This is a genomic window from Niallia sp. FSL R7-0648 (assembly GCF_038007005.1).
In the GTDB taxonomy this organism is placed as follows: Bacteria; Bacillota; Bacilli; order Bacillales; family Cytobacillaceae; genus Niallia; species Niallia circulans.
Window position 1 is genome coordinate 1,960,370 of sequence record NZ_JBBOWE010000001.1, and the last position, 57,671, is coordinate 2,018,040.

52 protein-coding genes, 3 pseudogenes and 1 riboswitch (2 of these 56 running past the window's edge) are annotated in these 57,671 nt (G+C 34.8%); of the genes and pseudogenes, 43 read left to right on the forward strand and 12 right to left on the reverse strand.

The window, feature by feature from the left end:
* The 3 genes and pseudogenes from purT to NSQ89_RS09400 all read left to right on the forward strand — a co-directional run.
* Positions 1 to 880: the 3' portion of a formate-dependent phosphoribosylglycinamide formyltransferase gene (gene purT, locus NSQ89_RS09390; protein WP_341133153.1), read on the forward strand. 302 nt of this gene lie to the left of the window's left edge; only the last 880 of its 1,182 coding nucleotides appear in the window; the start codon falls outside the window, past its left edge; it ends in the stop codon at positions 878 to 880.
* Between the two features lie 53 nt (positions 881 to 933).
* Positions 934 to 2,196 (forward strand): annotated as a pseudogene (locus NSQ89_RS09395) (L-lactate MFS transporter).
* Between the two features lie 153 nt (positions 2,197 to 2,349).
* Entirely contained in the window at positions 2,350 to 3,261 is a 912-nt protein-coding gene (locus NSQ89_RS09400; RefSeq protein ID WP_047943430.1) for an AEC family transporter, read from the forward strand.
* A 57-nt stretch (positions 3,262 to 3,318) separates the two neighbouring features.
* Here NSQ89_RS09400 and NSQ89_RS09405 read toward each other — a convergent pair whose 3' ends face one another.
* Positions 3,319 to 4,461 (reverse strand): CAP domain-containing protein, encoded by a 1,143-nt coding sequence (locus NSQ89_RS09405; protein ID WP_341132531.1) that lies wholly within the window; start codon positions 4,459 to 4,461, stop codon positions 3,319 to 3,321.
* Positions 4,462 to 4,748: 287 nt separating this feature from the next.
* Here NSQ89_RS09405 and NSQ89_RS09410 point away from each other — a divergent pair, with 287 nt between their 5' ends.
* The 3 genes from NSQ89_RS09410 to NSQ89_RS09420 all read left to right on the forward strand — a co-directional run bounded on the left by NSQ89_RS09410 (position 4,749) and on the right by NSQ89_RS09420 (position 6,394).
* Positions 4,749 to 4,880: a hypothetical protein gene (locus NSQ89_RS09410; RefSeq protein WP_268874827.1), complete on the forward strand. Its 132-nt coding sequence runs from the start codon at positions 4,749 to 4,751 to the stop codon at positions 4,878 to 4,880.
* Between the two features lie 167 nt (positions 4,881 to 5,047).
* Complete coding sequence (locus NSQ89_RS09415; protein WP_061798841.1) at positions 5,048 to 6,121, forward strand: branched-chain amino acid aminotransferase; 1,074 nt, start codon at positions 5,048 to 5,050, stop codon at positions 6,119 to 6,121.
* Between the two features lie 33 nt (positions 6,122 to 6,154).
* Positions 6,155 to 6,394 carry a hypothetical protein gene (locus tag NSQ89_RS09420; RefSeq protein ID WP_047943433.1) on the forward strand — a complete coding sequence of 80 codons (240 nt, stop codon included), beginning with the start codon at positions 6,155 to 6,157 and terminating at the stop codon, positions 6,392 to 6,394.
* Positions 6,395 to 6,501: 107 nt separating this feature from the next.
* Here the strand turns inward: NSQ89_RS09420 and NSQ89_RS09425 are convergent, their stop codons facing one another.
* Entirely contained in the window at positions 6,502 to 7,329 is an 828-nt protein-coding gene (locus NSQ89_RS09425; protein ID WP_341132532.1) for a Cof-type HAD-IIB family hydrolase, read from the reverse strand.
* A gap of 265 nt (positions 7,330 to 7,594) precedes the next feature.
* Between NSQ89_RS09425 and NSQ89_RS09430 the strand changes: the two genes are divergently transcribed.
* Positions 7,595 to 7,798, forward strand: a complete 204-nt coding sequence (locus NSQ89_RS09430; RefSeq protein ID WP_047943435.1) for an IDEAL domain-containing protein — start codon at positions 7,595 to 7,597, stop codon at positions 7,796 to 7,798.
* Between the two features lie 600 nt (positions 7,799 to 8,398).
* On the forward strand, positions 8,399 to 10,189 hold the full coding sequence (pepF, locus tag NSQ89_RS09435) for an oligoendopeptidase F (RefSeq protein WP_047943436.1): 1,791 nt from the start codon (positions 8,399 to 8,401) through the stop codon (positions 10,187 to 10,189).
* Between the two features lie 64 nt (positions 10,190 to 10,253).
* Here the strand turns inward: pepF and NSQ89_RS09440 are convergent, their stop codons facing one another.
* A complete protein-coding gene (locus NSQ89_RS09440; protein ID WP_047943437.1) occupies positions 10,254 to 11,156 on the reverse strand; it encodes a LysR family transcriptional regulator in 903 nt (300 codons plus the stop codon).
* A gap of 139 nt (positions 11,157 to 11,295) precedes the next feature.
* Here NSQ89_RS09440 and gltB point away from each other — a divergent pair, with 139 nt between their 5' ends.
* The 8 genes from gltB to NSQ89_RS09480 all read left to right on the forward strand — a co-directional run bounded on the left by gltB (position 11,296) and on the right by NSQ89_RS09480 (position 23,507).
* A complete protein-coding gene (gene gltB, locus NSQ89_RS09445; protein ID WP_341132533.1) occupies positions 11,296 to 15,849 on the forward strand; it encodes a glutamate synthase large subunit in 4,554 nt (1,517 codons plus the stop codon).
* Positions 15,850 to 15,864: 15 nt separating this feature from the next.
* Positions 15,865 to 17,358, forward strand: coding sequence for a glutamate synthase small subunit (gltD, locus tag NSQ89_RS09450; RefSeq protein WP_061798832.1), 1,494 nt, complete (start codon positions 15,865 to 15,867; stop codon positions 17,356 to 17,358).
* 341 nt (positions 17,359 to 17,699) lie between these two features.
* Positions 17,700 to 18,245 carry an HD domain-containing protein gene (locus NSQ89_RS09455; protein WP_341132534.1) on the forward strand — a complete coding sequence of 182 codons (546 nt, stop codon included), beginning with the start codon at positions 17,700 to 17,702 and terminating at the stop codon, positions 18,243 to 18,245.
* Between the two features lie 88 nt (positions 18,246 to 18,333).
* On the forward strand, positions 18,334 to 20,520 hold the full coding sequence (locus NSQ89_RS09460; protein WP_341132535.1) for an AAA domain-containing protein: 2,187 nt from the start codon (positions 18,334 to 18,336) through the stop codon (positions 20,518 to 20,520).
* A gap of 125 nt (positions 20,521 to 20,645) precedes the next feature.
* Positions 20,646 to 21,305: a peptidylprolyl isomerase gene (locus tag NSQ89_RS09465; RefSeq protein WP_047943442.1), complete on the forward strand. Its 660-nt coding sequence runs from the start codon at positions 20,646 to 20,648 to the stop codon at positions 21,303 to 21,305.
* A gap of 83 nt (positions 21,306 to 21,388) precedes the next feature.
* Entirely contained in the window at positions 21,389 to 21,826 is a 438-nt protein-coding gene (locus NSQ89_RS09470) for a peptidylprolyl isomerase (protein WP_047943443.1), read from the forward strand.
* A 60-nt stretch (positions 21,827 to 21,886) separates the two neighbouring features.
* Positions 21,887 to 22,630 (forward strand): SDR family NAD(P)-dependent oxidoreductase, encoded by a 744-nt coding sequence (locus NSQ89_RS09475; RefSeq protein WP_047943444.1) that lies wholly within the window; start codon positions 21,887 to 21,889, stop codon positions 22,628 to 22,630.
* A gap of 103 nt (positions 22,631 to 22,733) precedes the next feature.
* Complete coding sequence (locus NSQ89_RS09480) at positions 22,734 to 23,507, forward strand: TerC family protein (protein WP_095257299.1); 774 nt, start codon at positions 22,734 to 22,736, stop codon at positions 23,505 to 23,507.
* Between the two features lie 45 nt (positions 23,508 to 23,552).
* Here the strand turns inward: NSQ89_RS09480 and NSQ89_RS09485 are convergent, their stop codons facing one another.
* Positions 23,553 to 24,071 (reverse strand): ribonuclease H-like YkuK family protein, encoded by a 519-nt coding sequence (locus tag NSQ89_RS09485; RefSeq protein WP_144580168.1) that lies wholly within the window; start codon positions 24,069 to 24,071, stop codon positions 23,553 to 23,555.
* A 258-nt stretch (positions 24,072 to 24,329) separates the two neighbouring features.
* Between NSQ89_RS09485 and NSQ89_RS09490 the strand changes: the two genes are divergently transcribed.
* The 3 genes from NSQ89_RS09490 (at position 24,330) to lepB (ending at position 26,420) form a co-directional block, all read left to right on the forward strand.
* Positions 24,330 to 25,229 (forward strand): DUF4349 domain-containing protein, encoded by a 900-nt coding sequence (locus tag NSQ89_RS09490; protein WP_341132536.1) that lies wholly within the window; start codon positions 24,330 to 24,332, stop codon positions 25,227 to 25,229.
* A 100-nt stretch (positions 25,230 to 25,329) separates the two neighbouring features.
* Positions 25,330 to 25,854, forward strand: coding sequence for a GNAT family N-acetyltransferase (locus NSQ89_RS09495; RefSeq protein ID WP_341132537.1), 525 nt, complete (start codon positions 25,330 to 25,332; stop codon positions 25,852 to 25,854).
* An 86-nt stretch (positions 25,855 to 25,940) separates the two neighbouring features.
* Positions 25,941 to 26,420: a signal peptidase I gene (gene lepB / locus NSQ89_RS09500; protein ID WP_341133154.1), complete on the forward strand. Its 480-nt coding sequence runs from the start codon at positions 25,941 to 25,943 to the stop codon at positions 26,418 to 26,420.
* A 63-nt stretch (positions 26,421 to 26,483) separates the two neighbouring features.
* On the opposite strand, the gene NSQ89_RS09505 is transcribed toward lepB, so the two are convergent.
* The gene (locus tag NSQ89_RS09505; RefSeq protein WP_341132538.1) at positions 26,484 to 26,711 is read right to left on the reverse strand and encodes a DUF2533 family protein; all 228 of its coding nucleotides are present in this window, start codon (positions 26,709 to 26,711) and stop codon (positions 26,484 to 26,486) included.
* A gap of 167 nt (positions 26,712 to 26,878) precedes the next feature.
* On the opposite strand from NSQ89_RS09505, the gene NSQ89_RS09510 reads away from it, so the two are divergent.
* The 9 genes and pseudogenes from NSQ89_RS09510 to chrA all read left to right on the forward strand — a co-directional run bounded on the left by NSQ89_RS09510 (position 26,879) and on the right by chrA (position 34,102).
* Complete coding sequence (locus NSQ89_RS09510) at positions 26,879 to 27,250, forward strand: GntR family transcriptional regulator (RefSeq protein WP_047943449.1); 372 nt, start codon at positions 26,879 to 26,881, stop codon at positions 27,248 to 27,250.
* Positions 27,247 to 28,131, forward strand: coding sequence for an ABC transporter ATP-binding protein (locus NSQ89_RS09515; protein ID WP_222426204.1), 885 nt, complete (start codon positions 27,247 to 27,249; stop codon positions 28,129 to 28,131). The genes NSQ89_RS09510 and NSQ89_RS09515 overlap by 4 nt, the downstream gene beginning before the upstream one ends.
* Complete coding sequence (locus NSQ89_RS09520) at positions 28,115 to 28,768, forward strand: ABC-2 transporter permease (RefSeq protein WP_341132539.1); 654 nt, start codon at positions 28,115 to 28,117, stop codon at positions 28,766 to 28,768. The genes NSQ89_RS09515 and NSQ89_RS09520 overlap by 17 nt, the downstream gene beginning before the upstream one ends.
* A 208-nt stretch (positions 28,769 to 28,976) precedes the next feature.
* Positions 28,977 to 29,651: a tyrosine-type recombinase/integrase gene (locus NSQ89_RS09525; protein ID WP_341132540.1), complete on the forward strand. Its 675-nt coding sequence runs from the start codon at positions 28,977 to 28,979 to the stop codon at positions 29,649 to 29,651.
* Between the two features lie 89 nt (positions 29,652 to 29,740).
* Positions 29,741 to 31,030: an IS21 family transposase gene (istA, locus tag NSQ89_RS09530; RefSeq protein ID WP_061801336.1), complete on the forward strand. Its 1,290-nt coding sequence runs from the start codon at positions 29,741 to 29,743 to the stop codon at positions 31,028 to 31,030.
* Positions 31,030 to 31,788 (forward strand): IS21-like element helper ATPase IstB, encoded by a 759-nt coding sequence (gene istB, locus NSQ89_RS09535; RefSeq protein WP_061801337.1) that lies wholly within the window; start codon positions 31,030 to 31,032, stop codon positions 31,786 to 31,788. The genes istA and istB overlap by 1 nt, the downstream gene beginning before the upstream one ends.
* Before the next feature lie 46 nt (positions 31,789 to 31,834).
* Positions 31,835 to 32,128: a tyrosine-type recombinase/integrase gene (locus NSQ89_RS09540; RefSeq protein WP_341133155.1), complete on the forward strand. Its 294-nt coding sequence runs from the start codon at positions 31,835 to 31,837 to the stop codon at positions 32,126 to 32,128.
* Positions 32,129 to 32,309: 181 nt separating this feature from the next.
* Entirely contained in the window at positions 32,310 to 32,753 is a 444-nt protein-coding gene (locus tag NSQ89_RS09545; RefSeq protein WP_095321527.1) for a CoxG family protein, read from the forward strand.
* 156 nt (positions 32,754 to 32,909) lie between these two features.
* Positions 32,910 to 34,102: pseudogene (gene chrA, locus NSQ89_RS09550) on the forward strand (chromate efflux transporter).
* Positions 34,103 to 34,159: 57 nt separating this feature from the next.
* Here the strand turns inward: chrA and ribH are convergent.
* The 3 genes and pseudogenes from ribH to ribE form a co-directional block, all read right to left on the reverse strand.
* Entirely contained in the window at positions 34,160 to 34,633 is a 474-nt protein-coding gene (gene ribH, locus NSQ89_RS09555) for a 6,7-dimethyl-8-ribityllumazine synthase (protein ID WP_095257294.1), read from the reverse strand.
* Positions 34,634 to 34,663: 30 nt separating this feature from the next.
* Positions 34,664 to 35,254, reverse strand: a pseudogene (ribB, locus tag NSQ89_RS09560) (3,4-dihydroxy-2-butanone-4-phosphate synthase); the annotation flags it as partial.
* Between the two features lie 31 nt (positions 35,255 to 35,285).
* Complete coding sequence (gene ribE / locus NSQ89_RS09565; RefSeq protein ID WP_095321530.1) at positions 35,286 to 35,939, reverse strand: riboflavin synthase; 654 nt, start codon at positions 35,937 to 35,939, stop codon at positions 35,286 to 35,288.
* Between the two features lie 412 nt (positions 35,940 to 36,351).
* A riboswitch (FMN riboswitch) is annotated at positions 36,352 to 36,508 on the reverse strand.
* Between the two features lie 178 nt (positions 36,509 to 36,686).
* Between ribE and NSQ89_RS09570 the strand changes: the two genes are divergently transcribed.
* From NSQ89_RS09570 to NSQ89_RS09605, 8 genes are all read left to right on the forward strand, one after another.
* On the forward strand, positions 36,687 to 37,451 hold the full coding sequence (locus tag NSQ89_RS09570) for an MBL fold metallo-hydrolase (RefSeq protein WP_095320094.1): 765 nt from the start codon (positions 36,687 to 36,689) through the stop codon (positions 37,449 to 37,451).
* A 220-nt stretch (positions 37,452 to 37,671) separates the two neighbouring features.
* Positions 37,672 to 38,427 (forward strand): exodeoxyribonuclease III, encoded by a 756-nt coding sequence (locus tag NSQ89_RS09575; protein ID WP_341132541.1) that lies wholly within the window; start codon positions 37,672 to 37,674, stop codon positions 38,425 to 38,427.
* 146 nt (positions 38,428 to 38,573) lie between these two features.
* A complete protein-coding gene (locus NSQ89_RS09580) occupies positions 38,574 to 39,554 on the forward strand; it encodes a ring-cleaving dioxygenase (RefSeq protein WP_341132542.1) in 981 nt (326 codons plus the stop codon).
* A gap of 102 nt (positions 39,555 to 39,656) precedes the next feature.
* Entirely contained in the window at positions 39,657 to 40,457 is an 801-nt protein-coding gene (locus NSQ89_RS09585) for a Cof-type HAD-IIB family hydrolase (protein WP_047943460.1), read from the forward strand.
* A 97-nt stretch (positions 40,458 to 40,554) separates the two neighbouring features.
* Positions 40,555 to 41,613 (forward strand): undecaprenyldiphospho-muramoylpentapeptide beta-N-acetylglucosaminyltransferase, encoded by a 1,059-nt coding sequence (locus NSQ89_RS09590; protein WP_341132543.1) that lies wholly within the window; start codon positions 40,555 to 40,557, stop codon positions 41,611 to 41,613.
* Positions 41,614 to 41,769: 156 nt separating this feature from the next.
* Complete coding sequence (locus tag NSQ89_RS09595; protein ID WP_095257287.1) at positions 41,770 to 43,107, forward strand: DEAD/DEAH box helicase; 1,338 nt, start codon at positions 41,770 to 41,772, stop codon at positions 43,105 to 43,107.
* A gap of 150 nt (positions 43,108 to 43,257) precedes the next feature.
* Positions 43,258 to 43,848, forward strand: a complete 591-nt coding sequence (locus NSQ89_RS09600; RefSeq protein ID WP_341132544.1) for a branched-chain amino acid aminotransferase — start codon at positions 43,258 to 43,260, stop codon at positions 43,846 to 43,848.
* A 67-nt stretch (positions 43,849 to 43,915) separates the two neighbouring features.
* Positions 43,916 to 44,938, forward strand: coding sequence for an STAS domain-containing protein (locus NSQ89_RS09605; protein ID WP_053215738.1), 1,023 nt, complete (start codon positions 43,916 to 43,918; stop codon positions 44,936 to 44,938).
* A gap of 363 nt (positions 44,939 to 45,301) precedes the next feature.
* Here the strand turns inward: NSQ89_RS09605 and NSQ89_RS09610 are convergent, their stop codons facing one another.
* Both NSQ89_RS09610 and NSQ89_RS09615 read right to left on the reverse strand, forming a co-directional pair.
* Positions 45,302 to 46,435 (reverse strand): serine hydrolase, encoded by a 1,134-nt coding sequence (locus NSQ89_RS09610; protein ID WP_341132545.1) that lies wholly within the window; start codon positions 46,433 to 46,435, stop codon positions 45,302 to 45,304.
* A gap of 472 nt (positions 46,436 to 46,907) precedes the next feature.
* The gene (locus tag NSQ89_RS09615; RefSeq protein WP_095257283.1) at positions 46,908 to 47,399 is read right to left on the reverse strand and encodes a hypothetical protein; all 492 of its coding nucleotides are present in this window, start codon (positions 47,397 to 47,399) and stop codon (positions 46,908 to 46,910) included.
* A gap of 254 nt (positions 47,400 to 47,653) precedes the next feature.
* Between NSQ89_RS09615 and NSQ89_RS09620 the strand changes: the two genes are divergently transcribed.
* The 4 genes from NSQ89_RS09620 to dacB all read left to right on the forward strand — a co-directional run bounded on the left by NSQ89_RS09620 (position 47,654) and on the right by dacB (position 52,366).
* Entirely contained in the window at positions 47,654 to 48,406 is a 753-nt protein-coding gene (locus tag NSQ89_RS09620; protein ID WP_095321535.1) for a (S)-benzoin forming benzil reductase, read from the forward strand.
* Between the two features lie 442 nt (positions 48,407 to 48,848).
* Positions 48,849 to 49,361 carry an SRPBCC domain-containing protein gene (locus NSQ89_RS09625; RefSeq protein WP_251687285.1) on the forward strand — a complete coding sequence of 171 codons (513 nt, stop codon included), beginning with the start codon at positions 48,849 to 48,851 and terminating at the stop codon, positions 49,359 to 49,361.
* 611 nt (positions 49,362 to 49,972) lie between these two features.
* Positions 49,973 to 50,782: an Fpg/Nei family DNA glycosylase gene (locus NSQ89_RS09630; RefSeq protein ID WP_341132546.1), complete on the forward strand. Its 810-nt coding sequence runs from the start codon at positions 49,973 to 49,975 to the stop codon at positions 50,780 to 50,782.
* 93 nt (positions 50,783 to 50,875) lie between these two features.
* Complete coding sequence (dacB, locus tag NSQ89_RS09635) at positions 50,876 to 52,366, forward strand: D-alanyl-D-alanine carboxypeptidase/D-alanyl-D-alanine endopeptidase (RefSeq protein WP_341132547.1); 1,491 nt, start codon at positions 50,876 to 50,878, stop codon at positions 52,364 to 52,366.
* A 55-nt stretch (positions 52,367 to 52,421) separates the two neighbouring features.
* On the opposite strand, the gene NSQ89_RS09640 is transcribed toward dacB, so the two are convergent.
* On the reverse strand, positions 52,422 to 53,369 hold the full coding sequence (locus tag NSQ89_RS09640; protein WP_341132548.1) for a nucleoside hydrolase: 948 nt from the start codon (positions 53,367 to 53,369) through the stop codon (positions 52,422 to 52,424).
* A gap of 241 nt (positions 53,370 to 53,610) precedes the next feature.
* The gene (locus tag NSQ89_RS09645; RefSeq protein WP_047944630.1) at positions 53,611 to 54,237 is read right to left on the reverse strand and encodes a ribonuclease H1 domain-containing protein; all 627 of its coding nucleotides are present in this window, start codon (positions 54,235 to 54,237) and stop codon (positions 53,611 to 53,613) included.
* Between the two features lie 158 nt (positions 54,238 to 54,395).
* On the opposite strand from NSQ89_RS09645, the gene NSQ89_RS09650 reads away from it, so the two are divergent.
* The 3 genes from NSQ89_RS09650 to cstA form a co-directional block, all read left to right on the forward strand.
* Positions 54,396 to 56,156, forward strand: a complete 1,761-nt coding sequence (locus NSQ89_RS09650) for a sensor histidine kinase (protein WP_095257278.1) — start codon at positions 54,396 to 54,398, stop codon at positions 56,154 to 56,156.
* A complete protein-coding gene (locus NSQ89_RS09655; protein WP_095320104.1) occupies positions 56,149 to 56,889 on the forward strand; it encodes a LytR/AlgR family response regulator transcription factor in 741 nt (246 codons plus the stop codon). Before NSQ89_RS09650 ends, NSQ89_RS09655 begins: the two co-directional genes overlap by 8 nt.
* Before the next feature lie 150 nt (positions 56,890 to 57,039).
* A protein-coding gene (cstA, locus tag NSQ89_RS09660; protein ID WP_095257276.1) for a carbon starvation protein CstA crosses the window boundary here: on the forward strand, positions 57,040 to 57,671 show its 5' portion. 1,165 nt of this gene lie beyond the right edge of the window; the window shows 632 of its 1,797 coding nt (coding positions 1-632); its start codon is at positions 57,040 to 57,042; its stop codon lies off the right edge, out of view.

Consider the following 57,671-nt stretch of genomic DNA (forward strand, 5'->3'; position numbering starts at 1 on the left):
AACTGCTAAGGCCACCTATTTAACGATGGATCGCGAAGGTATTAGAAGATTAGCAAGTGAAACGTTGAACATACCGACAGCAAAATATGCCTTTGCCAATAACATTTCGGAATTGAAAGATGCTGTACAGAATATAGGCTTTCCGTGTGTAATAAAGCCAGTCATGAGCTCTTCTGGGAAAGGTCAAAGTATTTGCCGAAGCATAGATGGAATAGAATCTTGCTGGAAAGAAGCTGTTGATGGAGGAAGAGGGAAGAAAACAAGAGTCATAGTAGAAGAGTTTATTGCATTTGAATCAGAGATTACACTTTTAACCGTTCGTTCAGTTAATGGCACAATCTTTTGTCCCCCAATTGGACATACCCAAAAAGACGGAGATTATATAGAATCATGGCAGCCGCATTTCATGTCTGCTGAGCAATTAAATGAGGCAGAAATGATTGCTAAGAAAATTACAGATAGTCTGGGTGGTTATGGAATTTTTGGTGTGGAGTTATTTTTAAAAGAAAATGGAGTTTATTTTAGTGAAGTCTCACCTCGCCCTCATGATACTGGAATGGTAACAATGATTACTCAAGACTTATCTGAATTTGCTTTACATGTTAGAGCCATTCTAGGATATCCAGTTACAGGAGTGAAGCTGCATAGCCCAGGTGCTAGTAAAACATTAAAAGCAACTGAAAAAAGTAACGACTACTTAATTCAGGGGATAGAAGAAACGTTATCATTTGAAAATACTCAAATACGCATTTTTGGAAAACCAAAGACGACAGAGGGGCGAAGAATGGCAGTAATATTGCATACAAATGAAACGGTTGAATTAGCGTTAGAAGGGGTAAGAAAAGCTGTTGCGCCACTTTCCATCACCTATTCTAGCTAATTAGAAAATGCAATTAGTGATAATTTATAAATAAACACAATAGGGGTCTTACAATGAAAACAAAAAATCGTTGGCTTATTGCTTTATCTGCAGTCGGTATTCATATTTCAATCGGATCTGTATACGCATGGAGTGTGTTTACAAAGCCGCTTGAGTCACAGTTTAATTGGACATTAACGAGCATTTCCTGGACTTTTAGTATTGCTATTTTATTTTTAGGATTATCTGCTGCCTTTTTAGGGCATTTTGTTGAAAAATACGGACCGCGAACTTCTGGTATGTTGTCCGCTTGTATGTTCGGTTTGGGGATGGCTGGTGCTGGTTTTGCAATAAGCATCGAATCTTTACCGCTTCTTTACATTACCTATGGAATATTTGGGGGGATTGGATTAGGAGTCGGTTATATTACTCCTGTTTCAACATTGGTTAAGTGGTTCCCGGATCGCAGAGGCTTGGCAACTGGATTAGCGATTATGGGATTCGGTTTTGCTGCGATGATCAGCAGTCCAGTTATGAATTATTTAATTAATACAGCTGGTATAGCTAATACATTTTATATTCTTGCAGCTGTTTATTTTGTTATCATATTTGTTTCAGCACAATATTTAGAAGCACCGCCAAAAGGATTTATGCCAAAAGGTTTTCAGCAATCAGTTGAAGCTGGAAATGGAAAAGGGAAGAAAGATTTATCACAATTAACAGCAAATGAAGCCGTAAAAACGAAACGATTTTGGGCGTTGTGGATTATGTTATTTATTAACATTACTTGTGGGATTGCTATTCTTGCTGTTGCTTCGCCCATGGGGCAGGAATTGGCCGGCATGTCAGTTGCAGGTGCAGCAACACTAGTTGGGATTATGGGTGTATTTAATGGAATTTGAAGAATTGCCTGGGCTGCAATTTCTGACTATATTGGCAGACCCAATGTATATACTTTATTTTTTGCTATCCAAGTAGTAGCATTCTTTGCATTACCACATTTACATCATTATATTGCCTTTTCCATTATTGTATTTATTATTATGTCTTGCTATGGCGGTGGATTCGCGTCAATCCCAGCTTATATTGGAGATATATTCGGTACAAAACAGTTAGGGGCAATTCATGGTTATATTCTTACAGCTTGGTCTGCTGCAGGTGTTGCTGGACCTAGCATTGTATCATGGATTCGCGATACAACAGGAAGCTATCAAGGAACATTGCTTGTTTTCTCTTGTATGTTTATTATATCTCTGGCAGTTTCCTTGCTTATTCGTATAGATATTCGTAGATTAGAAGAAATGAATAGATCGGCGACAGAAAGTAATAGCTTCTAATAGTATTTAAATAGGACTTATCACGTTTGTTACATCTTAAATCTTCTCAAACGTAATAAGTCTTTTTTCTATATCTTAGTCTTTCCAAGTATACGGATAAGTAGTATAGTAGGTTCATTGGAAATTTGTAGCTTAGGTAGGGGAATTTAGAGAATGGAAAATTTTAATACGCAGTTTTTGTATTCCGTGATTATTATTGGCATTGGATATTTCTTTAAACAAAGAAATATTATTAAAGAAAAAGATGGCGAAGGTCTTGCAAGGATCATTTTCAATATTACTTTACCTTGTTTAATCATCACCACCTTACATAATGTTATAATTGAAAAATCTTTGTTAATATTGGTATTTCTTGGTTTATTCTATGGTGTTCTTATTTCCATAATTGGACTATTTCTTTTCCGAAATGAAGCGAATAAGCAAAAAGGCATGTTAGGCATGCTGATTCCTGGATTTAACATTGGTATCTTTGCATATCCTTTGGTGCAAGGTATATGGGGGGCTGAAGGGATAAAATATTTTGGTATGTTCGATATCGGAAATGCCATTGTTACTTTCGGAATTAGTTATTTAATTGGTAGCTATTATTCACAAGAAGGGTCCGTACTTTCAGCGAAGCAAGTGGTAGGGAAGCTGGGACGGTCTATCCCGCTGATGACCTATGTATTTATTTTCTTCATTAGTATTGTAGGTTTCGAGATACCCCATCAGATAATTGATGTGACATCTACAATATCGAAGGCGAATATGCCACTCTCTTTATTGCTTCTCGGTATTTATTTGAACTTTTCTTTTGAAAAGAATCACTGGAAAGGGATTGGAAGGGTACTCGGAATACGGTACGGGACAGGTCTTTTTTTAGGCGTGCTAGCATATTTTTTATGGCCAGCAGAAGATATGTTTCGTTATACCATTTTAATCTGCTTAATCTTGCCAATGGCATCAAGCGTTTTACCGTATAGTGTGGAGTTTAAATATAACCAACGTTTTGTTGGAACTGCTGCTAATTTATCGATAGTTATTAGTTTTTTCTTAATTTGGATGATTGGTAATTTAATTGTGTAATTATAAAGTTTACTAATCATAAAAACGAGGCTGGAATCAATTTTCCAGCCTCGTTTTTTATTCTGTCACGAAGTTTTCGGTATAATATGGTTGGGATTTATTGTTAAAGGCAACCCCAACGCCGAGTGAGGCGAAATCTTTTTGCAGGATATTTTCCCGATGGCCGATTGAATTCATTAAGCCTTCGTGAGCAAATATACTGCTGTTTTGGCCATAAGCCAAATTCTCCCCGGCTATAGTGTAACGGATGCCATCGTTCAGCATGCGATCAAATGGAGATTCACCCTCCAGATTAGTGTGGCTGAAATAATTATTTTCTGCCATATCCAAACTATGTTTTCGAGCTGTATCACGAACTGCCTCATCCCAAGTCAGCGGTTTTAAATGGTTATTGACACGACTGGCATTGGTTAAATCAAATAATTGATATTCAAAGCCTTCTTTTAAGTTCTCGTTTCCTTCCACATAAAAATCCTTGCGATTTTCTTCCAAAGAAGAGCTGACAATTTGTAGAGCAGTAACGCTGTTATTTTCATGTTTATCAAAGAATACTGTTACATATGAGTCATCAAGTCTGAATACTTCGTAATCTCTGTCCTCTGCCATTTTATAAAAAACAAGTCCTTTTCTTATCTCTGTTAACGGTTTTCCTAATGTTTTTAAGACAACTTCTTTCTTTGTTCCTTTTTTAATCCCATTTGTTGAAGCAATTAAATCTTGATTGGTATATAAGGCTTCTACTTGATTATGTTCATCATAGCCTACCATAACAAAATTGTGATAATTTTGATGATAGGCATACCAAGAGATGCCGTATTCATTGATTGTTTCCCGTTTTGGTGATCCCAGTGACTTTTCAACCGACTTTTTATCATCGCCGAGAGATATATTATGAATCGAAAAAGGATGGTCTTGCGGTGTAACTAATTCTGGTTTATCAATTTCTTCTGTATCTTCAGTATTTCCTTCAATATTCCAGTCAGGTAATATATCCTCTGCATCTTTAAAAAAGGATTTTATGTTTTCAAACTCATCAGTAAAGGATTGGAAAAAGGAAGTGATTGAATCTTGATTTATGCGATTTTCCATGGAACTAGAAGGTTTGCTTTCTTCAGCATTATGTCCATTGTCTTTAAAATAAAAATTATATGCTCCATATATAAGGAGAATGGTAATAACCCATTTTAATAGTCTAATCATTGATAGTAACCTCCAATAGTCTTCTAATTATAACCAAAAAAATTAGGTTTAAAACTATTTTATCTGGGTATATTGAGATAGATTGTTTTTCACTTTTTATCCTATTTAATTATTATACCATGCCATTACGTCCTAATTGGTTTGTCTAGACTGTGTAATCAATTTGTAAAGCATCTTTATTATATGTTAACGCTATAAACTGTTATAATGAATATAGCCGTTTCTATTTGGAAAATTTTACTTATAAGCACTCTAGACAGATTTAAGACGGTTTTAAAGGAGGCACTATGCATTTAATTAGAACCGACATTGATGAGATTTTAACAAACACAGCCGATTTAGAGCAGGAAATATCTACATGGAATTTAATCGACATAGAAATTGATGAACTTTTAGAAGACACAAAACATTGGAATTAAACATTGCAATCAAATTTACAAATAATTTTGTAGATATTGGTTGTTTTTTTGTGCTGTAAATAATTATTAGGAAAAAATTTCACATCTTTTTATCAAAATTACTTTCACTATAGTAAGTTTGCGTTATAATAAATAGAAATAATATTTAAGATGAGGAGAATGGAAACGTGACAGATCAAACAATCACTGTGACTTTAGCAAAAGAAAAAAAGCCGAAACCAGATCCTTCTACATTAGTATTTGGTAAAGTATTTACAGATCATATGTTTATGATGGATTATACAGTAGACAAAGGATGGCATGATGCTCAAATTTTGCCCTATCAACCAATTACTTTAGATCCTGCTTCTGTTGTTTTCCACTATGGCCAAGCAGTTTTCGAAGGCATGAAGGCATACTTAACAGAAGAAGGTAAAGTGCTTTTATTCAGACCGAAGAAAAATATGGAGCGTTTAAATAAATCAAATGACAGACTTTGTATTCCAGAAATAGATGAAGAGTTTGCCCTAAATGCTTTAACACAATTAATTAATATTGATAGAGAGTGGATTCCAAAAGGGGAAGGTACTTCTTTATACATAAGACCATTTATCATTTCCACACAGCCCTTCTTAGGAGTTGCTGCATCAATTAGCTATAAATTTATGATCATTTTATCTCCTGTTGGTTCGTATTATAAAGAGGGAGTTAAACCGGTTAAAATCTTTGTGGAAAATGAATATGTTCGTGCAGTTGCAGGTGGTACAGGATCTGCTAAAACAGCTGGAAACTATGCAGCAAGCTTAAAAGCACAACAAATTGCAAATGAAAGAGGATATTCCCAAGTTCTTTGGTTAGATGGCGTAGAAAAGAAATATATTGAAGAAGTTGGAGCTATGAATGTTTTCTTTAAAATTAATGGTCAGGTATATACCCCTGAATTAAATGGAAGCATACTAGAAGGGGTAACCAGAAGCAGTGTTATGGAGTTGCTGCAATATTGGAATATTCCTGTAACAGAAAGAAAAATAACTATTGCTGAAATCTTTGAAGCACATAAAAATGGGCAATTAGAAGAAGCATTTGGTACAGGAACAGCTGCTGTTATCTCTCCTATTGGTGAGTTCTTCTGGAACGAGGAAAAAATCGTTTTAAATAATGGAGAAACAGGGGAGTTAGCATCCAAATTATATAATACAATTACAGATATTCAAAATGGAAGACAAGAAGATCCATTTGGATGGGCTGTCGAAGTGAAATAATTCCTTTTGCGAGGAAAATAAAGGAGTATCTTAATGGTGAATAAAAGCCACACGCTAAATTTTGGATGGAATTTAATAGCACATAAAGATTATAAACTTTTCTCTAATCAAAATGAATATGTTTTAATGGATTGGGATGGGGACGTTGTCTTATGTGTTTCTGTTCAAGACCATGAGATTGAAATCCTTCGTAGTAATTGGAATCTTCATTTTAAAGTGAATTTAGCTTTTAAAACAATCAAGGTGTTTAATGAGCCTGATGAAGAAGAATGAACCAGTAAATTTTTAAAGGAAGAATAACGGAAAACTTAAAAGAGATAAAGCTTCGATTTATAATCGAAGCTTTATCTTTATTATTATAATGCGAATAAAATAAATTATTAAACAGATTTCGTAATCAAGGGCTCTAAAATAAACGTATCAATCACCTTTGCTATACCATCGTTGTTATTTGTATCAGTTACGTAATCTGCAAGCTGCTTCACATCATCTGGCGCATTTCCCATAGCAACTCCAAGGCCAGCAAATTCAATCATGGCAACATCGTTATAACTATCACCTATTGCAATCACTTCTTCTCTAGAGATACCAAGTTTTTCAATAAGTATCGCTAAGCTTGTCCCTTTAGTAACACCTAATTCAGTAAATTCAAGGAAGTATGGCTTAGAGCGCATGACACTTAAATCATTAGCTAATTCTTTTTGCAGCCTTGCTTCTACCTCTTTAAGATAAGTTTCTTCTTTCACCATTAAGACTTTTACAACAGGAGTCGAAACGGTCTGCTTGAAGTCCGCAACTGTTTTTATCGGCAAGCCTGTAAGTTTTCCTTCGATTTCAGTAAAAGGATTATTTTCTTGCGTAATAATTTCGTTATTCATATAAGTATGAATCCAAATGTTTTCTCTCTGGCTCAAATCAAATAGCTGATGAACTGTTTCGGGAGAAAGTGTACTGCTGAATAATTCTTCGTTTGTTTGACAGTTAGTTATTTTTGCTCCGTTGAATGAAAGAATAAAACTGCCATATTCCGCAAGTCTTAATTCTTTTACCGCGTCCAGCATTGCATATGTTGGTCTTCCAGAAGCGAGAACTACTTTTATACCTTTTTCTTGTGCAAGCATTAAAGCAGTTTTGGTTGCTTCTGAAATAATATGGTCATCTGTTAATAAAGTATCATCCATATCTAATACGATCATTTTATAGCTCATCTGTATTTCCCCTTTCATAACCTCTTTACAGAATACATGAAAATAGAGAAATAGCCAATATCAAATTGATGATAAGATAGCGAAACAAAACCTTGAATTGTTCCTTTTTATGTTTATAAATTTCTTTAGTGGGAAGTAACTAAATAAAGTTAATAGTTAGGGGTTAAACAAAAACATCTTAAATGGGTTAAATTACCTTGAAAAAGTATTTGAATTATCAGAATATTACTGCTATACTATAAAAAAGAACAAGGGGTTGATTCAAATGGAAAAATATTTATTAAATGCACCAAAACAGTCTGTAGGAAATGTTGTGGATTCTTTATTTGCAGAAATGGTATTGGAAAAGGCCCTTTATGACTTTCGAAAAGCTACACTAAAAAGACAAATCGATGAAACATTAATTGCTGGTGACAAAGAATTATTTTATCGTTTAACAGAAGAATTAAATCAATTAACTGCAAAATAACTACTATAAAATAAACAATATAATCATAACCGCTATCCTAGAGGAGAAAACCTCGCTATATTTCTGAGAAGAGATGCAGCGAGGTCTTTTCCTGAAAAAGGATAGCTATTTTCGTTCTATCAACTTATCGTTTAACCATATAAAAACTGCTGATAAACATAGGTTTATCAGCAGTGTAAGGGACACATAAAATGTGTCCTACGTATTGAGGCAATAAACTACGCTCCACATAGCGCAATAACGTTTATTGACTTATTCAATATAGCTCATCGCTTGATAAATATAACACATATAGATGATACTGACAAGCTTTTTTAAAGAATAGTAGTTTTATTGTCTAATTTTAGCATACGGAATCTTTGTGTGCTGAAATTAGCATTGCTGTTGAAACTGTAAAAAAAAGCCAATGGTGCTTATTAATTAGCGCAAAGCTAAATTAGAGATTGATCAAAGGGTCGTATTAGTCTTTTCTGCTTTACATAAAAGCCTTCTGCTATGTATCATTATTGCATATACATAAAATCTCTTCTATTTTAAAAGAAATGATAAGACTTTTATAAAAAAGGGTAAAATAGAAACAGAAAGAATGGGAGGAAGTTTATGCAAACATATAAAACAAGAGAAGAAGTTGCTGATTGTGAAAAATGGAATTTACTTGATATATACAAAACAGAGGCTGAGTGGGAAAAGGATTTAGATGCGGTAAAAGAAAAAATAGCGGCTCTTTCAGAATTCAATGGAAAAATTACGAATGGAACAACATTATTAGCGTATCTAACATTATCAGAGGAAGTTAGTTATATATATAGAAAAGTCTACGCATACGCCATGCTTCTTTTAGACTTAGACACGCGGAATACACATGCTCAAAGTCTTATTGAAAAAGCTCGTATAGTCGGCCAAAAATATAGTAGTGCCACTGCCTTTTTTATGCCATATTTATTATCCTTAGATGAAAAGGAATTGAAAACTTACATACAAGAAGAAGATGGCTTAGCATATTTTGAAAAAGATCTCTTGGAATCTTTCCGCTATAAAAAACATGTATTAAGCAAGGAGAAAGAAGAGGTACTATCTGAACTGGGAGAATCGCTATCTGTTCCTAGTAATGTGTTCGGTATGATAAATAATGCAGATATAACCTTCGGGGAAGTAACAACAGATAATGGAGAAAAGATTGAATTAACAAGAGGAATGTACGCAAAAAGAATAGAAGATGAGGACCGAGATGTTAGAAAAGAAGCTTATTTGGCGTATTATAAGCCATATATCGGTCTTAAAAACACAATAGCAGCGACCTTTAGCGCCGCCGTTAAAAACAATGTAAAAACAGCAAAACTTCGAAATTATCCTTCTGCCTTAGAAAAAAGCTTATTTGGTGACCAAGTACCTGTTGAGGTTTACCATAATTTAATTAGTACGACGAGAAAAAATTTACCTTATATGGATGATTATATGAATTTTCGTAAGAAACGACTGCGGCTTAATGAGCTTCATGCTTATGATTTAAGCGTTCCATTAGTTGGAGAGGCAGCTAAAGAAGAGATCAGCTATGATGATGCTTTTCAGATTATGCTGGAGGCGCTGAAGCCTCTTGGGGAAGAATATTTAAGTGTGCTAAAAACCTTTAAAGAAAAACGATACATTGATGTACGTGAAACGCCTGGTAAACGTTCAGGTGCTTATAATTTAGGCTTATATAGCGTTCATCCGTATATTTTACTGAACCATAGAGATGATTTAGATAGTTTATTCACCTTAGCTCATGAATGCGGACATGGCATGCACTCTTATTTTAGTAGTAAGCATCAGCCGCAAATAAGTGCAGGATATAGTATTTTTGTTGCAGAAGTAGCATCTACTGTTAATGAGGTCTTATTAATTCGCCATTTGTTAAAAATAGAAGATGATGAAACAAAACGCGAGCATTTATTACATCATTTTATTGATAGTTTTAAAGGAACCTTCTTTACACAAGTTATGTTTAGTGAGTTTGAAAAAGCGGTTCATGAACAAGCGGAAAAAGGATTGCCACTGTCTTTGGACTTTTTCAATCAAACCTATGAAGAACTATTTAAAGCATACAATGGCAGTTCTTTAGTAATAGACGAACAAGTGAAATATGGATGGGCAAGAATTCCGCATTTCTACCGTCCATTTTATGTATATAAATATGCGACTGGCTTTGCTTCTGCAATTAATATTGCCGATAAACTTTTAGAAGGAAAGAAAGAAGATGCAGAGAACTACTTAGACTTTTTAAAAAGTGGAAGTTCTGATTATCCTCTTGAACTTCTGAAGAAAACCGGTGTCGATTTGACCAGTCCTGAACCAATTAATCATGCATTAACGATTTTTCATTCCTTAGTGAAGGAAGTATTAAAAAAATAAAGTTTTCACAAAACAATAAGAAGCCATTACCTTTTGCAAAGGTGTGGCCCTTATTGCTTCTTAGTTACTGATATTTTTCTAGAATCGTGAAAAAGTCGATGATAAATCGGCGAAATGTTTGTACAGAGGGTGGCAATTCCCGATTACTTGGTACGATGATACCAACTGTCCGGCTAATAATTGGATCCTCAATAGGAACCTTCACTGTAAATTTAGGAACAGTATCATAAAATGTACTCTCTGGAAGAAGAGTTACACCCATTCCTGCGGAAACTAACCCTTTGATTGCATCTAAGTCTTCACCCTCAGCATTTATATTAGGTAAAAAACCTTCTTGTTTACATGCATCAATCGCAATTTTTTGTAATATATATCCTTCTGGAAATAAAACAAATTCGTCATTTCGCAGATCTCGTAATCGAAGTGATTTTCTTTCACTCAAAATATGATTACTTGGTAATAATGCGAAGATTCTCTCTGTAAATAAAATATTGCCTGTTAATAAGAAGTCATCTGTTGGTACAGGTCCTAAGAATGCTAAATCTATATCTCTATTTTTTACGCCTTCGGTTAAAAAGTAATAAGATCCTTGCCGTAATTGAAACCTCACATTTGGATGCTTTTCTTTAAATGCTGATATAACAGTCGGCAATAAGTGGCTTGCAAGACTAGTTGGAAAGCCGATTTTAATCGACCCTCTTTCAGGATCCAAATAGGCATTAACTTGCTCTACAGCTCGATCGACTGATTTCAAGATTGATTGGGAGTGAGTTAAAAAAATCTTTCCAATCGGAGTTAGTTTGACATTCCTTCCTTCTCGTTCAAATAATTGAACACCTAATTCATCCTCTAAATTTGCAATTTGACGACTAACAGCAGATTGGGCAACATGAAGATGTTCAGCAGCCTCTGAGACATGCTCTCTTTCTGCTACTTCAATAAAGTATTTTAGTTGTCTAAGTTCCATTTTTACCGACCTTCTTTATAATAATCTCTTTTTTAGATTAGTTCTATCTAAATGATATATTGTACATATGAATTTGTATAGTATAATTAAATTATCTGAATAAAAAAATTTGTTAGAAAATCTGACAGGGGTGGTTGAAATGACGTACAACCAAATGGAAAAGGCACAGGGCTTATATAGACCGGAATTTGAACATGATGCATGTGGAATCGGACTGTACGCTCATATAAAAGGGGAAGCGACGCATGACATTGTGAAAAAAGGTTTAAGTATGCTTTGTAAATTGGATCATCGCGGCGGACAAGGAAGCGATCCTTTAACAGGAGACGGAGCTGGATTAATGGTTCAAATACCTGATACCTTTTTTCGAAAAGAACTTAAGGAATTCAATCTTCCCGAAAGCGGTAAATACGCGGTAGGAATGATCTTTTTTTCCAAAGATGATCCTCACAGAGAAATAATCGAAGCAAAAATTAACGAATATATTAAAGAAATGGGTCAAGAACTTATTGGCTGGAGAACTGTACCAACAGATTTCAGAAAAATCGGAAAAGTCGCACAAGAAAGTTGTCCGATTGTCCGTCAAGTATTCATTCAATCAAGCATAGAAAACAAAGATAAATTAGCTTTTGAGCGAAAATTATATATTATCCGTAAACTTGCTGAAAATTGGGGAAGAGCAGAAGAAAAAGAATTTTATTTCGCAAGTTTGTCATCTAGCACCATTGTTTATAAAGGACTTCTCACATCAGACCAAGTCGAAAGCTTTTATTTAGATGTGCAGGATCCGGCATTTGTATCCGCATTTGCTATTGTTCATTCCCGCTTTAGCACAAATACTTTTCCTAGCTGGGAAAGAGCACATCCAAACCGTTACTTAATTCATAACGGAGAAATTAATACATTACGAGGAAATTTCAACTGGATGAAAGCAAGAGAGCAGCAATTTGTATCAGAAGTTTTTGGAGAGGATTTGCAAAAGGTACTGCCGATATTAGATGCAAATGGTAGTGATTCTTCTGTATTCGATAATGCACTTGAATTCTTTATCTTATCTGGACGCACACCTGCTCATGCAGCTATGATGATGATCCCAGAGCCTTGGACTGAGAATCCCCATATTTCAAAGGCGAAAAGAGATTTTTATGAATATCATAGTAGCTTAATGGAGCCATGGGATGGCCCAATGGCAATCACCTTTACGGACGGTAAACAAATTGGTGCTATATTGGATCGTAATGGTTTGCGTCCAGCAAGATATTATGTAACGAAAGATAATTATATTGTTTTTTCTTCAGAAGTGGGAGTTGTTCCAGTCGAAGAGGAGAATATTCTCTATAAAGAGCGTTTAAGTCCTGGGAAAATGCTATTAATTGATCTTGAAGAAGGCCGTATTGTTTCAGACGAAGAATTAAAAAATACTATTGCTTCGGCACATCCTTATGATGAGTGGTTAGATGAAGTTATTCGACTAGAGGAGAATGCAGAAGAAAAAGCAGAAGACTTTCCCGATTTACTTGCAAGGCAGAAAGCATTTGGCTATACGTATGAAGATGTCCAAAAAAATCTGCTTCCAGTTGTGTTGGAGGGCAAAGACCCGATTGGATCGATGGGAAATGATACGCCGCTTGCTGTCTTGTCTAATAAGCCGCAATCTTTATTTAATTATTTTAAACAACTATTTGCACAAGTAACTAACCCTCCAATTGATGCTATTCGGGAACATTTGGTTACATCAACTTTAACTTGGTTAGGTGCTGAAGGTGATTTGTTACATCCTGATGCAAGTAATTGTCATAGAATTCAATTGAAAACACCAATATTATCAAATAGTGATGTAGAACAATTACGATCTCATACATTTACTGAATTTACAGCACGAACACTAGATAGTTTGTTTACAGATGATTTAGAAAGCAGTTTAAATCAGCTCGTGCAAAAGGCAGAAGAAGCAATTTCACAAGGTGTGTCCTTACTTATTCTTTCTGACCGTGCAATGAAACGAGAAGAAAAAGCGATTCCCGTTTTATTAGCTGTCAGTGCTTTACATCAGGATTTAATTAAGAAAGGTCTGCGGACGAAAGCAAGTATTATCGTAGAGTCTGGTGAAGTAAGGGAAGTTCATCATTTTGCAAGTTTAATAGGTTTTGGAGCTGATGCAATTAATCCCTATTTAGTATACGCAACCTACAATCAAGCAATCAAAGATGGGGTGCTGACCCTTTCCTATGAAGAAGCAGTAGCAAGATATAATACAGTCATTACAGAAGGTGTTGTAAAAGTAATGTCTAAAATGGGTATTTCTACTGTCCAAAGCTACCGAGGCGCACAAATTTTTGAAGCTGTCGGTATCGGCGAAGAAGTTATCGACCGTTATTTTACTGGAACTGTTTCACAGCTTGGCGGTATTGGTTTAGATATTATTGCTGAAGAAGCAACGAAAAGACATGAATTAGGTTATCAAGATGGGATGGACGACACATTAGATTCTGGAAGTGAGTTTCAATGGAGAAAAGGCGGAGAACATCATGCTTTTAATCCGAAAACAATCCACACCTTACAATGGGCATGCCGTAAAGGCGATTATTCCTTATTTAAACAGTTTTCTGAGGCTGCAAATGAAGAAAGCATGAGTTTTTTACGAAATTTATTTGCATTTGATTCAGCACGACAGCCTATCGATATTAAGGAAGTGGAATCAGTAGAATCTATCGTAAAACGATTTAAGACAGGTGCAATGTCCTTCGGTTCTTTAAGTAAAGAAGCACATGAAACATTAGCGATTGCCATGAACAGATTAGGTGCCAGCAGTAATAGTGGTGAAGGCGGAGAAGATCCTTCTCGATATATGATAGATGAAAATGGCGATAACAGAAGAAGTAATATTAAGCAGATAGCTTCTGGACGTTTTGGAGTTAAGAGCCATTATTTAATAAACGCGAAAGAATTACAAATTAAAATGGCTCAAGGAGCAAAGCCGGGTGAAGGAGGTCAATTGCCAGGGAATAAAGTATATCCATGGGTTGCCGAAGTTCGCGGTTCTACACCAGGCGTTGGATTAATTTCCCCACCGCCGCATCATGATATTTATTCTATTGAGGATTTAGCACAACTCATTCACGACCTGAAAAACGCCAATAGAGATGCACGAATTTCAGTAAAATTAGTTTCAAAAGGCGGAATTGGTACCATCGCTGCTGGTGTTGCAAAGGGGGCTGCTGATGTAATAGTTGTAAGTGGATATGATGGAGGTACAGGTGCTTCTCCAAAAACAAGTATTAAACACACAGGTCTGCCATGGGAATTAGGCTTAGCAGAGGCACATCAGACCCTGATGCTAAATGGTTTACGAAATCGTGTCGTTTTAGAAACAGATGGTAAGCTGATGACAGGAAAAGATGTTGTACTTGCAGCTCTTATGGGAGCCGAGGAATTTGGCTTTGCTACAGCTCCTCTTATTGTAATGGGATGTGTGATGATGCGAGCTTGTCATTTGGATACATGTCCAGTGGGTATCGCCACCCAAAATCCAGAATTGCGCTATAAATTTGCTGGAGATCCAGATCATATTGTCAATTTCATGCGTTTTGTTGCAGAGGAAGTACGTGAACTAATGGCACAATTAGGATTCCGCACAGTAGAAGAAATGGTTGGAAGAACAGATGTGCTAAAAGTAAGTGAACAGGCGCAATCGCATTGGAAAGCAAAAGATTTAAACTTATCGAAACTATTATATCAAGTCGATGGACCAAGAACGTTTGAAACACCACAAAATCATAAAATTGATGAAAGTTTAGATATTCAAAAAATACTTCCAGCAGTTCAAAAAGCAATTATTAATAAAGAAGCGCTGCATTTGCATTATAGTATCCAAAATACTAATCGTGTAACTGGTACAATTGTTGGTAGCGAAATATCGAAACTATATGGCGAAGAAGGACTTCCTGACAATACAATCAATTTACATTTCACAGGTTCAGCAGGTCAAAGCTTCGGTGCTTTTATTCCCAAAGGCATGAGCCTGTATTTAACAGGTGATGCAAATGATTATATTGGCAAGGGACTCTCTGGAGGTAGAATTGTGGCAAAGATACCCGCAGACAATTCAATTGTTGCGAATGAGAATGTTATCATCGGAAACGTAGCATTTTACGGTGCGACAAGCGGCGAAGCGTTTATTAACGGAAAAGCGGGAGAAAGGTTTGCAGTTCGTAACAGTGGTGCAAGTGTTGTAGTTGAAGGTATTGGTGATCATGGCTTAGAATACATGACTGGAGGAGAAGTCGTTATTTTAGGGGAAGTAGGGAAGAACTTTGCTGCAGGTATGTCAGGTGGAGTTGCCTATGTTTTACCGAAAGATGCAGAGCAATTTAAAGCAATGTGTAATAAGGAAATGATAATCTTTGAACAATTAGAAGAACGAGCAGAAATAGAGAGAATAAAAGAACTTATTGAAAAGCATATTGAATTAACAGGTAGTTTAGCAGGTCAACAGGTACTTGTTAATTGGGATAAATTCGTTCAACGGTTTGTCAAAGTTATACCGAAAGATTATAAGCGAATGATTGCCAATATTCAAAAGGGACTTGAAAATGGCTTATCAGAAGAAGATGCCGCAATGGAAGCTTTTGCGAATAATTCCAATCAAGACAAAAAAAAACAAGCAAATAAAATTACCGTATTAGTGCAGTAGAAAGGAGAGAACAGAATGGGAAAAGCAACTGGATTTATCGAATATAATCGGGAGGAAGCGGAAGAAAGAAATCCGCTTTCCCGTCTAAAAGATTTCAAAAAGTATTCTGCTCCTTTCTCTGATGAAGTACTACAAAGACAAGGGGCGAGATGTATGGACTGTGCAACACCATTCTGTCATATCGGGATGGAAATTGCGGGAAGTACATCCGGCTGTCCAATCCATAACTTAATCCCTGAATGGAACGATTTAGTTTATAGAGGAAGATGGAAAGAGGCATTAGATCGTTTATTGAAAACAAATAATTTCCCAGAATTCACTGGAAGTGCTTGTCCAGCTCCTTGCGAAGGTTCCTGTACTGTAGCGATTTCAGATCCGGCTGTTGCGATTAAAAATATTGAACGCACTATTATTGATAAGGGATTTGAACAGGGTTGGATCCAACCGCGGATACCTGCGAAGAGAACAGGAAAAAAAGTAGCCATTATTGGTTCAGGACCAGCAGGGCTAGCTAGTGCAGATCAGTTAAATCAAGCAGGCCATTCTGTAACTGTGTATGAACGTGCAGATAGACCAGGCGGATTATTAATGTATGGGATACCCAATATGAAAATTGACAAAAAAGATGTGGAAAGAAGAGTGAAACTACTTACACAAGAAGGGATTGATTTTATTACCAATACCGAAGTAGGGAAAGATATAACAGCTTCAGAATTAAGAGAACAGTATGATGCTGTTATTCTATGTACTGGTGCCCAGAAACAAAGAGATTTAGTTATGGAAGGCAGAGATGCAGAGGGTGTTCATTTTGCAATGGACTATCTAACAGGTGTTACCAAAAGTCTACTAGATTCCAATTTTCAAGATAAAAACTTCATCGATGCAGCAGGAAAAGATGTCATCGTTATCGGCGGCGGCGATACAGGAGCAGATTGTGTAGCAACTGCATTACGTCAGAACTGTAAAAGTGTAGTTCAATTTGGGAAGCATCCAAAGCTTGGGATAATGCGTTCAAGTGAAAATATGTGGCCGGCAGCGCCTAATGTATTCACATTAGAATATGCTTACGAAGAAGCTGAACAAAAGTTTGGTGAAGATCCAAGACAATATGGAATTCAAACAAAAAGAATGGTAAAAGATAGCGACGGAAAGCTAAAAGAGCTTCATACTGTTTCCATGGAAAAAATAAAGCAAGCAGATGGAACGTTTATTTTCAAAGAAATTCCTGGTACGGAAAAAGTTTGGCCAGCACAGTTAGTATTTATTGCGATCGGCTTTGAAGGTCCTGAACAACCAGTACTAAAACATTTCGGACTGGAAACTACAAGTCGTAAAGTTGCGGCGGTATATGGCGATTTTACAACGAATTTGGAAGGTGTATTTGCGGCTGGTGATGCACGCAGAGGGCAAAGCTTGATCGTATGGGCAATTAACGAAGGCAGAGAAGTTGCTAGAAAAGTTGACGAATACTTAATGGGCGCCTCCATTTTACCTACTGTAAATGCATAAACGAGAAAAAAGATGTGATTAGCGAGATATCACATCTTTTTTTCTATATACGCTAATATCTAACCTATAAAATCTCTTTTACAAAAGAAGCAAATTTTACGCATTCAAAATATTATAAAAATTCAAAACAAAAATTTCAATAAAATTATTCATAACCGACTTATAATCTAAGCCATTTAGCTATTTCAAGTGTTTTTTATTATCATTTTACAAAAAATATAATATAATAGGAAAAATACTTTTTTAAACGGCTTAATAAGGGTAGGATAAAGCAAATAAAGTTTATCAAATGCTCTCTCAATATAGAGTGTGATTGTTTATAAAGAAAGGAAGTGTCGGAGATGAGAGACGTTAAACTTCTCGATATATATAATCATCATATTGCACAAAAATATATTAAACGTTCAGGTTTAGCTCATGCTCTGGCAGTTGCTTATCATGCTTTTGAAATGGCAAAAGAATCAAATGTCGATGTCGATAATGCAGCTAAAGCCGGATTTTTACATGACATGGGACACTATACGTGGTATAAAGATGGAAAATGGGATTATAAATTATATAGGCAAAATGACATTCATCCAATAAAAGGGGCGGAAAGAGCACATAAATTATTAATCCGCTTAGGAGAAAATCCAATTAAAGCAAAAGAAATAGCTTTAGCCGTTCTTTTCCATACAGATAGTTTCATTCCTGGTGGTTCCGTGATTTTAACCCCCTTACAAAAAATTGTTAAACTAGCTGATGAAAAGGACGAGGAGCCTGGGGGACATCATCACTATCGTACGATAACGAAGGAAAGGGCAATAAAGAGTTTAGAACGATTAGATGCAAAAATTGATGAATATATAGAACAGCAAACGAAGAATAGCAAAGAACTAGAAGGATAGAACTGGATTTCCCTGTTTCTATTCTTCTTTTCTTTTAAATGCTATAATAGAAAAATCGACTTTTTTAGAAAAGGAATTAAAGGAGAAAATGACAAACATTATCACTACCATTAAACAATGGCAGCAAGCACTACAAATCGAGATCAATCATTTAAAAAAATACGGGCAATCGAAAGTTGCTTTATATAATGGAATTCGCCTAAACACAGAAAATGACTTTACGTATTATTTTGAAAGCATCAGCAATCTAAAGGTTCCAATTGGATCAAATGTAATGATTCACTGGGGGAGTCAGGCTGTAAGGGGGAGAGTATTATCGGCAGATGGCAAGAGCCTTCTTATTATTTTGGAAAAGGCGATTGGTGAGGATGTCTCAGAAGCATATTTATCCCATGATCCTTGGGAGCTATTAGAACAGCTGCAAATCCGTTTTGATACTATTAAAAAAAATAAACGTAAGCTTAGTAGAATCGTTAAATTAATGCAACCTAGTGAAGAAACAAAGCACCCAAGTGAGCAACTGAAAAATCATGTTCATGAGCTCTCTTTAAGATGCAAATATAACCCCGTCTCCTTTGTGTGGGGGCCGCCTGGAACAGGAAAAACATACACATTAGCTAGAGTTGCTCTACAACGTTATTGGAAAGGTAAGAGGATTTTACTCTTAGCACAAAGTAACCAGGCTGTAGATGTTCTACTCACGGAAATAACGACAACGATTAAAGAAAAGGACCGATTTAAAATAGGGGATATCCTTCGCTATGGGGGAAATAGCAATAATGCATCACTTGAACAAGAAAAAATTACAACAAGTTCCTTATTAGATAAAAAGGATATGGATCTTGCCAAGCAAAAACAGTATTTTTTTGAAGAAAAACTAAAACTTAAACAAGACCTTTCTTATTCGTTTACAACAAGAGATTCTGCTCAGTTATTAGAGATGGAAGAGAAATTAGCAAATGTGATGGAAAAAATCAGAAAAAGGGAACTGCAATTTGTACAAAAAGCAAAAATTGTTGGCACGACAATAGTAAAAGCTGCCACAGATCCAGCCATTTATGAAGATGAATACGATTTAGTAATAGTAGATGAAGCGAGCATGGCATATATTCCACAAGTCGCTTTTTCTGCATCACTAGCAAAAAGAATCATTATTTGTGGAGATTTTAAACAGTTACCTCCTATCGCAACTAGCCGTCATGCTTTAGTAGATAAATGGTTAAAAGAAGACGTATTCCACGCGACAGGCGTTGCCGAAACGGTTCATAGTTCATCGCTTCATCCTCAGCTTTTGTTATTAAACGAACAAAGAAGGATGCATCCAAGCATCTCTCAATTTACCAATAAATATATATATCATTCTCTGGTAGGCGATCATAAGAAGGTGGAAAGAAACAGAAAAGCAATCGCAGAAAAACTACCTTTCCAAGGAGAGGCCAATATTTTATTAGATTCGAGTCAATTTGGCGCATATGCCACATTTGAGAGAGCTTCGAAATCACGTATGAATTATATCCATCTATTATTAGCTCTGCAAGTTATAAATGAAGCTTTAAATGAAAAAGGAACAACGAGTATCGGCTACGTTACTCCATATCGAGCACAGGCGGAAATAATGGAAGCAATGGCATCAGAATTTTTCCCAGAAGCCATCATAGAAAAACGGCTTATTATCGCTACAGTCCATCGTTTTCAAGGAAGCGAAAGAGATATAATCATCTTTGATAGTGTAGAAGGAGAGGCATTTTTGAAGCCTGGAATCCTTTTAACCGGCAAAGAAAGCGAACGGTTAATAAATGTGGCGATCAGCAGGGCAAAAGGGAAATTTATTCATATAGCAAACAGAAATTATATAAAAACAAAAATAGATAGGAAGAAAACGATTCGACAGCTTGTCAACCATCAAGAAAGGTTTAATAAAGTGGTAACCAACCAACAAATTGGCGAGTGGATTCAAAAGAAGAATCCCAAGCTATTTTGGACGCACGCACAAAGAGTAGAATTACTAGAAAAAGATATCAAACGATCCAACCATACAATAATAGCCTCTTTTCCAAAACAGAACGAGATATTAAAACAACAATGGAAACAGCTTCTTAATAGAGGGAGTATAGGTTCAGCTCCTGGTATACCGTTTCCTTTCATTATTATTGATGAAAAAGTTATTTGGTTTGGTTTGCCGTCCGAATTAGTGAATGGCAGTACTCCACCGTCACTAGCAGTGCGTATACATTCTCCTTATTTAGCTAGTTATCTATTAAAATATATATCATGAACAAAAAGCATTATCCGAAGATTTGGGATAATGCTCTTTCTTTAGCTATTATCAGTTATTCATTGTACAAATAAAAACGTTTTCGTTAAAATAGGAAAGAATCCATACAGAGGAGATGATGTTATTTGAGTAGAAAACAAAGAGGTGGTATAGTATTTTTCTTGAGTTTAGTCCTTCTTTTACTACTGTCAGGCTGTGGCACAACGAAAAGTGAGCCATCAAAAGAAGAAAATACAACACAAGCAAAAGTGATTTCACCAGACGACTATCCTATTGTAACGATTACGATGGAAGATAATTCGACCATTACATTAGAACTTTATCCTGATAAAGCCCCTAATACAGTCAATAATTTCGTATCATTAGTGAATAAAGGTTTTTATGATGGATTAATTTTTCATCGGATTATTCCTGATTTTATGATCCAAGGCGGCGATCCCAATGGGAATGGAACAGGCGGGCCAGGCTATTCGATTAAAGGAGAATTTTCAGAGAATGGGTTTGAAAATGACTTAAAGCACGAAAGAGGCGTAATTAGCATGGCAAGATCTCAACTGCCTGATTCTGCTGGGTCACAATTTTTCATTATGGTTGCAGACGCCCCTCATTTGGATGGAGAATACGCCCCGTTCGGGAAAGTGATAGAAGGCATGGATGTCGTCGATAAAATAGTCTCTTCAAAAAGAGATAAGAATGATAAACCAGTAGAAGAGATAAAAATGAAACAAGTTACTGTAGATACAAAAGGTATCGATTATGAAGAACCAAAGAAAATAAAAGAATAATGGATAAAAGGAACGTAATATTTTCTTTCTTTCCGAAAAGATGATATGATAAAAGCTGATTTTGAAATAAGGAGATGTTGATCATGGCAACTAAAGGATACATATTAATGCAAAATGGTGAAAAAATTGAATTCGAATTATATCCAAACGAAGCTCCTGGAACAGTAGCTAACTTTGTGGAACTAATTAAAAAAGGTTTCTATAACGGTTTAACATTCCACCGTGTAATTCCTGGTTTCGTCAGCCAAGGCGGCGACCCAAATGGAAATGGAACAGGAGGACCTGGATACACAATCAAATGTGAAACAGAAGGAAACCCTCACAAACATGTGGAAGGAGCTCTTTCTATGGCACACGCTGGCCGTGATACAGGCGGAAGCCAATTCTTTATCGTACATGAGCCACAACCGCATTTAGATGGTGTTCATACAGTATTTGGACAAGTTACGTCCGGTATTGCTGCTGTAAAAGCAATGAAAAATGGCGATGTTATGGAAAAAGTGGAAATCACTGAAGAATAAATACAACAAGGCAGGCTGAGAAATTGGCTTGCTTTTTTATATGAATGGTTGGTGATTAGAATGTACAAAGATAAAGTTGTCATTGTAACTGGCGCTAGTAATGGTATTGGCAAAGCAATTGCAAAAGCTTATTTGCAAGAAGATGCCTATGTTATCCTAGCTGATATAGATGAAGAGCAAGGAAAACATGTACTTGATTCTATAGAGCAAAAAGAGAGAGCAATTTTTATAAAAACCGATGTTCGAAACGAAGCAGATATCATTCAAATGGTTGAGACAACACAAGCGAAATTTGGAAAGATTGATATCTTAATTAATAACGCCGGTAAAGGCATTTTTAAATCATTTTACGATTTAACGATAGAAGAATGGGATGATGTGATAAATACGAATCTCCGCAGCGTGTTTCTTTGTTCAAGAGAAGTCGCAAAAATCATGCGAACTCAAGGCGCAAAAGGGTCGATTATTAACATGTCATCTAGCAGAGCCTATATGTCGGAACCTAATACAGAAAGCTATAGTGCTAGCAAAGGTGGAATTATGGCTATTACTCATGCTTTGGCAAATAGTTTAGCTGATGCACATATAACAGTTAACAGCATATCACCAGGCTGGATCGAAACGAAAGATTATGAAAATCTGCGAGAAAGCGATCATGAACAGCATCTATCAAAAAGAGTAGGTAAACCTGAGGATATTGCAAGAGCATGCCTTTTCCTCACAAATCCGCAAAATGATTTTATTACAGGAACGAATCTTATGGTAGACGGTGGTATGACAGTAAAAATGATTTATGAAGAATAATAGAAGGTATTTTTTCTTCTTTGCTTTATTACAGTTGCTATCTGAAAATGATAGGAGTATAATAGCTTCCATATGATTACATATAATAATGGAGGCTCATTAAGTGGACGTTTTACATCAGATATTATCAACCTATGCTTCATTTTTTGATTGGAAGATGTGGGCAGAAGTATTAACAGATCCAGTATCATGGGGATTAATCGGATCGTTAGTCATTTTAGAAGGCTTATTATCAGCAGATAATGCGCTCGTATTAGCAGTAATGGTAAAACATTTACCGCCAGATAAACAAAAAAAAGCATTGACATATGGTTTATTCGGAGCCTATTTTTTCCGTTTCTTCTTTATTGGAATTGGTGTTTACTTAATCCATTTTACCTGGATAAAAGTAGTTGGAGCAGCATACTTAGCATGGATTGTAATTAAGCATTTCTGGCTTGGTGAGGAAGATGAAGATGCCTCAGCGATGAAGAAAGACAGTTGGACAATAAGATTGTTCGGAGTATTCTGGGCAACTGTTATCTCCGTAGAATTAATGGATTTAGCCTTTTCGGTTGACAGCATATTAGCATCTTTGGCTGTTTCAAATGAAATCTGGATTCTACTGATTGGTGGAATGCTCGGTATTTTAATGATGAGAACTGTTGCCAAATTATTCTTAGTTCTCATTGAAAAAGTTCCAGAATTAGAGAATACCGCCTTTGTATTAATTGGGATAATCGCGGTAAAGATGTTTGCTAGCATTTTTGGATATGAATTAGATCACTATGTATTTTTTGGGATTCTAATTGCTGCGTTTATTATCACATTTATCATTCATTTTATTAACAAAAATAAAAAGGTTTCTGAAGAAGTTGCTTCTTCAAAAGAAAAATAAATGTATTTTACCTGTTCCGTTTGTGGACAGGTTTTTTTTATTTAATTATTTCGTATACTTATTAGCATAGGATGAAGCAACAAATGAATCAGGCTTAATTTTTGGTTCGATACCTATTGACTCCATTCTTGTTACCATTTCATTGACAAATTCTCTTGTTTTATTTCTTCTGTCTGCTCCAATATCTATATGTCCCTCTATCGAGAAAGTTGCTCCTTGATAAACAAAAGGGAGGACAACATCAATTAATTGGTTTTTCCTATCCTCTGTGAACAGACTAACTACCTCTTCTGTTAGTGTTGTCTCATAGGAGATTTTCTCATGCAGTCTTAAAATCTTCCTTGGTATGATCACTTTTCTAATACAGGCCCAAGCACCTTTTCCTTTATTCATAATGACTATTCCAGTAATAAACTTCGTATGTTTGGTATGCACTTGTGAATCTGTACCAATCATTAATTGATAATTTCCCGAAGGACTTCTAGACATAAAAGCAAGGATACGCTGAAAAACGATATCAAAGGTCATATTTTTCTCTTGTAAGTTTTGAAAAGTCATTTCCATATGCCTGTCTAACTCCACAAAGAATCCCTCCGTATAAACGTTATTTCCACCACTTTTATAACATTGTATGATAATCAAATGGATTTATCCCTGTAACTAAATTTGTATTATCGTATACAAAGAATACTGAATTGGTGTAAAAAATGGTCTTTTTTTAGATGAACATAATAATGAGTTTTATAATAAAAAATTGGAATTAAACTGAAACTTAATTTCTTCTTATCCGTCTAATCATTAACAAAACGCAGGAGGAAAAAAATGAAAAAATTTCTAATTATATTAAATTGGTCGTTATTATTTCTATTATTATTAACTGGCTGCTCACAAAATTCCGAAGATAAAGCAGCGGATAGCAGAGATTATGAAAAGGCTGATTCCAATGTCATCGATGCCCAGAATGAAATAGGAGAACTACCCGCAACAGATAGTAAAACGGTAAAAGAAAATAGCGGTCAAGCAATTAGTAATAATGACCGAATAGTTATTTATAATGGGAATCTATCCTTAAAGGTGAAAGACTATCACAACGTAGAGAAGCATATCCAGTCAAAAGCAGCCGAGCTAGGCGGGTATGTATTGGAATCGTCCATTTATGATAGTGGCACAGATTATATAAATGGGACTATTATCGTAAAAATTCCTCAAAAACATTTCCAAACCTACTTAAACGATATCGAAAAGAAAAGTATTAAAGTTACAGAGAAGAGTATCACTGGTAACGATGTGACTGAAGAATATGTTGATTTGGAATCCCGGCTAAAAGCTAAGGAAGCAGTGGAAAAAAGGCTATTAGCTTTAATGGAACAAGCAGAAAAAACGGAAGACCTTCTTAAAATATCAAATGATCTTGCAACTGTGCAGGCAGAAAAAGAACAAATATTAGGGAGAATGAAATACTTAAAAAATAACGTAGACTATTCGACTGTCACGATTCAACTGGAAGAAGAGTTAGTAAAAGTGGGTTCTATTCAAGATAAAGAGTCTTTAAATACATGGGAAAAAGCAAAAAGTCAATTCGTGAGCACGATTAACGGGTTAAATTCCTTCCTTTCAACTGTCATCGTGATGATTGTTGGATTATCACCAATTTTAATTCCAGTTGTAGTTATTGTAATAGCTTGGATTATATATAGAAAAAAGAAAAGCAGGTCAGAGTAATTTTATCGTGGCTATGCTATAATGGAATTAAATTCCTTCAGTGGGAGTTTAATCTATTAATATCATCACATTCATATTTATTAAGGAGTGGCTAAAGAAATTGAAATCAGCAGATCAATATCTTATCCGCCATGCGAAACTGGAAGGTGCAGAAGCAATTTTTGCTATTCAGCAATCTGTGATTGCCGTAGAAGATTATCTGATAACTACTATCGAAGAGTTTAATCAAACACTGGAAGAGCAGCAGGCATGGGTCGCTAAAATTTTGCATAATGAGAGAGAAACTATCCTAATTGCGGAAGAAACCAATAAAGTAATTGGCTTTATTGTCTTTCAAACAAAAAATAGACAAAGACTTAATCACACAGGGTCATTTGGGATGAGGATAAGTAAAAAGCATAGAAGTAAAGGAATAGGAAAATTATTTATAAAAGCACTACTAGCATGGGCAAAAGAAAATCCGCTGATTGAAAAAGTTAGCTTAGGTGTTTTCTCAACAAATACTAGGGCTATTTCTTTATATACTTGTATGGGATTTATAGAAGAAGGTCGCAAAATAAAAGAAATCAAACTGTCAGAAAATGAATATATAGATGATATTTTAATGTATAAAATGGTGACCTAAATAGAACCAACTAATTTTTAAAGAGAAAAGAGGGAAGCAATATTAATAAGAAATCAGCTTTTCAAAGAGAGCTAAAGTCGTGGATTATTGCACTTATTAGCGCATTAATATTTGTGTTTATTTGCCGTAACTTTATTTTTGCCCCTGTTAAGGTAATAGGACAATCCATGCAGCCAACATATGAAAATCAAGATAGAGTGATTGTCTCTAAAGTTGGCCAAATCAAGCATTTTGATACCATCGTCTTTCATTCACCAATAGAAAAAGAAGATTATATAAAAAGAGTAATCGGCTTACCTGATGATACGATTGAAATTTATGATGATACACTTTATATTAATGGCGAAAAATATGACGAACCATATCTTCAAGAGAAAAAGAAGCATTTACTTCCTAATCAGAGATTGACGGAAAATCTTAAAGTTATAGTACCTAAAGGGCATCTATTTGTATTAGGGGATAATAGACAAAATAGTATGGATAGTAGACAGCTTGGTTGTATATCAGAGGATGCTGTTGTCGGGAAAGCTGTTTTTCGATTTTATCCTGTTATGGAAAATTATTAATTAATAAAAAAACAGTCTTGGATATGAGCTCACGTCCAGAACTGTTTTTTTATTTAGCACGATTTACAAATTCACATACCATTGCTTATGTAACATTTTCTCTAATTGAATGACACCATGTCTTGCTAATTCGTTTATTCGCTCTGTAACTTCATTTATTTGTTTAACTGAAAAAGACTCTCCAGTTTTGCAAAGTATAATTACCTCTTCAATAAGAGACTCGCGACGTTGGTCTAATTGTTTAAATTGATTCACGCGTGAATTTACTTTTTCCCCATGTAGTTCCTGCATGTTTTGTATATTATCTTAGATACTAAATGCTAAAAATAGAAGAAATAATTTGTTTACATAATATTATTATGATAGATTAAAAACTTGTCTAATTATGAGGGTTGACACTACTGTTATATCTGTATATACTGACTATATACAGATATAACAGTTGAAAGGTGTTTCTAATGAATATTTTTATCTCCAATTCCTCTGAGGAACCTATTTATTTGCAAATAGTAAAGCAAATAAAAGAGCAAATAGTAGCAGGTGAACTAAAAGAAACACAATCTCTTCCTTCTATTAGAAGTCTTGCAAAAGAACTGAAAATTAGCGTTATTACAACCAAAAGAGCCTATGATGAACTTGAAAAAGACGGTTTTATTGTTACAGTCGCTGGAAAAGGGTCATATGTTGCAGCAATAAACAAAGAAATACTTCGTGAAAACAAGTTGAAAACAATCGAAGAACATTTAACAGAAGCCAGCAGCACAGCTAAACTAATTGGGTTAACATTAGAAGAATTACAAGAAATATTAAAAATTATTTATAAAGGATGAGCACAGTGGAAAACACATTAGAACTTATCAATGTATCCAAGAGCCGACAAGGTTTTTCTTTAGATACGATTAATATTACCTTAAAAAAAGGATTTATAATGGGGTTTATTGGTCCAAATGGAGCTGGAAAAAGCACAACAATCAAACTAATCATGAATTTAATCAAAAAAGATAGCGGCATGATAAAAGTCTTTGGTTTAGACAATGAAAAACATAGTATGAAAATTAAAGAGAGAATTGGCTTTGTTTATGATGACAATCACTTTTATGAAGAGTTAACAATAAAAGAAATGAAGAATATCATCCGCCCATTTTATTCTCAATGGGAAGAAAGTACATTCAATAAATATGTAAAAGATTTTTCGCTACCTATGGATAAAAAAATCAACGAACTGTCAAAAGGGATGAAAATGAAATTCTCATTAGCCATCGCCCTTTCTCATCAAGCTGAACTCTTAATTATGGATGAACCAACTTCCGGTTTAGATCCACTAGTTCGGACTGAATTGTTAGATGTACTGCAAACATTAATACAAGACGAAAACAAGGCAATCTTTTTTTCAACTCACATAACATCAGACTTAGATAAAATTGCCGATTATATTACATTAATTAATAATGGACAAATCATTTTAAGTAAAACGAAGGATGAGCTTTTAGAAGAATATACCATGGTTAAAGGAAAAGATAGCACACAGATTATCCATAATAAAAATTTAATCAGTTTAAAGAGTAATGATTTTGGTTTTGAAGCATTATGTAAAAACAAAGAAGAAGTAAGAAAGCAATTTGGAAATTCTTATTTCTATGAAAAGCCAACTTTAGAAGATATTATGGTGTTTTACACAAGAAGGAGTGGTGGTCATGTATCATCTAATTAAAAAAGACATTCTTATCCAAAAAAGATCAATAGCATTATCACTATTATTAATCTGTTTCTTTTCTGTTTCTCTTTCCAGTCTTGGAGAAGTTGGATTAATGGTTGGAATACTAGCAATTACTTATCAACTCCTTCTAGGAGCTAGTGCATTAGAAGATAAAAATAACAGCGATAAAGTTCTTATTAGTCTTCCAATCAAACTATCTACCATTGTATTATCAAAATATGTGTCCATCTATGTTTATGCAGCTTTTGCAGCAATTGGCTTTTATCTCATCCATGTTCTTGTGAAACCATTTCACATTCCATTGGATGTTCCTTTTAGTTATATCATTCTCATAGGGGGAGCAATAATGGTAACTATATGTTTTTCCATTTCTTTGCCTATGATTTTTAAATTTGGCTATTTAAAAGCCAAAATGGCTAACTTTATTCTTCTTTTCGTAATAGTATTTGGAACAACTGGTATAATGAAGTATTTTGCAAAACTAGATAATCAATTTATCCAAGAAACGATGATTCGTTTATCAACATTATCAAAAGCAGAACTGGGATTAATCCTGCTAATTCCACTTATCATTCTTCTTGTGATATCATATTTTATTTCTCTGAGCTTTTATAGTAAGCGAGAATTTTAATTATAATGAAAAGGAAGAACAAGTACACTTAGAGGTACTGTTCTTTTTTTATTTAGCATTTTGCATCTAAACAAATACCTGTAATTCATGTTTTAAATGTCTTCTAACTAAGTTCTCAACATTACCGCGCATAATATCTCTTATGTGCGGTTTTTTAAGAAATATTGTATACTAGAATTATTACTATATAGATTAGGTGGCAATACATATGATCGCAAAAGAGACATTACTTTCTTGGTATGAAGAAGAGTTAACGCTTTTTCGAACAGAAATGGATAATAAGGATTACAGTATATTTACGATCGAAAATTATTTACGGGACATCTATTTATTCCTTGAATTTATTACATGGAAAAAAGAAGCATATATGGACTTAACTTCAGTAAAAAAATTGCAGATTACCCTTTTTATGAACGAACTAAAAACTAAGCGCGCAAATTCTGCTAGTTCGAGAAATAGAAGATTAACTGCCATTCGTTCTTTTTATAAATGTTTAGTAGATTATGAGCTTGTCCAAAAAAATCCCGCCCTTGATTTGGAGAGCGCGAAAGAACAAAAAGGAAAACTACCCAGTTACTTGGAAAAAGACGAATTAAAATCATTTTTTGAGATGATTGGCAAGGTATCCCAAAAGCAGCATCAAAGACGGAACAAAGTCATCCTTGGACTCATGGCGTTTGCAGGATTACGGGTAATGGAAATACACTCTCTTAATCTGTCGTCCATTAATCAAAACAGGGGAATTCACGTACTGGGAAAGGGAAATAAAACACGCTATATTCCGTTACCGAAAAAGTTAATGGAAGAATTACAATTATATATAGAAGAAAACAGGATTTTCCCCATGAAAGGACAGGAAGATGCACTCTTTATTTCAAGGTAGAAATGCTATTTTAAATATGTACAATAATGCTTGGATAAATATGTACAAATTTGCTTTCATTTTACATACTAGTCTTGAGGTGACTAGTCATGTATATATCATTAAATGTCGATGTTAATTTTGAGATTAATAGTCTTTCAGACTTACCAAAATTCAAACAAATAATGGAGCATATGAAAATGAAAATTAATAAGAGTAAATTGGCTGAAGAACTTGGAGTAGATCGACGAACAGTTGAGAAATATCTAAATGGTTTTGTCCCCAAGAGGACAAGAAAAAAGTCCTCAAAAATTGATGAATATTATGAAGTGATCGCTGCTCTTTTATCTGAGGATTCTAAACAGGTGTTTTATTATCGGCGGGTGCTTTGGCAGTACTTAAAGGATAATCACGGTTTAGACTGTGGTGCTTCGACCTTTCGAGCCTATATCGCTCGAATACCTGAATTTAATGCTTACTTTGTGGAGGACAAACGTATTGCTTCTCCGAAGGGGACGGTTCGCTATGAAACTCCGCCAGGTAAACAAGCTCAATTAGATTGGAAGGAAAATATTCAATATGAAACAAAAGATGGCGAGCAGGTCGAGATCAATGTAGCTGCGCTTATTCTATCTACTTCAAGATTGCGAGTATTCCACTTGAGTATTTCCAAGTCACAAAGTACGCTGTTTTCCTTTCTAACAGAAGCTTTTGAAACGTTTGGCGGTGTTCCTGAGGAACTCCTTACGGATAATATGAAAACAGTGATGGATGAAGCAAGAACGGAACATTATCCGGGTAAAGTGAATGCAAAGTTTGAGCAATTCGCAAAAGACTTTGGCTTTAAAGTGAAAGCCTGTATCGCTGGCAGACCAAGGACAAAGGGAAAAGTCGAAACGACAATGAAATTGTTAGACGAAATTCATGCCTATCAAGGACAATTCTCTTTAGAGGAACTGCATCAATTTATACAAGAGTTAGCCAACAGAGTGAATCACCAGATTCACCAAGGGACAGGAAGAATACCAATGATTGAATATAAAAAAGAAAGGAACCACTTACTCCAGCTACCAACTGATAAAGTAAGAGATTCCTATCGCATTAAGCACACACAAGTAAAAGTCAATGCATCCAACATGATCTCCTACAAATCAAACCAGTATTCCGTACCACCAGAATATCAAGGAAAGAAAGTAGGTTTACAAGTGTATGATAACAACTTATGGATTTATTATAACATGAAACTTATTGCACAGCATCCAATCAGCAAAGCGAAGCTAAATTATCAGGAAGCACATTATAAAGCAGGTTTGGCTGTTTCAGCCCCTTACTATAACTATCCGGAAATCGATGATTTGGCAAAGAAAAATCTAGCAACGATTGGAGAAGTGTATAAATAATGAATCTATCCACTAATTATCAACAATTATTAAGAAACCTAGAGTATCTAAAGCTGAAGCAAATGACTCTACATTTAAATGAAGTAATTGATTTCGGAGTCCAGAACCAGCTGTCATTTATTGATACGTTAATCAAGTTAACCAACTATGAAATTGATGTGCGAGAACAAAATATGACGCAGTCGATGGTAAAGGTGGCTGCATTTCCACATATGAAAGAAATAAAAGATTTTGATTTCACTTTCCAAACCTCAGTCAATCAGCAACAGATTCAAGATTTTCTAACCTTTCGCTTTATTGAAGAGAACGAGAATATTGTTTTCTTAGGACCAAGTGGTGTTGGCAAAACACACTTGGCCACCGCCATAGGGATTGCGGCAGCAAAGAAAAGAACAAGTACCTATTTCATTAAATGCCATGATTTAATTCAGAATTTAAGACGAGCACGATTGGAGAACCGCTTAGAAACTCGTCTAAAACATTATACAAAATATAAACTATTAATCATTGATGAGATTGGTTATTTGCCAATTGATCAAGAAGATGCGAAATTATTTTTCCAACTGATTGACATGCGATATGAAAAGCGCAGTACGATCTTAACAACGAACGTAAACTTTAAGGCATGGGATGAAGTATTTCAGGAGCCTAAGCTGGCAAATGCCATCTTAGATCGCATCTTACACCATGCGAAGGTTGTGACAATGGTGGGAAATTCCTATCGTTTAAAGGATCATTTAGTGCAAGAAAACGAGTGATTTTGTACATCCTTAAACGAGCGAAAATGTACATATTTGTGTTGACATTTATACAAGGAGAGGGAAGCGAATTTCCAGAAGACGTATTCAAGAAATAACGGAGCGGATCATTGATCAAATGGGAAAAGAATATCCTGAATTAAAATGGAAAGAAAAAGGGATTTCTAGTCATAAATTACGACATAGTTTTGCGACACATTTAGTTAGAGATGGACGAGATATCCGAACAGTACAAGAGCTGCTCGGTCATACTAATTTAAATACAACGCAGAAATATACGCATGTATCTGATTCGCAAAAAGAAAAAGCAATGGACTTAGAAATTTCAGAATACATTTGAGTTTATCATAATTTTATTATGTAAACTGATTGGCATTCTGATTCATAATCGGTCAATTGACAGCATATATATATCCATGATGTTATAGTAAAAAACAACCTCTTATATTTGCTAGAACGGAAAAGGAAGACGATAAAAGCAAGAATAAGTCTGTCAATGAAAGATAAGGGAAGTGTTTTTGATGCCAAGTAAAAAGCATTCAATTATCGTCCATGCAAATGCAAAAAAAGTTTGGGATTTTGTTCGCTCCATGAACAACTGGGCACCATTAGTACCAGGATATGTGAACCATGAAATCATCAACGATACAGTATCAACTTGGGAATTTAAAATTGATATGGGGCTTTTTAAGAAAAAAGTAGAAATGAAAGTAACGATATTAGAGTGGAAAGAACCTACAAAGGTTACCTTTGACTTAGAAGGAATTAATGATCATTTTACAGGAAATGGCTATTTTATGGTAGAGGTAAAGGATGCCAATTATACGAAAATGACAGGCTATTTAGAAATTAATTCAACAGGTACATTTCCTACTATAACAAATAATCTTATGGAGCCAAAGCTAGAAGAAATCGCAGAAGAATTGACAATTGCAGTTAGTAAAGCCATTGAGGAATTACAATAATTTTATTATGTTAACTAAAGCGTTAAGTGATAAAGGAGCATTCTTTTAATCATTTAATGCTTTTCTAAATTTTATGTAAATTTTTCTTTTCCATCCTTGGTTAAATAAGCTTCGTCCTTTATGATAAAGGTTACTAATTAATTGGGAGGTTTATCATTGAAAAAAGGACAACAATCGAAGCATAGGACAAATTTTTTAGAAATCTTCCTTATTTCTACAAAGCTAGGATTGACATCGTTTGGTGGACCCATTGCACATTTAGGCTATTTTTACGATGAGTATGTAAGTCGAAGGAAATGGATGGATGAGAAAAGCTATGCTGATTTAGTAGCCCTTTGTCAATTCATGCCTGGTCCGGCAAGCAGTCAGGTGGGGATAGGTATAGGAATTTTACGGGGAGGACTCCTCGGTGGGATTATTTCTTTTTTAGGATTTACATTTCCGCTCTGATGATCTTTGCTAGTATACTAAAAGGATTAGACATAGGGAATGCAGGTTGGATACATGGGCTAAAAATAGTTGCTGCTGCCATTGTGGCCCATGCGATACTAGGTATGGCAAAGAACTTAACTCCAGATCTAAAAAGAAAGACGATTGCACTTTTTGCACTAGTAATTACTCTTTTATGGCAAAGTGTTTTTTCTCAGGTAGGAGTAATTATTTTATCAGCTATCATTAGTTATTTTCTTTATAAGCAGCAAGGAAGACAACAAAATCATAGTGATATTTCTTTTCCGATTTCAAGACAAGTAGCAAGTGTTTCTTTGATCTTATTTTTTTCCCTTCTGTTTCTTTTACCGATAATTCGCGAGATATTTTCATACCAATGGATTGCTATGTTTGATAGTTTTTATCGATCTGGCTCTTTAGTGTTTGGAGGAGGACATGTAGTATTGCCACTTTTAGAGCGTGAATTTGTCCCAGGTGGATGGTTGAGTGAAGAAGCATTCCTTGCTGGATATGGTGCAACCCAGGCAGTTCCTGGTCCATTGTTTACATTTGCTGCCTATATCGGAACCGTCTTAAATGGGTGGGCAGGGGGACTACTCGCGACATTCGCTATCTTCTTGCCAGCCTTTTTATTAATTGTAGGAACACTGCCATTCTGGAATTTCATCAGAAAAAATCCAAAAATTCAAGGGGCCTTAATGGGGGTAAATGCTGCGGTTGTTGGTATTCTAATCTCAGCTTTTTACCAGCCAATTTGGACAAGCAGTATCTCAGATGCGAGTGATTTTGCTTTTGCAGCCATTTTATTTTCGATGTTAGTTTATTGGAAACTGCCGCCATGGATTGTTGTTATGACGGGTACATTAGGGGGGATCCTGCTTACTTATTTACCGATATAGTATTGCTAAAGAAACCTATAAACGAGAGAGCCTCGTTTATAGGTTTTTTGGTATTTTTTAAGCTTGAGTTAATTGATTATATAAATTTCCCATTTCAATTGCATTAACGGCAGCTTCCCAGCCTTTATTTCCAGCTTTTGTACCTGCTCGTTCAATTGCTTGCTCGATGTTTTCTGTTGTTAGAACTCCAAAGATAACAGGTATTTCTGTACTTAACGAAACGTTTGCTACTCCTTTTGCTACTTCATTGCTTACGTAGTCAAAATGAGGTGTTGCCCCCCGAATAACAGTACCTAATGTAATAATAGCATCATAATTACCAGACGCGGCCATTTTTTTGGCTGCTAAGGGAATTTCATATACACCAGGCACCCACATAACAGAAATATTATCCTCGTTTACGCCATGTCGATTTAATGCATCTTCTGCTCCAGATAAGAGTCTTGTTGTAATAAATTCATTAAAACGGGATACAACAATCCCGATTTTTAAATCAGTTCCAATTAAATTTCCTTCAAATACTTGTTTCATTCTTTATTCCACCTTTTGTAATAAATTTTGTCGGTATTGAATTAAATCTTGAATCGTAATCATTTTCAAAGCAAATTCTTCAGCGATTTGTTTTAAATCATTCACTCTTGCCATTGTTCCGTCTTCCTTTAATACTTCCACAATCACTCCAGCTGGATTAGCGCCTGCTAGTATCGCTAAGTCAACAGCAGCTTCCGTATGTCCATTGCGATTTAGCACACCGCCATCCTTTGCAATGAGAGGAAAGATGTGACCAGGTCTTGTAAAGTCATCAGCTTTAGCGTCTGAATCGACCATTTTGCTTATAGTAAAAGCTCGTTCATATGCACTAATTCCTGTTGTTGTCTCTTTATGGTCGATACTAATCGTAAATGCAGTGCTTCTCGGATCAGTACTATTAGTAACCATAGGAGGGAGGTATAGTTTTTCTGCTAAAGCTTGTTGAATTGGGACACAGATTAGACCGCGACCCTCTTTTGCCATGAAATTGATCATTTCTGGTGTAACATGATCTGCCAAGCCGATAAAATCTCCTTCATTTTCACGATCTTCGTCATCGCAAACAATCACCACTTTGCCATTTTTTAAATCGTTTAATGCATCTTCTATGGAATCAAACATCGTTTTCTTCCTTTCGTTAATAAATTTATGATTAAAAACCATTTTCCCTTAAAAATGAAACAGTTAATGTTGAGTCTTTTTTTATACCTGGATCTTTGTCTCTATTCATAAAGGAATAAAAATACTTAGCTAAAAGATCAAATTCGATATTCACTAGTTCACCTTTTCGTTTATTCCCAATCACGCTTACCTTGGAAGTATGCGGGATGAGTGATACAAAAATAGAGGTTGGAGTCGTTTGGAAAATCGTTAAACTCGTTCCATCAATGGTAATAGATCCTTTATCCATTACGAGGTATATTTGATCCTCTGGTATCTGAATTTCAACTAATGTACTATTTTCTATTTTTTTTGTTGATATAATCATGCCCGTACAATCAACATGCCCAGACACAAAGTGCCCGCCAAACCTTCCATTTGCAGCCATTGCTCGTTCTAAATTAACAATTGTGCCACTATTTAGAAGCCTTAAAGTCGTATCGTTAAACGTGTTTGGCATAACATCGACTGTAAACAAACAATCACGGAAGGCAGTAACTGTTAGACAAACCCCATTTACGGCAATGCTGTCACCAATTTTCATATCCTCGAGAATCTGTTCTGCTTGAATCGTTATAGAAATAGTGTGCCCCGTCTTTTTACTATGCTTTACAACGCCTAATTCTTCGACTAATCCAGTAAACAATGGAAATTCCTCCTTTCTGCAGATTGTATTTATAGCTCTTAAATAGCAAGGGGTCAATCATTTTTATGGTGACAAAAAAATACGCTTAAAATCCATAAAAAATACAAAATAAAACCCCGTATAATAAACATATACGGGGTCAAATACATACTTAAATAAACGTGGTGGACGATAGAATAGCTGTTTTTTATAGATTGTTGTTTGTAAATAACGCTGTCAATGGACAATTCACCATTCTTTTCGAAAAAAGATCCATCTAAGCTTCAGTATATTTAGCAGAAATTACTTCAGCTGTGAATACCCTTATTACAGCACCTCAAATACAACAAAATATATCTATAGAAAAACAGAAAAAGAAAGGTGAGTCATTCATTCTTTTGATTCTATCAATCATACCATTTTGTTTATTGTTATTTGCCTTCTCCCATCCAGACTTTACTGTCGGCTTTGGTTTCTCACCAAATCCACCGTTTTATAAATTTAACTCTTATAAAACGGGTCACGGGCTTAGAGTTTTACGTCCACTCATCACCGCCGGTTGGGAATTTCACCCGACCCCGAAGGCGATCACACATAATGTGTAATCATAACTATTTAATTAACTGTATCGTACACCTTTTCCTTTTAAATATCAAATATTTTCTTTCAAGTACAATATTTGCACTTCTAGTAAAGGGAAAAATAATCTCAATAAGGTGTTTCTTTTATTGAATTGGTCATACTAAAAGAAAAAGTGGAGGCACAAAAATGAAAATTGCAGAAAATGTTTTTGGCTATCGTACAGCAATTGCAAATATAGCATATATAGCTGGATTAGGAGCTAGGAAGGATGAGTGGGTACTTATCGATACAGGCGTTCCTTATTCTGCGCCATTTATTTTGAAAAATACAAATCAACTTTTCAAGGGAAAGAAACCATTAGCAATCATTCTAACTCATGCTCATTTTGATCATATCGGCGCATTACAAACACTCGTTAAGAAATGGAATGTTCCTGTATATATACATGAAAAAGAAATTCCCTATTTAGAAAGCAAGAAGAAATATCCTCCACCTACACCATTAAGGGAAAAAGGGATGATGTCCTTTCTTTCACCATTTTACCCGCGAGATGGCATTGATCTTCATTCCAGTATCAGGCCTATTTCAAGTACTAGTTCCTTACCATATTTAGATGACTGGAAATGGATTCATACGCCAGGACACACGGAAGGACATATTTCCTTATTTAGAGAAAAAGATCGGCTGCTTCTAGCAGGGGATGCACTGATTACAGTAAAACAAGAGTCATTATTTGCCGTTTTAACTCAGAAAAAAAAGATTCATGGCCCACCAGCATACTTTACACCAGATATAAATACTAGCTTCCAATCAATAGAAAAGCTATTAGCGCTAGACCCGCAGACTTTATATACAGGACATGGTATGCCAATGTATGGGGCTGAAATAAGGCAGGGAATTAGGGAACTTCTTTATCAGTATAGTACAGAGAATTTAGTAAAAGAAATTTAATTTATCATAATAAAGTTATGTAAACTAAAAATAGACAAATCATTATTTTTCCATTCCTATTTATAGATGATTAGGAAAAATCGATTTGTCTTTTTATTTTTCTCTAACATTTTGAGATGGTCTACAGCGTCATTTTCTGCCAAGATATAATCCTTTAATGAATAGCTATTTCATGATACCCTTAATAATTAGAAGATTGATATAGTTAGGAGTAAATTACATGAAATTAGTAACTTGGAATGTTAATGGAATAAGAGCTTGTGTTAAAAAAGGCTTTCTTGATTTTTTCCAGCAAATAGATGCAGATATCTTTTGTCTTCAAGAGACAAAGTTACAAGAAGGACAAATTAAACTTGAATTAGAAGGCTATCATCAGTTTTGGAATTATGCAGAAAGAAAGGGCTATTCAGGAACAGCCGTTTTTACAAAGAAAAAGCCCCTTTCTGTTCAATATGGCATTGGGGAAGACTTTGAGGAAGTAGAAGGAAGAGCCATTACCTTGGAATTTAAAGACTTCTTCCTACTGAATGTATATACCCCTAATTCAAAGCGAGATTTAAGCAGATTATCTTATCGTGTTGAATGGGAAAAACAACTAAAGAACTATATATTATCATTAGAAGCTATTAAACCTGTTATTTATTGTGGGGATTTAAATGTGGCTCACCAAGAGATAGATTTGAAAAATCCGAAGCCGAATATTGGAAATTCGGGATTCACAACAGAAGAAAGAAACGAAATGACAAGCTTACTTGAATTAGGGTTTGTTGATAGCTTTCGATATCTATACCCAGAGCGAACAGATGTCTACACATGGTGGAGTTATATGGCGAAAGTAAGAGAAAGAAATATTGGCTGGCGTATTGACTATTTTATCGTTTCTAACCTATTAAAGGAGCGAATCCAAGATGTAACTATTCATTGTGATATAATGGGAAGCGATCATTGTCCTGTACAACTAGATATAGAAATATAATTTAATGAACAGGGCATCTTTATTATGCTATCATGTCAGGAAACAAATATGGTACAGATGCCCTTTTTTGGTATGCAGATATCAATCCAGTTAAAATAAAATTAAATCCTTTTCATTATACATAATTTAGAAGGAGCAAACCGCAAATGAATTTAAAAGGAATTCATCACGTTTCTGCGATGACGGCAAAAGCAAAAGAAAATCACTCTTTTTATACAAATATTTTAGGTCTACGGCTGATAAAGAAAACAGTCAATCAAGATAACCCCTCTGTTTATCATTTATTTTATGGGGATGAGCAAGGCAGACCAGGAACAGAACTAACATTTTTTGAAATTCCCCATATGGCTCTTAATAGAGAAGGAGTAAGCAGTATTTCTGCTACTTCTTTACGTGTTCCATGTGATAGAGCATTAGAATTTTGGCTAAAACGGTTCGAAGAATACAATGTTAAACACGGAGAAATCCTAGAGAGAGCAGGCAGATTAACATTAGAATTTAGAGATTTTGAAACACAACGGTTCTTTTTAGTATCTGATGAAAACGATAATGGGGTGAAGGCTGGTATACCTTGGGCAAAGAGTTCTATACCAGCAGAGTTTGCGATTACAGGTCTTGGACCAGTACAATTAACGGTAAGACGTCCAGAAGCAACTATTAGCGTTTTAACTGATTTACTTGGATTCCGCTTAAAAACTTCGTATCCATCCACTATGGAGAATCAACCACCTATTCTGGTATTCGAAACAGGTGAGGGTGGCTCTGGGGCGGAGATTCATCTAGAGGAGCGAAATGATTTGAAAGTGCAGCGTCTTGGCAGAGGTGGCGTTCATCATGTAGCTTTACGAGCGGATAATGAGGAAGAACTTTATTATTGGATTGAAAAGGTGAATAATGCTCGCTTTCAAAACTCAGGATATGTAGATCGTTTTTATTTTAAATCACTGTATTTTAGAGATCCGAATGGAATCTTGTTTGAAATTGCCACAGATGGTCCTGGATTTGCGACAGACGAAGATCTAGAACATTTAGGTGAACCTCTTGCCCTTCCACCATTTTTAGAGTCTAAGCGGTTAGATATTGAGGCAATCCTAGAACCATTAGAAACACGTAGAAAAGAAAAGTAATAGCTAACCGAAACGATAAACGGAAAAGACAAAGAAGTATGCAAATATGCTACAATATTGAAAGAAAACAATTGTTGGAATTACTAGGGGGAAAAACGAATAATGAAATGCGTATCAATAGATTTAGATGGTACCTTACTAGATGACCATCATCAAATATCTGAAGCAAATCGCACGATTATCCAGAAATTAAAGGATGAACATATAGAAGTAATTTTAAATACAGGACGTCAATACGCAGATGTTATTAAAGTAGACGGCGTAAAAGAATTAGAACTTCCCATTTTTTGTTTAAATGGCAGCATGATGTATGACCAAACAGGAAAGCTATTATATGAAACACAAATTTCCATTGATTTATATCAAACTTTGCTTAAAGCATTACAAAACTTGGAAGTAGGAGTTCTAGTTTATACGAATCAAGGTGGATTTCCAGGAACATTGCCAATGCTTCGCGGCAAATCTTGGGATGAGATTCAAGCACTCTTTGATCAACAAGATTATGAAGCGATCCTGCATTTAAAGGATGTAAAAATTTATAAGTTAATCGCCGTTGTCGATGAAACACAACTAGACAAAATCGATCACGTTAAAGAAGTGCTTAGAAAATATGAGACTATTTCGTTTTCCTCTTCTTTTCCTAACAACTGTGAAATCACATCAAGTGAAGCACAAAAAGGGAAAGCGATAAGACGGTATGAAAAACTTCGGAATCTTACTTTTAATGAGATTTACTCCTTTGGTGATGGAGGTAATGATATTACACAATTTGAAGTATCAACAAGATCTTTTGCCATGGAAAATGCTCCTGAAGAAATCAAAAAAAGAGCAAGTGACGTCACTAAAAGTAATAATGAGGATGGGTTTGCATACGCCATTGAAAAGATTCTGAAATTAGTGTAACCATCATATATTAGACTAGTTAAAGCCGGGATCTCTATACTAACTTCTGGCTTTTTCGCTGTGAAAATCGATACGAAGAATAGGAGTCGAATCTACTTTGAAGAAAATTGTGTTTACAGGCGGGGGATCTGCCGGCCACGTTACCCCTAATATCGCTATCATAAATGAATTAAATAAACAGGACTGGGATATTTCGTATATTGGCAGTAAAGCGGGTATTGAAAAGGACTTAATCGAAAAGATTGACATCCCATATTATTCTATTTCGAGTGGCAAATTAAGAAGATATTTATCAAAAGAAAATATAAAAGATATATTCAAAGTAATGAAAGGCTGTTATGACGCAAGAAAAATTTTAAAGAAAATCAGACCAAATGTTGTTTTCTCAAAAGGTGGATTTGTATCTGTACCTGTTGTCATCGCAGCCCGTCAATTGAAAATCCCTGTCATTCTTCATGAGAGTGATCTAACACCCGGTTTAGCTAATAAGTTATCTGTCCGTTTTGCTTCGAAAATTTTTACATCTTTTGATGAAACCTTACATTATCTGCCAAAAGAAAAAAGCAAAGCAATCGGTTCTCCAATTCGAAAAGAAATATTAACTGGATCTGCCTCTAAAGGGAAACTATTCCTTGGTTTTACTAGTCAAAAGCCGATTCTTACGATTATGGGGGGCAGCTTAGGGGCAAAGAAAATAAATGAAATCGTTCGAGATAATTTAGATACATTATTACAATCCTATCAAATTGTGCATCTATGTGGGAAAGGAAATCTTTCAGAAGAGCATGCAGGGATAAATGGATACAAACAATTTGAGTATGTCTATAATGAATTAGCTGATATCCTAGCAGTTACAGAATTCGTTATTACGAGAGGCGGATCTAATTCTATTTTTGAATTTCTTGCCTTAAAAATTCCTATGCTTATTATTCCATTAACCAAACAGCAAAGCAGAGGAGATCAAATATTAAATGGGAAGGTCTTTACGGAAAATGGTTACTCCTATATGATAGAAGAGGAATCATTAACAAAAGAGCATTTTCTTCATACCTTAAAACAAATGCAAGTAAACAAGCAACGTATGACAGAAAAGATGGAAAAGAACAAAAGCAAAAATGCTTTAGAAGAAATTATAAAAGAATTAAATCGCTATTAATATACATGTATCAGGCTATAGGTAGAGTTTGCATCTTCCTCTCTACTTGTAGTCTTTTTCATTATGCAGAAGATGATTTCACTTGATAATTTTGATAGAAAAAGCCAAAATAAGAAAATGGAATTCGTATATTTGAACGGAAAGTAGGTAAAATCCATGCAATCATTTACAGACATTGGATTGTCTTCAACAATCATAGAAAAACTCCATAAACAAGGAATAAAACAGCCAACCCCTATTCAAGCAAAGGTTATTACACCGCTCCTTAAAGGTAGTGATGTAATCGCACAAGCACAAACAGGTACAGGAAAGACTTTTGCTTTTATATTGCCGATTTTAGAAAAAATGAGTATCGATGCAAATCATATTCAAACTCTAATCTTAACACCAACTAGAGAACTTGCTATTCAAATAACAAATGAAATCATGAAAATGAAACAAGAAGCAATAAATGTTCTTGCTGTATATGGGGGACAAGATGTCGAAAAACAATTGAAAGTCTTACAAAAAGACGTTTCCATAGTCGTAGCGACACCAGGTAGATTAATTGACCATATAAAACGAGGAACAATCGACTTAAGCAAAATCTCCTATTTTGTATTAGATGAAGCAGATCAAATGCTTCATATTGGCTTTTTAGAGGAGATTAGCTATATTATACGACGTATCCCTGAATCAAGACAAACAATGCTATTTTCTGCGACTATTTCAAAGGAAGTCGAAAAGCTTGCGAAGAAATATACGAAAAATGCCGACTATTTTACTGTTGAAGCAAAACAAGGACCTGCAAAAACCGTTAAGCAAGTAAGTATACATACAACTGATCGTGCCAAGCAAGGTACATTAATGACCTTAGTGAAGGAAGCGAATCCGTATATGGCAGTCATTTTCTGCCGTACGAAACGTCGTGTAACTAAATTATACGAAGTATTACTTGCAAATAAATTTAGCTGTGGCCAATTACACGGAGATTTATCGCAGACAAAAAGAGAGCAAGTAATGAAAGCATTTCGCGATGGAAAATTCCAATTGTTAATTGCGACAGATGTAGCAGCAAGAGGCTTAGATATTGATGGAATTACACATGTATATAATTATGATATTCCTCAAGATGCGGAGTCTTATGTCCACCGAATCGGCAGAACAGGAAGAGCTTGTACAGAAGGATATGCGGTTACCTTTTATTCATCTGATGATAGACCATTGTTAGATTCAATAGAGAATCAATTAGATATAAAAATTGAAAAAATACAGCAACCGAAAAAGAAAGATTCAACTAAAAAAAGGGAAGAATCACAACCAGCTAAAAAACCTTACAAAAAACAAAGCCATACAAAAAATAAGGGAGAAGATTTTCGTTCGTCTCCATCAGAAAAAAAGGGGAGTGACAATAAGCGTAAGCCACTTTCAACAAATAATAAACATAGGGGAAATTCAACCCAATCTCCAACAAAAAAATGGGCGAAACCTAAAAAGCGAAATGGAAATAGATAAAGAAGGCAAGCGATTTGCTTGAAGGTTCTTTTAAGGATCTAAAGGGAGAATTTTAAACGTATTACCCTAATTCTTCCTTCCAAAGGTGGTTTTTCCACCAGACAAAAATATAAAAAAGAAACAATTGAATAGAGAAAGGAGTTCATTCCATTGTTAAAAAACGAAATGAATAAGTATATAGAAGAGTGCAAATCACAAAACGAAGGAAAAGTAGTTCTTTTCGAAGAGGAAATGAATTATGTTAGAAAAGTAGGCCTTGCGGACGATCATATGGTGATGGAACAGACGGCTGAGCGCTTTTCTGATTTATATATGGAGCTTGCCAATAAAGAAACAGACGAAGTTGTGCAGGAAAACGCTCAAGAGAGGATTCTTGAGGATACTATAGACTATTTAGAGAGAAATATAGACATTTATCTCTATGTAGAGACAAAAGCATTTGACATTGTCTCTGTCGATTCAATGTCCTTAGAAGTCGATTCTGTTTTTGGTACCTATGAAGTTTTATGTGGATTAAAGAGTCCTAAAAAAACAGAAAAAGAAATTCGAGCATTTATGGAGAATCAACTAATAGGAGATGATATGTCTTTCCATTTAATGTTCAATGGTAACGATGGAGTTTGGGATGTCAATTTCCCGTTAGAAAAAATCAATGGCTTCCATAAAGAAATGCAAATCGGCGATGCGTTAAAATTAGCTTATTTATTTTTATTTTCTTTAAACGAAAAATTATCCGCATAGTACTTTTTTGTTTTAATACCAGATAGAATTAGAAACATTTACGAATGTATGAAAGCGAGGGAGAGGTTTGACAAAAGAATCAAATCAAAAAATTCAGATCGAATCCAGTGAATTTTCATGGAATAGCGAAAACGGTGTTTTCCATTTTGATGGCGCACCGGCTCTTTTATTTTGGGATAATGCATTTGAAATATTTTTAAGTACTATCATGGAAATTTCTGGTCCTGATGCATCTAACGCAGTTTTTGAGACAACTGGTTTCCGGATGGGGCTATTAGTAAATGATTATTATCAAAATCGCTTTTCCATTGAAGAAATTATCAAGAAATATAGTGAAATATATTCCAGTGCGGGCTGGGGAAATGTAACGATAACAGCGTTTAACAAAGACAAGCAAACGGTAACGGTACGTTTGAAAAATTCATGGGAGCACCGAATCTTCCAATCTTTAAATCCAAACCAATCTGCTGTTTTATTACCGAGTCATTGGGCAGGTGTTTTTAGCGGACTATTTAAAGAGAAGATGTGGTATGAGTTAACTAAAAGTCAAACGAGGGGAGATGAATATGATGAATTAAACATATTCGTTTCTGACCATACTCCCCATCAAAGTGTCCATGAACTAGCAAGAGGGAAAGAAACAAAATACATTACAGAATTAGAAACAATGGTTGAGAATCGGACGAAAGAGCTATCCACTTTGATCAGGCATTTATCTACACCAGTCATGCCTGTTATGAAGGGCATCCTAGCCATTCCCCTAATTGGGAAATTTAATGAAGAGCGTTTTGAAGATTTACTGCAAAAAGGTTTGCAGGAATTTTCCGAACGTCGAGCAAGTTATTTACTTCTTGATTTAACGGGAATAAGCGAATTCGATCAGTTTATTATTTTCCGACTGCAAGAATTGGTTAAGGCAATTGAATTAATTGGCGGGGAATGCGTCCTCGTAGGAATTAATCCAGATTTAAGTGTGCAAATTATCCAATCAGGTGTAGATTTAAAAGATATCCATACCTTTGCAACATTAGAACAAGGTATTGAGTATGCAATTGAAGCACTTGGCTATCGGATTGAGAAACAACCCTGAGTCAACGAAGTATAAGAGTTATCCATCCCCATAGCATAGGAGAATTAACCTTTCTGCTAAGCGATGGGTTTTTGTTTTATCCGATAAAGAGAGTGCCTGCAATAACATCGATGCATCTTATGTATTATTCTCAAAATGTTTTTAGAAATATATATTCAGGTTAAGGATTCTCTTAAACAAATTGGATCTGAGAGAAATTTAACTTTGGAAGATTCTAAAATTCTTGAAGAATATGTTAAAGAAAACAACAAAACGCGCCTATCTGGATAACGGCAGGGGGAATAGAACATAATAGGGTCTGCAACTAAATGAGGATATCATACGTAGTAAGTTACCATCTAGAAAGTCGAACTCCTATCAACATTAAGGAATTCGACTTTCTAGTATAGATAATTCTTTTTGTATTAGTGTGCGAAATTCAGCGTCTTTTAAAAATTTCAGTTTAAAGCCATTCAAATTTCGAGATAGTTTTGTTTGTTCTAATGAAGTCAAATCATTTGCAAAAAAGGCCAATTCTGTCTGGTTACCGTCTTTATCTGTAGCATACATTGCCGTTGTAATAATAAACGCTGTAGATCCGCCCTTTTGCCCGGCATGAACAAGCCATTCTCGATTGTTTGGATTTTCCATTAACTGTTCCATTACTGGATCAAGATATTTATATGTATCTTCATCAAAATATGTTTTGTTATTTAGTTTTTCCATAATATATACATAATCCTCTGAAGTTGATCGTGGTAAACGATTGGACCATATTCTTTGAACATCCATGTCTAAATTCTTCACTATTTGTTTTTTTTCTTCAGCAGTTGGTGGGTGGTTTAGCCATTTATTGTGTATATCCATCGCTCTTTTACGATATTCAGAAATATCCATACTTTTCATTGCTTCTAGCGTTTCTTGTTTAGATAATTTTTGCTCACTCATTAGCTGGGTAGGGATAAACAATGCACTTACTATCGGATACAAAGGTTCATGATTTGAAATACCTAAGTTTTCTAGGAAAGTATTGATGTTTTGAAGCCCTAGCACATTAATTAAGTATTCGGTATTTGCATTTGAGCTATAAGCAATCATTCCCTTAGCTACTTCACTTAAATGAACTTTATTTGTCTCTTTACCATCGTTTAGGTTAGCAATCCAAGCATCATGTGCTCCTCCATCGGTTTTAGGAATATAAAAGGTGTTTAGTTCCTCTAAACTTACTTCTTGTAGCGGATCAATTTTCCCCTGTGCTGCTTGTCGTGCATATTCCATGGCGATAATAATTTTAACAGTGCTTGCTAAAGGTAACTGTTTATTTTGATTAACTTCTACCCACTTTTGTTTATTATAATTGATTGAAAGTGAAACTCTTTCACTTTTTGCATTCTCTTTAATAAATTGAAAAATATATTCAGGTTCCTTCTTGGTGATTTCTTTCTTAAACATATAAATTCCAATTCCGGTCATGAAACTTAGAAAAACGATAATACCTACTATAATCCAGAGTGTCATTTTCAAGGCAATCCTCTTCCTTTTCTATTAGTAATATATCTACGATTAATGGGTTAGATAAGTTTCAATTCTAAAGATAATATTCCTCTCTCTTCTTCATAGTCTCCAATTATCTCTCGGTGGTATAAAACAATTGGTCCCGATAAGTTGTGGATAATTATTTGCTTTTAAGTGTTAGCAGTTTCCTTAGCTGATTCACTTCCTAGATATAATGCACTTAGAAAATAGCCTTTCATCAATAAAAAGTGAGCGGCCATTGTTAAAGTCGAAATATAAAGACAGTGCTGATTTAGCACTGTCTTTTAAGGGAAACACTTAGAAATATTTGTAAGGCTCTTTTTATGTATCAATCGATAACGTTAGAATTGAATACAGATAAAAAAAGTGTTTATTTTACTTTTGTCCTTGCAACTCAACTTGAGTAAAGCTACAATTTTTATAATAATACCTAAAAAATAGAAGTATGTTAGCATCAGTCTTTTGCAAAGTCAAAATTAAACATATTTGGGTCATCAAAATGCCTATCTTTCCCAAACTGGTATTTAAATAGATTCTCTTTATCGTAGGCAACCGTATAATCATTCATTAGTAAAGCATCTTTTTTTTCTTGTTTGAGTATGTATGCTGAGAGTAAATAAGCTTTCGTCTTAGAAATTTGACCCAGATAACCTTTTAGAACAACTGCAGTATATTCAACATCATCAAATTTTCTTCTAAAATGGTAGTATTTCTTACTTCTATCTTTTTCTTTAATCGATAAAATATAATCTGGATCTTCAATTAACTTCGTAATTTTTTCTTCTGTAATCTCAGGGTGCTTACGGATGATATGGGAATACAATCTACTTTGCGCTAAATATACTTTGTTAAAACCAAGATTTCTTTCGTTTGGTACATTAAAAACAAACCCTTTAATATATGACTCATTTTTATCGAAGTAAATGTTGACTAACTTTAGCTGCACAAGAAAACCTCCTTGATATAAATCATATTACACATTCACAAAAAAATAAATTAATTAGTGGGAGGGATGAAGGAGTAATTAAACTTTCTAGTGTTGATAGTTATGGTTAAATCCTAGCATTAGTCATTGAAAATATAGCGAGGAGAATAATGATGGGCTTTGATATTGTTTACAAGGAAGTTTGTAAAGAAACAGTTATTTAGTAGAAGAAATGTAAATGTAGGTAATTAAATATTAGAAAGAGAGGCAACTAAATGAGGTATTTTATTATAACGGGAACTTCTAGAGGTATTGGAGAATCATTGACAAAGTTATTGTTAAATGACGAGAATAATCAGGTTATATGTATTTCAAGAGGAATGAGTGAAAATTTAAATTACCACTCAGGATTAAAACTAGTTAATGTAATTAACTTTACTTTTGATCTTAATAATCTATCGGATATTGATTCTCTTTTTCAAAGGATATTTAGTAGTATTAATGCAGATAATATTGACTCTATTTATTTAATCAATAATGCAGGTATTCTTTCCCCGATTGGACCGATTGAAGAAACCATTAGTGAAGATGTTATAAAAAATATTAATGTAAACTTAATTGCTCCCATATTGTTAACATCTAATTTTATTAAGTTTACAAAAAGTTGGAAAATAGACAAAAGAGTTTTAAACATTTCTTCTGGTTCTGCAAAATATTTGCTTCCTTCCCAAAGTCCTTATAGTACAGCAAAAGCTGGGCTAGATTCGTTTACAAAAAGTATTTATTTAGAACAAAAAGAAGAATTATTTCCAGTAAAAGTTGCATCAGTTTATCCAGGTGTAATTGATACAAGATTACAGACTGAAATACGGTCAACAAGAAAGGAGAAGTTCCCATATGTGGAACTGTTTAATCAATTATATAAGGAAGAAAAGTTACAAACACCTCTAGAGACTGCTGAAAAACTAATTCAACTATTACTGGATAGTGATTTCGGTAAAGAAACGATAGTAGAAGTATTATCATAAATGAAATTTACATAAGTAAAGCATAATGTGCAACTAAATATATTATTAGGAGCAGGAAGGAAAAAGCGGGGGTATTAGTTGATTTATTTAGAAAAAATACTATTAAATATATAACAGAAGATAATAGCCTTTCTACATAATTATAAAATGGAGGGAGGTCTTATCATTTAATGATTCCTAGAGTCAATAATTTCAATATTAAGCGTCTAAAACCTTAATACTAAGGGAGTAGACGTTTTCTTTATTAAACCATAATTAAGAAAGATAGCTAAAAGGTGAAACCCAGTTTATTAAAAAAACTTTATGTAACTATCGGACAGTTTATAGGAAGAAGGAAACTGACATGTTTTCTAGAATCTATATTTAAGTGTGGAAAGCACCTTGACTAGCTAGAGAAACACAACGAGGCTATCAAAATCTTAAAAATTTCAGGAGGATTTTTATGTCAGCTCAAATGAACTCGAGGGTAGAAGGAAATGTACTTGTATTAGAACATGAATTTAATGCACCTGCAACTCTTGTATTTAAAGCTTTTTCAGAAGAGGAACATCTCAAGAAGTGGTGGGGACCTCGTGGTTGGATTTTAGCAGTATGTAATATTGAGTTTCGAGTAAATGGAGTTTGGCATTATTGTATGAAGTGTATCGACGAGAATCAAGGTGACTTTTTTGGCTTCGAATCATGGGGAAAGGGAGTATATCAAGAAATTCTTCAGGATAAAAAGATAGTTTATATTGATTATTTTTCAGATGCAGAAGGCAATGAAGTTGAGGGGATGCCTGCAACTCGAAGCACTTTATTATTTGAAGAAATGAAAGGGAAAACAAAGCTCACCAATCGTGCAGAATACGCTTCCCTTGAAGAACTAAAATCTGTCTTGGATATGGGAATGGAGTACGGAATTAAGGAAACATGGGATCGTTTAGAAGAGCATCTTGACTTGATAAAAAAATAGTAAGTAAGCAGTCCATCATAGATGGATTGCTTTTATTTACCAGAGAAGATGTTTTATTGCTTGTTAAGCTAGTGGGTGCATTTCTTTCATAGAAAAACCTAAAAATTATTATATTTTATATAGTGATAGATAATTTTATCGGAGGCATACCCTAAATATAAAACCGTTCACAAATTCAAGGATAATTATTGCAGACATTAAAAACATATAAAGTAATCCATTCTGTTAACCAATTATTTAGGAGATTTTCTCCATGAAGAGATTACGATAGACTCTTAAATTATCTAGGTAAACTAGCTAGTAAATTGAAAACAATTAATTAAGCTATTGGGTTTGTTTAATTAACTCTTTATGTAAGTGGGCACAAGAAGAAAAATATATCTTTATGATGCTTATAGTGGCTAAGATAATTATTAGTAACAATAGTTAATAAGTTAGCAAAATTTTTTAAAGACTAATTTTACCAGTGAACTATATTCACATGAATATAAGGAAAATTTCTCCACTGTAAAAGGATTTACAAACTTTACATATTAATCACAAAGTGACATAAATAGTTTTTATGATCTTGGCAAAAATAAGGGAGGAAATAAAAAGGAGAGAATGAACAAATGCCGGAATTGCCAGAAATGGAGAACTATAAAATCTTATTGAATAAACTGATTACCACTCATCCCATTACCTCGATAACCGTTAACCGAGAAAAGTCCATTAATATTACGAAACAATCCTTTGAGAATCAATTAGTGAATACTACTATTCTTCGCGTGGAAAGGCGTGCGAAACATCTACTCTTTTACTTATCCAATCAAAAGGTTCTGCTATTGCATTTAATGTTAGGTGGATGGATGTTTTTTGGAACCGAAAAAGAAAAACCAAATAGAACCATTCAAATCCAACTAACATTTGGAGAAAAACACTTATATTTTATTGGACTCCGATTAGGTTATCTACATTTACTAACTCTTGAAGAATGTAAAGAAAGGCTGAACGACTTAGGTCCAGATCCTTTTGAACCTCTTTTTACTGAAAACAGCTTTCAAAACATGATTAACTCTAGGAAGGGGACAATAAAGCTTAAATTAGTCGATCAACATTTTATCTCAGGTATTGGCAATTGTTACTCCGATGAAATCTGTTTTGATGCGCAAATCTTACCAACTCGAAAATTAGATGATTTAAAAGAAATGGAGCAAAAAAAGCTCTATAATTCTATACTGCAAATATTAAGAGCGGCTACTAATATGGGTGGCTATATGGAGCATCCCCTTTATGCAGGAGATAAAAAAACCGGAGGATATGATGAGCTTTGCAAAGTATATGATAGAGAAGGTGAAATATGTCCAAGGTGTCAGCACAAAATAGTATTTATAAAGGTATCTTCTAAAAAGTGTTTTTATTGTCCAGGTTGTCAGTTTTAATTAATTATGCGGATAATTCTGCAATTCCTGGAGATAATATACATTTAGCAACTCAATGCACTTTTATCAAGGAGAAATATAAGGAGTGAGAAGATGACTTTATGGAAAAAGGGAATAGTAGTAGTAATGTTATTCTCTATATTCTTGTCTGGAAGCACACCTAACACATTTTCACCGCAAGTATTCGCAGCAGAAGACCATAAAAAAGCAACATTATCCACGGCACTTGAATCACTGTTAAATATAGAACCAGAACTAAAAGGAAGTTTAGCAGGAATCAGTATTCGCGAACAAGAAACAGGAAAAATTATTTTTGAACATATGGCTGATTTGCGACTAACGCCTGCTTCTAATATGAAGTTACTAACTTCAGCAGCAGCATTGAACATTTTAGGAGAAGACTATCAATTTATTACGGAAATTTATGGAGATGGAAGAGTAGAAGATGGTCATTTAAAAGGAAACTTATACATAAAAGGGAATGGGGATACAAGCCTTTTAGCTTCTGATTTAGAAAAACTCTCTAAAGAAATTAAAAGAAAAGGGATTAGTTATATAGATGGAGACATAATAGGCGATGACTCCTGGTATGACAACATCCCTTTTTCAAGTGATTTGGCATGGAGTGATGAAGGTGCCTATTATGGGGCCCAAATTTCCGCTTTAACATTATCACCAGATAAAGAATATGACGCAGGGACTGTATTGCTTGAAATAAAACCTGGTAAGAAAAAAAATGAACCAGTAATAATCAATACTTTGCCAAGAACAAGCGAAATTAAAATTGTCAATAATGCTATTACAGCAGATAAAGAATCTGCTGCAAGTTTAAAAGTTAACAGAGAACATAACAGTAAAGTAGTAACAATAACAGGAAACCTGCCAATTGACACTCCCTTAAAAAAAGAGTGGGTATCTGTTGATGATCCTACAAGCTATACATTAGATGTGTTTCAACAGGCATTAAAGAAAGAAGGAATACAATGGAAAGGGGTGGTCAAAAAAGGAAGAACACCACAAATCGCTTCTATCCTTACTACTCATTCTTCTATTCCTCTCCGTGAATTACTACTTCCTTTAATGAAATTAAGTAATAATACAATTGCTGAGACATTAATCAAGGAATTGGGAGTAGTCAAAAAAGGGGAAGGAAGCTTTGCAAAAGGGATCGAGGCTCTAGAAGAAGAATTAGCGGCTTTTCATCTTGAGCCAACTAAGATGCTTATCCGTGATGGATCAGGTATATCACCAATAGATTTTATTTCAGCAACCGACTTAAGTTTGTTTTTATATGAAGTACAAGCACAACCATGGTTCTCCACATTTTGTCAATCATTACCTGTATCAGGTCACGAAGAAAAAATGATTGGCGGAACACTGCGCCATCGATTGAATTCTGAGAATACTAAAGGAAAAATACTCGCTAAAACGGGGACTCTTACCTCTGTAAGTTCATTATCTGGCTACATGGAAAGCAAATCAGGTAATAAATATATTTTTTCCATTTTATTAAACCATCTAACGGATGAAGATAAGGGAAAAGAGATCGAGGATAAGATAATGGAAACGTTGGTTGAATTTTGAGAAGACTGCTTTGAAATATCAGTTCCTATTTAAAAAAATAGGAACTGATATTTTTTTATAAATTATTTTTCGCCAATTTTGCTAAGTCTGTAATGTACGCGAAAAAGTCATCTCTCTTTACATCATATACAACAGAAACAGGACGGCCAGTGTCACTTATTAAAGTTCTCCCTTGGGACGGCGCTTCTGTTATAGCAATTGATTTAACTTCTTTCATTTTAACTAGCTCTTTTTTTCCAATTGTTGCTGTTGTTAGTACATCCCAAAGATAATAGGTAGAGTTCGTTTCTACATGAACAAGAGGGGGACATGCAGCATAGCATTGACCAACAAAATCAACTCCAGTAAATTTTCTTAATGAAGCCCAATGATTGCGGACAGAAATGGTTAGTGGAACTTGATTTGTACTTTCTAACGCCACCATTTCGATCTGTAAATCACTAGCCCAAACAGCTGCTACTGCCCAAGGATCCCAAAAAGCATTCCATTCAGCAGTCCCGTCATGTTCAGGTTCCTGTACATTACCAACCTCTAAGAATGTTCCGCCCATCCAGACTAATTTTTCAATTTTTTCTTGAATATCTGGAGCAATTTCAATTGCTCTTGCTAAATCTGTCAGCGGTCCAGTAAATAAGAGTGTTGTTTTATCTGGATTTTCCCTTACTGTTTTAATTAAATGTTCATGTGCTGGAAGTTCACTTTCAGGGGTAATTACTTCACCGCTTTCATTTAAAATCGGCAAGGCATCTACATAAAACGTGTGCATTCTCCATTCTTTCGGAAATGGATTAACTCCGCGAGAATTAGACCTGGCAACTTCTACTGGTCCGTGACCGAATCGATCTATAATCTTTCTACTTGCACTGATACCTGGTTTTAAATAGCCATCTGCTGGAATAACTGATACACCAATTAAGTCTACTTCATCCATTTGTAATAGAAGAAACAGAGAAACTAGATCATCAATTCCGGCATCATGATTAAAATATACCTTCTTTGTCAAAAAAATTCACTCCTATGTAAATTAACATTTATCCCCGTCAAACGGGAAGTAACTTTATAAACTAGCTACTTTCTCTATCTATTCTATAATACTATCAGACCAATGTGAATAATTAGTAAATTAAATAGAATATCTCACCATAAATAATATTATTTAAACTTTAATTTAACGAAGAATAGAAAAAGAACTTGGAAAACCACCAAGTTTTTCCCATCATCTATTATATCTATTAACAACAGCCTTACTTACGACCGAAGTCTGCTTTGATTTCACCATACTTATTCGTATCCCATTTTAGAATTTTATTTGAATAGTTATTTTCCTTCAGCCATTTTTCGGCACGTTCAATTAATTGCCACAATTCTTCTGTACGCTTATCTCTTACTAATGTTGTATTTGCCTTTTTATTACGTACCCAAGCTAACGCCGTCATACTATCACTGTATATGGTGGTGTTCTTGCCTTGTTTTTGCAAAAGACTTAATGCATGTACAATTCCTAAAAATTCGCCAATATTATTCGTACCGAATACTGGACCATAATGGAAAATTACTTCTCCTGTTTTCGTATCAACGCCTCGATATTCCATCATTCCAGGATTACCACTACATGCTGCATCAACAGAAATGCTATTTTCCTCAATCGGCGCCAATGTTTGAATAGATTGTTTTTGAGTGGAAGTACTTTTGGATGCTGATTTTGATATATTCCCACCTTGTTTAAAGGCTTTTTCTGCTTCCTCCAAAGTTGGAAAAGATTTAAAAGAAGCACCTTTAAAACCTTTTATTTGCTTTTCACATTCCGCCCAAGTTGAGAAAATCCCTGTTTTTCTACCATTCCATACAACATAATATTTTTTTGCTGCCATAATTTCATCCAACCTTTCACTGCTATTAAATAATCATATCACAGGAAGGGATCAAAACGAAAATGTAGAGAGAGCGTAACAACATACTTGAAAAGGCTTTCTATAAATCTAGGAATTTACTATAATGATGTTGAGTAAAATAGGAAGGGGGGAATAAATTGCTCCAATTACTTCCACTAATGATTGAACGAGTCGGTATTTTAGTTATTTTTGCCTTCTTATTATCAAGAATAAAGATTTTCCGATCGATTATTCATCATGAATCACAATGGCACGATAAACTCTCGTTAATACTTATCTTTGGCGTCTTCGGAATAATTAGTAATTATACTGGAGTCGAAATATTAAAAGGAAGTATTAGCACCCATACATGGCAGCATGAATTAGATGTTTCAAGCGCTATTGCTAACACAAGAATTATGGGGGTAGCCATTGGCGGAATGATTGGCGGCCCATTAGTTGGCCTTGGAGTAGGATTAATAGCTGGCCTTCATCGCTTAACATTAGGAGGATTCACTGCAATTGCTTGTGGATTATCTACCATTGCTGCTGGATTATTGACTGGGCTGCTTGGAAGGAAATACTCCATTAAACAGGATTCTGCAAGCAAAGCAGTGATTATCGGCATCGCCATGGAAATTATTCAAATGGTATTTATCCTTTTGATTGCAACACCTTTTGAGCTTGCATTCGAACTCGTCAAAATTATTGCTTTTCCAATGATTGTCATTAATGGGTTTGGAATGCTGATTTTTATCTACATCATTCAAAACATTCTGTTAGAAGAAGAAAAAACGAAAGCAGCACAAACCAATATTGCTTTAAATATTGCTCAATCTACGCTTGCTTATTTACGTCAAGGACTGAATCCTGAATCTAGCAAGCAGGTTGCTAAAATTATGTTAAAAGCTACCAACGCTGATGCAGTATCCATAACTAATAGATCCATTGTTTTGGCACATGAGGGGCTAGGCGGGGATCATCATATTCCATTAGAGAAAACTTCTACCAAATTAACAGAAAAAGTGTTAAGGGAAGGGAATATTCTTATTGCGAAAAAGAAAGACGAGATTCAATGCAGCAATCAAACATGCCCGCTGCACGCTGCCATTTTGTTACCATTGAAAGCAAACAATAAAACTGTCGGTACCCTTAAATTATATTTTGCCAATCCCAAAAACATTCAATTAGTAGAATATACTTTGGCAGAAGGGTTAAGCAAGTTATTTTCCTTACAGCTTGAATTAGCAGAAGCAGAATTACAACAAAAGTTATGGAAGGATGCTGAAATTAAAGCATTACAAGCACAAGTTCATCCTCATTTTCTGTTTAACAGCATGAACACTATTTCTGCGCTAATTCGCACAGATGGAGAAAAAGCGCGGCAGATGATCCAACGATTATGTACTTATTTCCGCAGCAACATACAAGGATCTAAAAATATGCTGATTCCTTTAAGTCAAGAATTAGAGCATGTCCATGCCTTTTTAGCATTAGAAGAAGCGAGATTTCCTAATAAGTTTATTTTAAAAGAGTCTGTAGAGCCCGAACTAAAAAAGGTCCTTATTCCGCCGTTTACATTACAGCCCCTAGTAGAAAACTCGATTCGTCATGGCTTTTCCAAAGGTACAGTTGGGACTATTACAATATGTGCATATAAAGAAAAAGATAGGATGGTGTTAATTACAGAAGATGATGGGAAAGGAATGAGTGAAGATACTCTATACATGATTGGCCAAAAAAATATTTCCTCCAGTACAGGAACTGGTACGGCGCTTTGGAATATTCAGGAACGAGTGAAAAAGTTATATGCGGAGAAAGGGAAATTCACCATTGAAAGTGAAACGAATAGAGGAACGAAGGTGATGATTACATTGCCTTCTAAGGAACCAAGTATATGGAGGGAAGTAGATGATTAAAGCATTAATTGTCGAAGACGAACCATTAGCAAGAGATGAATTAAAGTATCTCTTGAAAAGAAGCAGCAAAATAGAGATAGTGGCCGAGTGTGATGATTTGGAGACAGCTCTGTACATAATTGATAATCAAAAAATAGACGTTATTTTCTTAGATATTCAACTTGGAGAAGATAATGGAATGAATTTAGCGGAACAGTTAAAGCACACCGCAAATCGTCCGGAAATTGTCTTTGCAACTGCATATGATGAATATGCACTTCAAGCGTTTGACGTAAATGCTGTCGATTATATATTAAAACCGTTTGAAGAAGAACGAATTAATCAAACTATTTTAAAGCTGCAAAATAAGCGGAGTCAAACTACAGAAGAAACAATAGGAAAAAGCGTAAACAAATCGCCCCTTCAAAGTAATAAGTTAGCTGTCACAGCCAATGACAAAATAAAGATTATTGATTTAGATAAAATCATCTATATAAGTGCGCAAAATGGTAAAACATTACTTATTACAGAAGAAGAGGAATTGGTCATTACTTTTACATTAACACAATTAGAGCAAAAGTTAGTAAATAGTCCTATTATGAAAGTACATCGATCTTATTTAGTTAATAAAGAAAAAATATGTGAAATAGAACCATGGTTTAACTCTACGTATTTACTGTGCATGAATAATGGCGAGAAAGTGCCTTTAAGTAGAAACTATACAAAAGAGGTGAAACAATTATTCGGATTTTAAGTAAATTTCATTTATAATCATACAGACTGGATATTGTATTTTATCCAGTCATTTTTGCATTTCAGCTAATTTTCTTTGCATTTTACCATGAAAACGTTTTTTTATCCTTTACATTTTTTATAATAAAATCATTAAAGGAGGTAGATAAAAATGAATGCGGTTACAATCGTTATAGCATCTGCTTGTATTTTAATGATTGCTTATCGTTTATACGGAACTTTTATGGCAGTAAAAGTATTAAAGCTTAACGATAAAGAAAAAACCCCAGCACATGAACTAAATGACGGTAAGGACTATGTACCAACCAATAAATGGGTTACCTTTGGACATCATTTCGCAGCAATAGCGGCAGCCGGTCCTCTTGTAGGACCTATTCTAGCTGCACAGTTCGGGTATTTGCCTGGATTGATTTGGCTATTAATTGGGGCTGTTATCGGAGGAGCTGTCCATGATGCAGTGGTATTATTTGCGAGTATGAGAAAAAAGGGCAAATCATTATCTGAAGTAGCAAAGGAAGAACTCGGCCCTGTTGCAGGTTTTTGTACAGGACTTGCTATGTTATTTATTATTACCATTACCATGGCTGGTTTATCGATGGTAGTTCTACATGCTTTAGAGAGAAATCCATGGGGAACATTTTCGGTAGGGATCACGATCCCGATTGCGATGGGAGTAGGCATATTTTATAAGAAAACAGGTAATCTCAAACTATGCACAACCATTGGATTTATTCTGTTAATGATAGGTGTGTTTGTGGGACCAATGATCCAAGATACCGTACT

Excerpts from the sequence above, each read along its gene's own strand:
- NSQ89_RS09400 (WP_047943430.1), top strand. The coding sequence starts at position 2,350 with ATGGAAAATTTTAATACGCAGTTTTTGTATTCCGTGATTATTATTGGC.
- NSQ89_RS09405 (WP_341132531.1), bottom strand. The coding sequence starts at position 4,461 with ATGATTAGACTATTAAAATGGGTTATTACCATTCTCCTTATATATGGA.
- NSQ89_RS09410 (WP_268874827.1), top strand. The coding sequence starts at position 4,749 with ATGCATTTAATTAGAACCGACATTGATGAGATTTTAACAAACACAGCC.
- NSQ89_RS09420 (WP_047943433.1), top strand. The coding sequence starts at position 6,155 with ATGGTGAATAAAAGCCACACGCTAAATTTTGGATGGAATTTAATAGCA.
- NSQ89_RS09425 (WP_341132532.1), bottom strand. The coding sequence starts at position 7,329 with ATGAGCTATAAAATGATCGTATTAGATATGGATGATACTTTATTAACA.
- NSQ89_RS09430 (WP_047943435.1), top strand. The coding sequence starts at position 7,595 with ATGGAAAAATATTTATTAAATGCACCAAAACAGTCTGTAGGAAATGTT.
- pepF (WP_047943436.1), top strand. The coding sequence starts at position 8,399 with ATGCAAACATATAAAACAAGAGAAGAAGTTGCTGATTGTGAAAAATGG.
- NSQ89_RS09440 (WP_047943437.1), bottom strand. The coding sequence starts at position 11,156 with ATGGAACTTAGACAACTAAAATACTTTATTGAAGTAGCAGAAAGAGAG.
- gltB (WP_341132533.1), top strand. The coding sequence starts at position 11,296 with ATGACGTACAACCAAATGGAAAAGGCACAGGGCTTATATAGACCGGAA.
- gltD (WP_061798832.1), top strand. The coding sequence starts at position 15,865 with ATGGGAAAAGCAACTGGATTTATCGAATATAATCGGGAGGAAGCGGAA.
- NSQ89_RS09455 (WP_341132534.1), top strand. The coding sequence starts at position 17,700 with ATGAGAGACGTTAAACTTCTCGATATATATAATCATCATATTGCACAA.
- NSQ89_RS09460 (WP_341132535.1), top strand. The coding sequence starts at position 18,334 with ATGACAAACATTATCACTACCATTAAACAATGGCAGCAAGCACTACAA.
- NSQ89_RS09470 (WP_047943443.1), top strand. The coding sequence starts at position 21,389 with ATGGCAACTAAAGGATACATATTAATGCAAAATGGTGAAAAAATTGAA.
- NSQ89_RS09475 (WP_047943444.1), top strand. The coding sequence starts at position 21,887 with ATGTACAAAGATAAAGTTGTCATTGTAACTGGCGCTAGTAATGGTATT.
- NSQ89_RS09485 (WP_144580168.1), bottom strand. The coding sequence starts at position 24,071 with ATGGAAATGACTTTTCAAAACTTACAAGAGAAAAATATGACCTTTGAT.
- NSQ89_RS09490 (WP_341132536.1), top strand. The coding sequence starts at position 24,330 with ATGAAAAAATTTCTAATTATATTAAATTGGTCGTTATTATTTCTATTA.
- NSQ89_RS09505 (WP_341132538.1), bottom strand. The coding sequence starts at position 26,711 with ATGCAGGAACTACATGGGGAAAAAGTAAATTCACGCGTGAATCAATTT.
- NSQ89_RS09510 (WP_047943449.1), top strand. The coding sequence starts at position 26,879 with ATGAATATTTTTATCTCCAATTCCTCTGAGGAACCTATTTATTTGCAA.
- NSQ89_RS09515 (WP_222426204.1), top strand. The coding sequence starts at position 27,247 with ATGAGCACAGTGGAAAACACATTAGAACTTATCAATGTATCCAAGAGC.
- NSQ89_RS09520 (WP_341132539.1), top strand. The coding sequence starts at position 28,115 with ATGTATCATCTAATTAAAAAAGACATTCTTATCCAAAAAAGATCAATA.
- NSQ89_RS09525 (WP_341132540.1), top strand. The coding sequence starts at position 28,977 with ATGATCGCAAAAGAGACATTACTTTCTTGGTATGAAGAAGAGTTAACG.
- istA (WP_061801336.1), top strand. The coding sequence starts at position 29,741 with ATGTATATATCATTAAATGTCGATGTTAATTTTGAGATTAATAGTCTT.
- istB (WP_061801337.1), top strand. The coding sequence starts at position 31,030 with ATGAATCTATCCACTAATTATCAACAATTATTAAGAAACCTAGAGTAT.
- NSQ89_RS09545 (WP_095321527.1), top strand. The coding sequence starts at position 32,310 with ATGCCAAGTAAAAAGCATTCAATTATCGTCCATGCAAATGCAAAAAAA.
- ribH (WP_095257294.1), bottom strand. The coding sequence starts at position 34,633 with ATGAAACAAGTATTTGAAGGAAATTTAATTGGAACTGATTTAAAAATC.
- NSQ89_RS09570 (WP_095320094.1), top strand. The coding sequence starts at position 36,687 with ATGAAAATTGCAGAAAATGTTTTTGGCTATCGTACAGCAATTGCAAAT.
- NSQ89_RS09575 (WP_341132541.1), top strand. The coding sequence starts at position 37,672 with ATGAAATTAGTAACTTGGAATGTTAATGGAATAAGAGCTTGTGTTAAA.
- NSQ89_RS09580 (WP_341132542.1), top strand. The coding sequence starts at position 38,574 with ATGAATTTAAAAGGAATTCATCACGTTTCTGCGATGACGGCAAAAGCA.
- NSQ89_RS09585 (WP_047943460.1), top strand. The coding sequence starts at position 39,657 with ATGAAATGCGTATCAATAGATTTAGATGGTACCTTACTAGATGACCAT.
- NSQ89_RS09595 (WP_095257287.1), top strand. The coding sequence starts at position 41,770 with ATGCAATCATTTACAGACATTGGATTGTCTTCAACAATCATAGAAAAA.
- NSQ89_RS09610 (WP_341132545.1), bottom strand. The coding sequence starts at position 46,435 with ATGACACTCTGGATTATAGTAGGTATTATCGTTTTTCTAAGTTTCATG.
- NSQ89_RS09620 (WP_095321535.1), top strand. The coding sequence starts at position 47,654 with ATGAGGTATTTTATTATAACGGGAACTTCTAGAGGTATTGGAGAATCA.
- NSQ89_RS09625 (WP_251687285.1), top strand. The coding sequence starts at position 48,849 with ATGTCAGCTCAAATGAACTCGAGGGTAGAAGGAAATGTACTTGTATTA.
- NSQ89_RS09630 (WP_341132546.1), top strand. The coding sequence starts at position 49,973 with ATGCCGGAATTGCCAGAAATGGAGAACTATAAAATCTTATTGAATAAA.
- dacB (WP_341132547.1), top strand. The coding sequence starts at position 50,876 with ATGACTTTATGGAAAAAGGGAATAGTAGTAGTAATGTTATTCTCTATA.
- NSQ89_RS09645 (WP_047944630.1), bottom strand. The coding sequence starts at position 54,237 with ATGGCAGCAAAAAAATATTATGTTGTATGGAATGGTAGAAAAACAGGG.
- NSQ89_RS09655 (WP_095320104.1), top strand. The coding sequence starts at position 56,149 with ATGATTAAAGCATTAATTGTCGAAGACGAACCATTAGCAAGAGATGAA.